This is a genomic window from Megasphaera sp. DISK 18 (genome assembly GCF_001682955.1).
GTDB classification, from domain to species: Bacteria; Bacillota; Negativicutes; order Veillonellales; family Megasphaeraceae; genus Megasphaera; species Megasphaera massiliensis.
This window is the reverse complement of record NZ_LUGJ01000006.1, coordinates 1-40672: the sequence shown is the minus strand read 5'-3', so window position 1 is coordinate 40672 and position 40672 is coordinate 1. Positions and strand designations below refer to the sequence as shown.

At 51.0% G+C, this 40672-nt stretch carries 33 protein-coding genes, 1 tRNA gene and 1 riboswitch; of the genes, 27 read left to right on the top strand and 7 right to left on the bottom strand.

Annotation, left to right across the window (positions count from 1 at the left end):
* Positions 1-144: 144 nt before the first annotated feature.
* The 3 genes from A0U42_RS01465 to A0U42_RS01455 are packed head-to-tail and all read right to left on the bottom strand — an operon-like array spanning position 145 to position 3210.
* The gene (locus A0U42_RS01465; protein ID WP_044503215.1) at positions 145-1362 is read right to left on the bottom strand and encodes an ABC transporter permease; all 1218 of its coding nucleotides are present in this window, start codon (positions 1360-1362) and stop codon (positions 145-147) included.
* Positions 1352-2056 carry an ABC transporter ATP-binding protein gene (locus A0U42_RS01460; protein WP_065359589.1) on the bottom strand — a complete coding sequence of 235 codons (705 nt, stop codon included), beginning with the start codon at positions 2054-2056 and terminating at the stop codon, positions 1352-1354. The genes A0U42_RS01465 and A0U42_RS01460 overlap by 11 nt, the downstream gene beginning before the upstream one ends.
* Before the next feature lie 14 nt (positions 2057-2070).
* A complete protein-coding gene (locus A0U42_RS01455) occupies positions 2071-3210 on the bottom strand; it encodes an efflux RND transporter periplasmic adaptor subunit (RefSeq protein WP_065359588.1) in 1140 nt (379 codons plus the stop codon).
* 239 nt (positions 3211-3449) lie between these two features.
* Between A0U42_RS01455 and cytX the strand changes: the two genes are divergently transcribed.
* Positions 3450-4613 (top strand): putative hydroxymethylpyrimidine transporter CytX, encoded by a 1164-nt coding sequence (gene cytX, locus A0U42_RS01450; RefSeq protein ID WP_065359587.1) that lies wholly within the window; start codon positions 3450-3452, stop codon positions 4611-4613.
* Positions 4614-4748: 135 nt separating this feature from the next.
* The gene (locus A0U42_RS01445; RefSeq protein WP_044503211.1) at positions 4749-4952 is read left to right on the top strand and encodes a hypothetical protein; all 204 of its coding nucleotides are present in this window, start codon (positions 4749-4751) and stop codon (positions 4950-4952) included.
* A gap of 558 nt (positions 4953-5510) precedes the next feature.
* On the opposite strand, the gene A0U42_RS01440 is transcribed toward A0U42_RS01445, so the two are convergent.
* Positions 5511-7589 carry a transglycosylase domain-containing protein gene (locus tag A0U42_RS01440; RefSeq protein WP_065359586.1) on the bottom strand — a complete coding sequence of 693 codons (2079 nt, stop codon included), beginning with the start codon at positions 7587-7589 and terminating at the stop codon, positions 5511-5513.
* Positions 7590-7919: 330 nt separating this feature from the next.
* Here A0U42_RS01440 and ppsA point away from each other — a divergent pair, with 330 nt between their 5' ends.
* The 3 genes from ppsA (at position 7920) to A0U42_RS01425 (ending at position 11980) form a co-directional block, all read left to right on the top strand.
* A complete protein-coding gene (gene ppsA, locus A0U42_RS01435; protein ID WP_065359590.1) occupies positions 7920-10322 on the top strand; it encodes a phosphoenolpyruvate synthase in 2403 nt (800 codons plus the stop codon).
* Between the two features lie 189 nt (positions 10323-10511).
* Positions 10512-11150, top strand: a complete 639-nt coding sequence (locus A0U42_RS01430) for a helix-turn-helix transcriptional regulator (RefSeq protein ID WP_044503208.1) — start codon at positions 10512-10514, stop codon at positions 11148-11150.
* 2 nt (positions 11151-11152) lie between these two features.
* On the top strand, positions 11153-11980 hold the full coding sequence (locus tag A0U42_RS01425) for a pyruvate, water dikinase regulatory protein (protein ID WP_044503207.1): 828 nt from the start codon (positions 11153-11155) through the stop codon (positions 11978-11980).
* 162 nt (positions 11981-12142) lie between these two features.
* Here the strand turns inward: A0U42_RS01425 and rpmB are convergent, their stop codons facing one another.
* Complete coding sequence (gene rpmB / locus A0U42_RS01420; RefSeq protein WP_044503206.1) at positions 12143-12334, bottom strand: 50S ribosomal protein L28; 192 nt, start codon at positions 12332-12334, stop codon at positions 12143-12145.
* A 135-nt stretch (positions 12335-12469) separates the two neighbouring features.
* On the opposite strand from rpmB, the gene recG reads away from it, so the two are divergent.
* The 10 genes from recG (at position 12470) to A0U42_RS01370 (ending at position 22543) form a co-directional block, all read left to right on the top strand.
* Positions 12470-14509, top strand: a complete 2040-nt coding sequence (gene recG, locus A0U42_RS01415) for an ATP-dependent DNA helicase RecG (protein WP_065359585.1) — start codon at positions 12470-12472, stop codon at positions 14507-14509.
* A 119-nt stretch (positions 14510-14628) separates the two neighbouring features.
* Positions 14629-16092 carry an IMP dehydrogenase gene (gene guaB / locus A0U42_RS01410; RefSeq protein ID WP_044503204.1) on the top strand — a complete coding sequence of 488 codons (1464 nt, stop codon included), beginning with the start codon at positions 14629-14631 and terminating at the stop codon, positions 16090-16092.
* Positions 16093-16110: 18 nt separating this feature from the next.
* Complete coding sequence (locus A0U42_RS01405) at positions 16111-16842, top strand: WecB/TagA/CpsF family glycosyltransferase (protein WP_176698831.1); 732 nt, start codon at positions 16111-16113, stop codon at positions 16840-16842.
* A 14-nt stretch (positions 16843-16856) separates the two neighbouring features.
* Positions 16857-17510: a phosphatidylserine decarboxylase gene (locus A0U42_RS01400; protein ID WP_044503203.1), complete on the top strand. Its 654-nt coding sequence runs from the start codon at positions 16857-16859 to the stop codon at positions 17508-17510.
* Complete coding sequence (locus A0U42_RS01395) at positions 17507-18178, top strand: phosphatidylcholine/phosphatidylserine synthase (RefSeq protein WP_065359584.1); 672 nt, start codon at positions 17507-17509, stop codon at positions 18176-18178. Before A0U42_RS01400 ends, A0U42_RS01395 begins: the two co-directional genes overlap by 4 nt.
* A 20-nt stretch (positions 18179-18198) precedes the next feature.
* The gene (locus A0U42_RS01390) at positions 18199-19449 is read left to right on the top strand and encodes a glycosyltransferase family 2 protein (RefSeq protein ID WP_044503201.1); all 1251 of its coding nucleotides are present in this window, start codon (positions 18199-18201) and stop codon (positions 19447-19449) included.
* A gap of 11 nt (positions 19450-19460) precedes the next feature.
* Positions 19461-20222, top strand: a complete 762-nt coding sequence (gene surE, locus A0U42_RS01385) for a 5'/3'-nucleotidase SurE (RefSeq protein ID WP_065359583.1) — start codon at positions 19461-19463, stop codon at positions 20220-20222.
* Positions 20219-20611, top strand: a complete 393-nt coding sequence (locus tag A0U42_RS01380) for a cytidine deaminase (RefSeq protein ID WP_065359582.1) — start codon at positions 20219-20221, stop codon at positions 20609-20611. The genes surE and A0U42_RS01380 overlap by 4 nt, the downstream gene beginning before the upstream one ends.
* Positions 20612-20778: 167 nt before the next feature.
* Positions 20779-20866, top strand: a riboswitch (glycine riboswitch).
* Between the two features lie 111 nt (positions 20867-20977).
* On the top strand, positions 20978-22363 hold the full coding sequence (locus A0U42_RS01375; protein WP_065359581.1) for a sodium:alanine symporter family protein: 1386 nt from the start codon (positions 20978-20980) through the stop codon (positions 22361-22363).
* A gap of 96 nt (positions 22364-22459) precedes the next feature.
* Positions 22460-22543, top strand: a tRNA-Leu gene (locus tag A0U42_RS01370).
* 213 nt (positions 22544-22756) lie between these two features.
* Here the strand turns inward: A0U42_RS01370 and A0U42_RS01365 are convergent.
* Positions 22757-23713: an Abi family protein gene (locus tag A0U42_RS01365; RefSeq protein WP_065359580.1), complete on the bottom strand. Its 957-nt coding sequence runs from the start codon at positions 23711-23713 to the stop codon at positions 22757-22759.
* Between the two features lie 462 nt (positions 23714-24175).
* On the opposite strand from A0U42_RS01365, the gene A0U42_RS01360 reads away from it, so the two are divergent.
* From A0U42_RS01360 to A0U42_RS01340, 5 genes are all read left to right on the top strand, one after another.
* Entirely contained in the window at positions 24176-24679 is a 504-nt protein-coding gene (locus A0U42_RS01360; RefSeq protein WP_044503157.1) for a nitroreductase family protein, read from the top strand.
* 77 nt (positions 24680-24756) lie between these two features.
* Entirely contained in the window at positions 24757-25452 is a 696-nt protein-coding gene (gene tatC, locus A0U42_RS01355; RefSeq protein ID WP_065359579.1) for a twin-arginine translocase subunit TatC, read from the top strand.
* A 303-nt stretch (positions 25453-25755) separates the two neighbouring features.
* Positions 25756-29190, top strand: coding sequence for a pyruvate carboxylase (locus A0U42_RS01350; protein ID WP_044503155.1), 3435 nt, complete (start codon positions 25756-25758; stop codon positions 29188-29190).
* Between the two features lie 74 nt (positions 29191-29264).
* The gene (locus A0U42_RS01345; protein ID WP_044503154.1) at positions 29265-29936 is read left to right on the top strand and encodes a 2Fe-2S iron-sulfur cluster-binding protein; all 672 of its coding nucleotides are present in this window, start codon (positions 29265-29267) and stop codon (positions 29934-29936) included.
* A 9-nt stretch (positions 29937-29945) separates the two neighbouring features.
* Positions 29946-31556: an FAD-dependent oxidoreductase gene (locus tag A0U42_RS01340; protein WP_065359578.1), complete on the top strand. Its 1611-nt coding sequence runs from the start codon at positions 29946-29948 to the stop codon at positions 31554-31556.
* 3 nt (positions 31557-31559) lie between these two features.
* Here the strand turns inward: A0U42_RS01340 and A0U42_RS01335 are convergent, their stop codons facing one another.
* A complete protein-coding gene (locus A0U42_RS01335) occupies positions 31560-32768 on the bottom strand; it encodes an MFS transporter (protein ID WP_065359577.1) in 1209 nt (402 codons plus the stop codon).
* A gap of 146 nt (positions 32769-32914) precedes the next feature.
* Here A0U42_RS01335 and A0U42_RS01330 point away from each other — a divergent pair, with 146 nt between their 5' ends.
* Genes A0U42_RS01330 through A0U42_RS01300 form a run of 7 tightly spaced genes read left to right on the top strand, consistent with a single transcriptional unit; the run spans position 32915 to position 40379 of the window.
* Entirely contained in the window at positions 32915-33847 is a 933-nt protein-coding gene (locus A0U42_RS01330; protein WP_065359576.1) for an ABC transporter permease, read from the top strand.
* 2 nt (positions 33848-33849) lie between these two features.
* A complete protein-coding gene (locus A0U42_RS01325) occupies positions 33850-34755 on the top strand; it encodes an ABC transporter permease (protein ID WP_065359575.1) in 906 nt (301 codons plus the stop codon).
* A complete protein-coding gene (locus A0U42_RS01320) occupies positions 34752-35747 on the top strand; it encodes an ABC transporter ATP-binding protein (protein ID WP_065359574.1) in 996 nt (331 codons plus the stop codon). Before A0U42_RS01325 ends, A0U42_RS01320 begins: the two co-directional genes overlap by 4 nt.
* Positions 35734-36702: an ABC transporter ATP-binding protein gene (locus tag A0U42_RS01315; RefSeq protein ID WP_065359573.1), complete on the top strand. Its 969-nt coding sequence runs from the start codon at positions 35734-35736 to the stop codon at positions 36700-36702. Before A0U42_RS01320 ends, A0U42_RS01315 begins: the two co-directional genes overlap by 14 nt.
* The gene (locus tag A0U42_RS01310) at positions 36702-38291 is read left to right on the top strand and encodes a peptide ABC transporter substrate-binding protein (protein WP_065359572.1); all 1590 of its coding nucleotides are present in this window, start codon (positions 36702-36704) and stop codon (positions 38289-38291) included. The genes A0U42_RS01315 and A0U42_RS01310 overlap by 1 nt, the downstream gene beginning before the upstream one ends.
* A 4-nt stretch (positions 38292-38295) precedes the next feature.
* Positions 38296-39225 (top strand): LD-carboxypeptidase, encoded by a 930-nt coding sequence (locus tag A0U42_RS01305; RefSeq protein ID WP_065359571.1) that lies wholly within the window; start codon positions 38296-38298, stop codon positions 39223-39225.
* A gap of 17 nt (positions 39226-39242) precedes the next feature.
* Complete coding sequence (locus tag A0U42_RS01300; RefSeq protein WP_065359570.1) at positions 39243-40379, top strand: amidohydrolase; 1137 nt, start codon at positions 39243-39245, stop codon at positions 40377-40379.
* Positions 40380-40672 lie beyond the last annotated feature (293 nt).

The window sequence follows — 40672 nt, the reverse complement described above, 5'->3', positions numbered from 1 at the left end:
AGAGACATATCTATATACTCCTTTCAGTTCTTCGTGGTGGTTGAGCTAACTGGCAGTGTTGGATATGTCTTATTTTATATAAAACAAGGGGTCTTGTGAACAGGAGTGTCCACAAGACCCCAACATTTATTATAGAACCTCTTTTTATTCATAGCGCAAGGCTTCGATCGGATCGAGTTTGGCAGCTTTTCGCGCCGGATAGATGCCGAAGAAGAGGCCGATGCCGACGGAGAAGCTGAAGGAAATAATAATCGGTGCGGCCGTAATGACCGTCTCAAAGAGGCCCGACTCGGCAATGGCTAAGGCGATGCCGACGCCGCAGGCGACGCCCAAGAGGCCGCCGATGACGCCGATGACGACGGACTCGATGAGAAACTGCATCATGATGTTCTGGAAGGTAGCTCCCAGGGCTTTGCGAATGCCGATTTCACGGGTTCGTTCGGTAACAGATACCATCATGATGTTCATGATGCCGATCCCGCCGACGACGAGGGAGATGGCGGCGATACTGCCTAAGAACAGGGTCAGCATGGTCGTCGTCTGGGTCATCGTTTCCATGAGGCTGGTCAGGTTGCGGACGTTGAAGTCATCTTCCTTGCCGTTGGTGATGTGATGACGCTGGCGAAGGAGGGCTTCGACTTCCGATTGGACCTGTTCGATTTTATCGGCACTGGAGACCTGGATGTTGATGGATTTGATGTAGGTAATGCCCAGCAATCGTTCTTGGGCCGTCGTCAAGGGTACGATGACCATGTCGTCCTGGTCTTGGCCGACGGAAGACTGGCCCTTGCTTTCGAGGACGCCGATGACTTTGTACGGCTGGTTGTTGATGCGGATCGTCTTGCCGACAGGATTGGTTTCATCAAAGAGGTTGGTAGCGACTGTCGTACCGATGACGGCGACGCGGTTTCGCGAGTTTAAGTCAGATTGGGTGATGAAGGATCCCGACTGGACGGTAAGCGAACGGATATGAAGGTATTCCGGCGTAACGCCGTAGACCGACGTATTCCAGTTCTGGTTGCCGTTGACGACTTGGTATGAGCTGTTGACCGTCGGCGACACGTAGTCGATGTTCTTAATCTGTTTCTTGATGGCTACGGCATCGTCGTATTTCAACTTTTTATTGGAGCCGGCTGCCGAGCGGACGCCGCCGCTGTTGGCTGAGCCCGGCATGACGATGAGCATGTTACTGCCGAGGCTGGCAATGGAGTTGGTGACGTTTTGGCGGACGCCCATGCCGATGGAAATCATGGCGATGACGGCGCCGACACCGATGATGATGCCCAGCATGGTCAGTATGGAACGCAGCTTGTTTGATAAGAGCGCCGTAATGGCAATTTGGACGCTTTCACTAAATAACATCCATGACGACCCCCTTTCCGGCATCTTTGGTAATCTTACCGTCTGACAAGAGGAGCTGACGGGTCGCACAAGCGGCGATTTCCGGTTCGTGGGTGACTAAGATGATCGTCTTGTGGTCTTCGTGGAGCTCTTCAAAGAGGCGCATGATATCTTTGGTCGACTTCGTATCGAGGTTGCCCGTCGGTTCGTCGGCCATGATGATGTGCGGGTTGTTGACCAAGGCTCTGGCGATGGCCACACGCTGGCGCTGGCCGCCGGAGAGTTCATTCGGCTTGTGATGGGCCCACGTTTCAAGGCCGACGGATTTCAGTTTATCCATGGCCCGTTCGGTCCGCTCTTTGCGGCCGACACCGGCATAGACCAGGGGCAGGGCGACGTTGTCGAGGGCTGTAATTCGCGACAGGAGGTTGAAGTTCTGGAAGACGAAGCCGATGTGCTGGTTGCGGACGACGGCGAGTTCATCGTCGTTGAGGTGGGCAACTTCCTTTCCTCCCAGCTGATACGAGCCGGCTGTCGGCCTGTCGAGGCAGCCGAGGATGTTCATCAGAGTCGACTTCCCCGAGCCGGAAGGCCCCATGAGGGCGGCAAATTCCCCTTCTTCAATGTTGAGGGTAATGCCGGCTAAGGCGGCGAAGTCTTCCCCTCCGATATGGTATATTTTTTGGATACCTTGGAGTTCAATGATGGGATTCATAGCCAAGACCTCCCTTACATGGGCGGCGGCCCTTGACGGCTGCTGCTCTTCGAGGAAGATGAAGAAGACTTGCTGGCCGTGTAGGAAATGGAAACCTTATCGCCCTCGGTGAGCCCTGACAGGATTTCGACGTAGTCACTGCTGTAGATGCCCGTCTTGACCGGAACCTGTTCGGTCGTGCCGTCATCCTTGACGCGAAGGACGTAAGAGCCGGAATCATTGGTCTTCAAAGCGGCGATGGGGACGACCAGGGCATCTTGTTTTTCCGATGTCGTAATGTCGACGCGGGCCGTCATGCCCAGTTTCAAGACGTCGTCAGGATCACTGACGTCGAGGGTGACGTAATAGTAGATGACGCTGGCCGAAGAGCTGGAGGAACTCGACGAGGACGAAGACGACGAGCTGTTCGTATCCCAGGTGTTGCTGGTATCAGTCTTAGAAATCTTCGAGACGCGGGCCGTAAAGGTGCGGTCTGTATAGGCGTCGACCGTAAAGGTCGCTTCCTGTCCTACTTGGACTTTTCCGATATCCGTTTCGTCGACTTGGGCTAAGATCTGTTTGCTTGACGTATCGGCAATGCGCATGATGACCGTCGGGTTGCTGTTGCCCTGAACGGCCATGGTACCGACCGTCTTCGGTTCGCCGACGACGACGCCGTCCATGGGGGCCGTAATGACCGTTTCGGCTACGTCTGATTCAGCTTCTGACAAGGTACTGAGGGCCGTATCGTAGTTAAACTTGGCCGTGTCCAGATCCTGTTTTGTTCCGGCGCCGAGCTCATACAGCTTTTCAGCTCGTTCATATTCCACCTTGGTATTGGTGACCTTGTACTGAGCCTGGTCGCGCTGGGCTTCATAATCTTTACCGTCTAAGATGGCGACGGTTTGACCGGCCGTGACCGAGTCATTTTCCTTGACCAAGACCTGGCTGATACGGGCCGTGATCTTCGGCGATACTTCGACGGAATCGACGGGACTGATGGTCCCCGTGGCCGATACGGTCGACTTCAGATCTTTACGGACGACTTCAGCCGTTTCAACGGCAGAGGCTTGTTTTGCCTGCTGCTGACCTTGGTAGTAGGTATACCCGTCAAAAGCAAGGGCGGCGATGACGACAGCGGCAATGGCGATTTTCAGGCGCTTGTCTATTCTCATGATATCACTCCAAACGTATAATACTTGAAATTTGCTGCCAATAGTAATTTTTAGTTTATAATCAGTACCAGTATAGCATGGTACTGGTTGAAGGATAAAGAAAAAGCGCGCAGTTATCGTAAAGTGAGTTAAAACTGTGATAAATCTTCGCTTCTCCATAGGGTTTTTCGAAAGAATGTGGTATACTGAGATAGGTTATTATTTATAACAGTATTTATAATAGAAAGGTTTGATACTATATGGTAAATGAACGAAAGACCTCAGCCTTTTCCAACGGCTTGCTGTGGTTTGGCGCAGGGATTTCCATTGCAGAAATCTTGACCGGCATGCTCTTGGCCCCCTTAGGCTTTGCCCGGGCCTTGGAAGCGATTATCCTCGGTCATATCATAGGCGGCATCATCATGTACCTGGCCGGCCTCATCGGCGGCCGGACGGGAGGCAGTGCCATGGAAACGGTGCGCATCTCCTTTGGTACGCAAGGTGCCAAGCTCTTCGCCGGTTTGAACGTCATCCAGCTTGTCGGCTGGACGGCCGTCATGGTAGGCAGTGCAGCTTTGGCTGCCAACACCATCGCAGCCATCGGCATGTCCTGGTGGAGTATCATTATCGGTGCTTTCATCGCCTTGTGGATTATCCTGGGCCTCAAGAATCTCAGCAAGGTCAATGTCGTCGTCATGGCAGCTTTGTTTATTTTGACGATTATGCTCAGTATGGTCGTTTTCCAAAACGGTACGCCAACCGTTCCGGCCGGTGAACTTACCTTCGGCGGTGCCGTCGAACTGGCCGTCGCCATGCCCTTGTCGTGGCTTCCGATTATTTCAGACTATACGCGGACGGCTAAGAAGCCGGTCTTGGCAACAGCCGCCAGCTGCGGTGCTTACTTCGTGGCTAGTTCCTGGATGTTCATCATCGGCATGGGCGCGGCTCTCTTTACGGGACAGGACGATATTGCCGCCATCATGCTCCAGGCCGGGATGGGAATCGCCGGTATTCTCGTCGTCTTACTGTCGACGGTTACGACGACTTTCCTCGATGCCTTTTCTGCCGGCGTCAGCTTCCAGAGCTTAGCTCCCAAGGCCTCCGATAAGATCATGGCTCTTGCCGCGACGGTTCTCGGTGTTGTCCTGGCTGTGTTTGCAGCTCCTGAACAATTCCAAGATTTCCTTTACCTCATCGGCTCGGTCTTTGCACCGATGACGGCCATCCTCTTGGCAGATTTCTTTATTTTAAAGAGAGACCATACGGCAGAAAGTGTCAATTGGCTTAACATCGTTTTATGGCTCCTCGGCGTCATCTTGTACCGTTACTTGCTCAGCGTCGACACGCCGGTCGGTATTACCGTTCCCGTCGTCGTCATCATCATGATTCTCAGCACGATCATCCATAAGGTTGTCAAAGTCTGAGTATGAATCCCTTTAGCGAATAGTTAGGTTGCCGAATTAATCTGGCGATTCGGTTGACGCAGAAGGGAGAAACGTGTAAACTTATAATCAACAACTGATAATTGTTATTGAAGTCTTTTAAAGGAGGCTTTCATTATGAATAAAGGATACACGTTCGACGATATGATTAATACCATGATGCCCTTGCCCTTTGACGGCTCGGCAAATGGTGAAGGAATTTACTGCCGCGGTCAGGCCCTCGTCGCTTCGATGAGCGAACAGAAACAGGCCGTCCGTCAGGAAAAAGAAAAACACGGCTTTACTCTTAAGGGAATTTTCTCCCGTTACTGCATCGACTAACATCTCTCCATAATCTCATAAAAAGGTTTGTGTGACTTAAAAGCAGCTCCGTTTGGGGCTGTTTTTTTTTAGGGGCCTTTGGATGAATGACGCCTCCTTTTTTGGGATAATAAATATAATTGAGGGAGGCTGCCTTCATTGGCTAATTCGATGTGCCGGCGCTTCCGGAAACGGAAGACAACTTCAGGTACGTTTTTGTCGATGGGACGATACTGAAACTCGTCTCTGATGAGGCAGTTATCGTCGGAGTCATCCGCTATCGGTATGATGGGAGTATCGTCGACGCGGGCCGATACATCCTGATCACCGCTGGCGGGGACTGACGGCGAAGCTAATAGCCGTCGTAGATTCAGTCTGTGTGGAAGGATAAGAGCCTATATACGTGTACTAAAAGCGGGCCCCTATCAGGTTCTACGAAAAATGGGATATCACAGCCGGTTCGGGGGAGGTTACAGCGAAGATGGACCTGTCTCTTGTTTATATATGAAAAAAAAAGTAAGGTCCGGACAACAGAAAAAGAGCAGCTGCACCGTTTGTGGTGCGGCTGCTCTTTTGGCATTACTGTGCTTTGTTGTTACTGTCTTCCTGCTGTCTTCGTGCTTCTTCCGACGGCTGTCGCGATGTTTCTTCACTTCGGGACTCTGCTTTTTCGTCGGTCTTTTCTTTATCGTCGGAGTCTTTCTTTTCTGTATCCGACGCTTTTTTTGCGTCGTCTGTGACGCGGGCGCTGTTATTGGAGAGGGCTGCCCGGGCGCGAATCCGTTCCATACCTGCCGGAACGGAAAATTCCCGGTCTTGTTCGTCTGATGCAGCAGACGACATGTAGTCTTTCCAGATTTCAGCCGGAATGGTGCCGCCGTAGACTTCGCCAAGGCTGTGTGAACCCGTATCGTCACCGATCCAAACGGCCGTTACGATATCCGGTGTATAGCCGACGAACCAGGCGTCTTTATTGTCGTCTGTCGTACCGGTCTTGCCGGCGGCCGGGCGTCCGAGCGATGCGGCGGTACCGGTGCCGTAGTCGATAACGCCTTCTAACATGACGGTCATTTCATAGGCTTCTTTTTCGGACATGACGCGAGTCTTGTTTTCCTCTTTTTCGAGGGTTGATTCATCTTCAAGGACGTTGCCGTTGCGGTCGAGAATTTTGATGATGGCCGTCGGTTTGACGTGAACGCCCTTATTGGCAAAGGTGCCGTAAGCACTGGCCATTTCAAGGGGCGTGACGCCTCGGGTCAGACCGCCGAGAGCCATGGCCAGGTTGTCATCCTTATCGTCGAGGGTGGTGATGCCCATTTTTTTTGCGTTGGCAATGATGTTGCTGAGGCCGACACGATCGGCGAGCTGGACGGCAATCGTATTGACCGAGTTTGCTAAGGCGACGCTTAACGGCATCGAACCGCGGTAGGAGCCGCTGGCATTTCTCGGGCTCCAACTGCCGTAGGTAAGGGGTTTATCTTCCATCGTCGTATCGGGCGTCATATCATGCTGCAGGGCTGTGAGATAGACGAAGGGCTTAAAGGCGGAACCAGGCTGGCGGACGGCTTGGCTGGCGCGGTTGAAGCTGTCTTGACCGCGGCCGCCGACCATAGCCAGGATGTAGCCGGTCTTGGGATCGATGGAGACAATGGCGCCTTGCGGTTGAGTCAGACCATTTTCATCGGTATAGTTGTCCGGCAGGTTGTGAAGGGCCTGGACAGCGGCATGCTGCTTGTCGACGTCGAGAGTCGTGTAAATCTTCAAACCTTCTTTGTAGAGAGCGTCGTCACCGTATTTTTGAGCAACTTGCTGGGATACGTAATCGATGAAGGATGCATTTTCATCGCTTTCTTGAGCCTGGTGGTTCTTCGAAAGGTCGAGATCCTGGTTCTTGGCCTGTTCGGCTTCCGAGGCGGAGATGTAGCCATACTTGACCATCTGGTCGAGGACGACGTTGGTCCGTTGTTTAGCTTCATTCAGGTTATTGAAAGGAGAGTAGTAGTTCGGGCTCTTGGGAAGGCCGGCCAAGAGGGCACACTGGGTCAGGGTCAATTCACTGACGTCTTTATTAAAGTATGTCTTGGCAGCCGTCTGGATTCCGTAGGCGCCTTGGCCGAAGTAAATCTGGTTCATGTACATTTCGAGGATTTCTTTTTTACTGTACTTCTGTTCGATTTCTAAGGCCAGCATGGCTTCCTGAATCTTTCGCTTCATCGTCTGTTCCTGAGACAGGAAGGCATTTTTTGCGAGCTGCTGCGTAATCGTACTGCCGCCCTGGGCGATACCGCGGTTGGTCAGGTTGGTGAACAAGGCGCGGACGATGCCGATGGGATCGATGCCGATGTGCTGATAAAAACGGTTGTCTTCGGCTGCGATAAAGGCGTTCTGCAGATTTTGCGGAACCTTGTTGATATCGATAGGAAGCCGGTTCTGATCGGAATGAAGGGTTGTGATCAGCCGCCCGTGGGCATCGAAGACCTGGGACGATACGGCAGGCCGCATGCTATTGCTTACCGTCGGCAAGCTTTGATAAGCAGCAAAAATATAGCCAAACCCTAAGCCGGCAAAAACGACAAGGCATAAGGCGATAAAAAGGCGGATGCGGCGGAATGGACCGGCCTCTTTGGCTTTTTTTGCTCTGCGTCTGGGTGTATACATTTTTTCCTCCTACATGACGTTTGTACTCATTATAAGGTTATTATATATAAATTGAAATATTACTAGCTTCTTATTATACCACAATCGGCTTTATTATCCTATATATATGGAAGAGGTTGAGAAACTTTAAAGTAACCCCTGTTTTTAAAACGTTTTACGCTACACTGAATATGAAATATTTTTATATATAGTATACTCTTGTAAAGAGAGTATCATGTCTTTTTGAAAAAACTATTGACATTGTGATATTATTAGCGTACTATAAACGTATGAAAAAGACAATTTAGCATATACGGTTTAATGAACCGGCAGGAGGTAAAGAAGATGGCAATGGATAGAGAAAAGGCGTATGTATTATGGTTTGATGAATTGCGTAGAGCTGACGTAGCTCTCGTAGGCGGCAAATCGTCGTCTCTCGGTGAATTGACGTCCCAGACGGACGTTCCCGTTCCTTATGGTTTTGCAACGACGGCTGCCGGATACCGTCATTTTATGCATGAAACGGGCATGGATGTGAAGATTCCGGAATTATTAAAAGGGTTGACCGACGTGGAAGATGCCGTTCAGCTTCGCGATGTGACGGCAAAAATCCGTCAGGCTATCTGTGATGCTCAGATGCCGGCCGACTTAGCGGAAGAAATTCGCAAGAGCTATGAAGAATTAGGGAAGAAAGTCGGCGAAGCGCAGCCTTTTGTTGCCGTCCGCTCCAGTGCTACGGCGGAAGACTTGCCCGATGCCAGCTTTGCCGGTCAGCAGGACACGTACCTCAATGTCCAGGGGGCCGATATGGTCATCCAGAAAGTAAAGGAATGCTATGCTTCGACCTTTACCGACCGAGCCACTTATTACCGCACGAAACAGGGTTTTGACCATCTGTCCGTTGCTTTGAGTGCGGCTGTCCAGATGATGGTGTTCTCCAAATCGGCCGGTGTCATGTTCACCGTAGATTTGGTTACCGGTGACGATACGACGATTACCATTGAAGGGGCCTGGGGCCTTGGCGAATACGTCGTCCAAGGGACGGTTACGCCGGATAACTTCAAGATTCGCAAGGAGGATCTGTCTATCGTGTCGCGAATGGTCAATACGAAACCTGTTGAATTAGTCCGTAAGCCCGGCGGCGACTGTGAAGAACGCCTCGTTCCGCCGGAACTGCAGAAACAGCAGGTCATTACGGATGAACAGATTCGAGAACTGGCTCAATATGCTAAGAAGATTGAAAAACACTACGGCTGCTACATGGATATGGAATGGGGCGTCGATGAACGGACCAATAAGGTATGGCTCCTTCAGGCTCGTCCGGAAACGGTTTGGTCGAAGAAGAATAAAGAAAAGGCCGAAACGGCTGCGGCACCTGCTGCAGTGACGACAGACCGCAAGGTCATCGTAAAAGGCCTTCCGGCAAGTCCGGGCAGTGCTGCCGGCAAAGCTCACGTCATCCTCGATCCGTCGAAGATTGCGGAATTCAAAGACGGAGAAATCCTGGTTACGACCATGACCGCCCCCGATTGGGTTCCGGCTATGAAGAAAGCCAAAGCTATCGTCACCGATGCCGGCGGTATGACCTGCCATGCTTCCATCGTCAGCCGCGAATTGGGCATTCCTTGTATCGTTGGGACCAAGAGCCGCAGCGTCGAATCGACAACGGCCATTCCCGACGGAGCTGAAATCACTGTCGACGCTACCAATGGCATTGTCTATGAAGGCGTCGTCGCCGACTTGATCAAACCGCAAGGTTCAGAAGCTGCCGGTGGTGCTTCCGGTACGACTGTCGTCGCTGCCGAATCGGTACCGGTTACGGGCACTAAGATTTATATGAATCTCGGCAATCCTGACCTGGCTGAAAAATACGGCGCTCTTCCTTGTGACGGCATCGGCCTCATGCGTGAAGAATTTATTTGGACGACCTTCATTCATGAACATCCCTTATATCTCATCGAAACGGGCCGTCCGGACCACGTCGTCGACCAATTGTCCGAAGGGATCCGCAAAGTCTGCCAGGCCTTGGCTCCGCGTCCGGTAACCCTGCGCCTGAGTGACTTTAAATCGAGTGAATACCGCAACCTTAAAGGCGGCGATAAATATGAACCGGAAGAAAGCAGCGCTCTCCTCGGCTGGCGCGGTGCATCCCGCTACTACGATCCTAAATACGTAGAAGCCTTTAAACTTGAACTGCAGGCCGTTCGTAAAGTCCGTGAAGAATATGGCTTCAAGAACCTCAACGTCATGATTCCCTTCTGCCGCCGTGTCGATGAAATGCAGAAAGTTGTCGACCTCATGGCACAGGAAGGCCTCCATCGCGGTCCGGACTTTAAAGTATGGCTTATGGCTGAAATTCCGTCGAACATCATCTTAGCTGACCAGTTCAATCAGTTCGTCGATGGCTATTCCATCGGTTCTAATGACTTAACGATGCTGGTCATGGGTTGTGACCGCGACAATGATACCGTAGCGCCTCTCTTTGATGAACGGAATTTGGCCGTCAAACGAGCTATCCGCCATCTCATCGAAGTGGCCCATAAGGACGGTAAGACCGTTTCTATCTGCGGTCAGGCACCGAGCGTTTATCCTGATTTTGCAGAATTCTTGGTCAAGAGCGGCATTGACTCCATTTCCGTCAATCCCGATGCCGTCATCTCGACGCGTAAGCATATTGCCCAGGTCGAACAGCGAATCCTCCTCGATTCCTTGACCGGAAGAGGCCGTGTTGACACAGAAGATTATACGTGGTAATCGTCCCGTGACGAAGTGAGCCGAAGAAAGGCGGTCCAACGAAATGATTGGACCGCCTTTTTCGGGTAGGACTATTCGATATGATGTGACTATAAATAATGTATACTTTATATCGCGGATTATCCCTATATATGATATGATAGTAAGCGAATGAGAGTGCTATTGGTACATAGGAGGTGAAAAGACGCTATGTTATCGGAACGTCAGGAAAAAATTTTACAGATTGTAAAGGAAAACAGTCCGATTACAGGCCAGCATATTGCCAATCGCCTTCATGTGACACGGGCGGCCCTGCGCTCAGACCTGGCCATTTTGACGATGCTGGGACTGATTGATGCGCGTCCGAAGTTAGGCTACTTTTTTACAGGCAATAAGGAAAAAGACCTGCTTTCGCGGGCCATTACGGATATTACCATCGATTCCTGCCTGTCTCAGCCGGTCATCGTCGGCGAGCATACGAGCGCTTATGACGCTATTATCGCCATGTTTACAGAAGATGTGGGGACGGTGTTCGTCGGGACCGACAATATCCTGGCCGGCGTCGTATCGCGAAAGGATTTGTTGAAGACGGCTATGGGCAGCAATGATTTGAGGACGCTGCCGGTGAGGATGGTCATGACGCCGGTGAGCAAGGTGATCTATGTACAGCCTGATGAAAAGGCTATCGTCGCCGCCCAGCGTTTAAATGAATATGAAATCGACTGTCTGCCTGTGGTCAACGTTATCACCAGTGATGAAGATGATAAAAAAGAACTGCAGGTCATCGGAAGAATTTCAAAGACCAATATTAACCGCCTGTTTGTAGAATGTGGGTTAGGGAGGAGATAATCTTGGAAAAGCCGATTATTTACGCTTGCTCCGACTCCCTGGGTGAGACGGCAGAACGCGTCGCCCGGGCAGCGGCAAGCCAATACGACAAACAAGAATTTAATATTATCCGTGTACCGTATATACGCTCGGACCAGCAGATCGAAGAATTGGTCCGCAAGGCAGAAGCCGATAAGGCCATGATTTGCTATACCATCATTTCTCCGGCTTTGCGGCGCAAATTGAAGGACCTTACGGCCGATACGGACGTCACCGTCGTCGACATCATCGGGCCTATGCTGTCCGGTGTCGGCACATTGACCGATACAGAACCGACGTTGAAGGCCGGGATGATTCATCAGCTCGACGAAGAATACTTTAAGCGTGTCGAAGCTATTGAATTTGCCGTAAAATACGATGACGGCAAGAATCCCATGGGCTTTTTGAAGGCCGATATCGTCATTGTCGGGGTATCGCGGACCTCGAAGACGCCCTTGTCCATGTATTTGGCACACAAACGGGTCAAGGCAGCTAACCTTCCTCTCGTACCGGAAGTCAACCTGCCGCCTGAATTGTTCCAGATCCCGGCCCGTAAAATCGTCGGCCTGATTATCGATCCCTTTAAACTGAACTTCATTCGTTCGGAACGGCTGCGCAGTATGGGGCTCGATGCCAATGCCAGCTATGCCAATATCGAGCGGATCAACGAAGAATTAGAATATGCCAGAGGTGTTATGCGGCGCCTCCATTGCCCGATCATCGACGTGTCGTCGAAAGCTATCGAAGAAACGGCTAATTTAGTCATGGAAATCGTTAAACGAAATAAGGAACTATACCCTGATGAGGGATAAGCCCTTCCGGGGAAAATAAAAAAGGATTCGGTCTGAGGACCAATCCTTTTTGTTTTTACTCGTCTGGAGGACTCGATTCCTTGTGATGAAGGGCGGCGTTTTCGGTATCTTTTTGACATTAAAAAAGCGCTGCCTTCGTAGGCAACGCTTTTTCGATAGTCATTAAACATCACGCTGGACTTTGCCGGAACGAAGGCAACGAGTGCAGACGTTAACTCGTTTAATTTCGCCGTCGACGATAGCGCGGACTCGCTGGATATTCGGTTTCCAGGTTTTTTTCGTTTTTACATGGGAATGGCTGACATTCATGCCGCTCATTGTTCCTTTACCACATACTTCGCAAAAGTTTGCCATTAGTTACACCTCCCTGCACCATCACAGTACAACGTATAAATCTTATCATAAATCATAGGGCAACGCAAGTTTTATTTATAAAAAGCCTACAAAATATGATACAATAAATGAAAGTTCTTGACAAGGAGTTTTTTTATGGAATTTTCTATTCGTGATATTAAAGGCATCGGACCGCGTAAGGAAGCGCTTTTTGCCCGGCTGCATCTTACGACGGTGACCGATCTCCTGCAGTATTTTCCCCGCGATTATGAAGATCGCAGCCACGTTTGGCCAATCGGCCAGGCGCCGTGCGGTACCGGGGAAGCCGTCTTGTTATGCGGTACCGTGGCTTCCGTTCAGGAGGCACGTCCGAGACGGGGACTGTCGCTGTTGAAAGTTGCCCTCAGCGACGGAACCGGGGCTGTCGAGTTGGTTTGGTTCAACCAGGCCTTCAAGAAACGGCTGTTTAAGGTCGGCATGACTCTGACCGCCTTTGGGAAATTAGAATGGGCCTACGGCCGGAGACAGATGAATTCGCCCGATACGGAAGAAGGAAGGGTGGAAGGCTCCGGGTTTGTCCCCGTATATGGCCTGACGGACGGTTTGCGGCAGCAGGATGTGAGAAAAGCCGTCCGCGGGGCCCTTGATATAGCGGCGGTTCATTTGGACATCCTACCCGGTTGGGAGGCAGGGCGCCATTCGGATTTTTCACAGATGCCGTCCCTGGCAGCCTATGAAACGATCCATTTTCCGCCCTCTATGGAGGCAAAAGAAGGGGCTCGCCGCCAACTGGCCTTTGAAGAACTCTTCGATATGCAGCTCGGCCTCTTATTACGTCGTCACCGTGAAGGGAAGCGGCAGGGCATCAAATGCGGCCCCAACGGCCGTCTGCTCCGCGCTTTCTATGAGCACCTGCCTTTTAGGCTGACCAAAGGACAGACGAGGGCCTTTTTAGATATCCAAAATGATATGGAAAGTGAAGTGGCCATGCAGCGCCTTGTCCAAGGGGATGTCGGATCGGGGAAAACCGTCGTCGCAGCCCTGGCCCTGGCCAAAATCGTCGAAAACGGCTACCAAGGGGCGCTCATGGCGCCGACGGGGATTTTGGCGGCTCAGCATTATGAAGAATTTCTCCGGTTATTTGACAGCCTCGATGTCAGCATCGCCCTTTTAACCGGCCGGACGACGGCTAAAGAGCGGCAGCAGCTCTTAGAAGACCTTCAAGAAGGTACGATTGATATCCTCATCGGAACTCATGCCTTGATCCAGGAAGATGTCGTCTTTCGCAGCCTGGGATTGGTCGTCACTGATGAACAGCATCGCTTCGGCGTTCGTCAACGGTCGGCCCTGGCCCGGAAAGGGCAGGAGCCCCATGCTTTATTCATGACGGCAACGCCCATTCCCCGGACCCTCACGTTGTCGCTGTACGGCGATCTCGACGTGTCGTCCATCCGCGAACTGCCGCCGGGACGAAAGACGGTTAAGACCTACGCTGTCGGTGAAGCCTTGCGCCGGCGGGTCTATACCTTCATGGACAAGCTCATGGAAGCCGGCCAGCAGTGCTACGTCGTCTGTCCCTTGGTAGAGGCCTCGGAGTCCGTCGACCTTCAGGCCGCGACCGACCTTTACGAAGAGCTGCGTCATAAATTCTTTAAGAACCGCACGTGCGGCCTCGTTCATGGCCGCATGGCCGGAAAAGAAAAGGAGGCCGTCATGGAGGCCTTTCAAAAGGGAGATATCGACCTCTTGGTAGCGACGAGCGTCATCGAAGTCGGCGTCAACGTTCCCAATGCGACCGTCATGTTCATCGACGGTGCTGAGCGCTTCGGCCTGGCCCAGCTCCATCAGCTTCGCGGCCGTGTCGGACGCGGTGATTTGCAGGCTTACTGCATCCTTATGGCCAAGGGCGGCAGTGACGAGACGAAACAGCGGCTCAAATGGATGGAAACGATTCACGACGGCTTTACCCTGGCTGAAAAGGATTTACTTCTTCGCGGCTCGGGACAGCTTTTTGGCTATCTTCAGCACGGTCTGCCCGACTTAAAGGCTGCCGACATCATAAACGATATAATTATCTTGGAAGCGGCCCGCGATGAAGCACGGCAGTGGTGGCAGACCTCGGGAAATCCGGAGGTCGCAGAAGAAGCGCTGAAGCGGCGTTTTGGCAAGTCCTTTGCCGGACTTTTGAACAACTGACGAGAAAATTGCTCTAAAATTATGTACAGAACAGGTGATTTCAGTTATAATAAGGGATAAGCTATTTAAGGGGATTTACCCCTTTTATTTCTTATATTTTTCAAAACAGAGGTGCAAATATGAGATCTGATAAATTTGGTATGAGAGGTTTGACATTTGATGACGTTCTCTTGGTTCCGGCTAAGTCTGACGTACTTCCGAAAGAAGTGGACGTATCAACGAACCTGACCCGCGATATCAAACTGAATATTCCTATTATGAGTTCTGGTATGGATACGGTAACGGAAGCCCCTATGGCTATTGCCGTTGCCCGCGAAGGCGGCATTGGCGTTATTCATAAGAATATGTCCATTGCAGCTCAGGCCCGTGAAGTCGACAAGGTAAAACGGTCGGAACACGGCATCATCATCGATCCCATTTTCCTTCACCCGGATAATCTCTTGGCCGATGCCAATGAATTGATGGGGAAATATCGCATCTCCGGTGTACCTATTACGGTCGACGGCAAACTCGTCGGGATCATTACCAACCGTGATATGCGTTTTGAAGAAGACATGAGCCGCCGTATCGGTGACATCATGACGCAGGAAAATCTGATTACGGCTCCGGTCGGCACGTCGCTGGCAGAAGCGAAAGAAATTCTCCGCAAGCACCGCATTGAAAAATTACCCCTCGTCGATAAAGAAGGCAACCTGCAGGGGTTGATTACGATTAAGGATATTGAAAAAGCTACGAAATATCCGAATTCGGCGAAAGACGGCAACGGCCGCCTCTTGGTCGCAGCCGCTGTCGGCGTCACCCATGACATGACCGACCGCCTCGATGCTCTCGTCGCTGCCAAAGTTGACGTCGTCGTCATCGATACGGCACACGGCCATTCCTTGGGCGTACTCAATACGTTGAAAGAAATCAAAAAGCTCTATCCGCACCTTCCGGTCATTGCCGGCAACGTCGCTACCGGTGCGGCTACGGAAGCCCTCATTGAATGTGGCGTCGACGCCGTTAAAGTCGGTATCGGACCGGGCTCCATCTGCACGACCCGTATCGTCGCTGGTATCGGCGTACCGCAGATTACGGCCGTTCACGAATGTGCAAAGGTGGCACAGCGCTATGGCATTCCTATCATTGCCGACGGCGGCATCAAATACTCCGGTGATATGGCTAAGGCCATTGCAGCCGGCGGCAACGTCGTCATGATGGGCAACCTCCTTGCCGGTACAGAAGAAAGCCCGGGCGAAACGGTTATTTACCAGGGCCGAAGCTACAAAGAATACCGCGGCATGGGTTCCCTGGCTGCCATGGAATCGGGCAGTAAAGACCGTTACTTCCAGGAAGATTCGAATTCGAAGAAGCTCGTTCCGGAAGGCATTGAAGGCCGTGTACCTTATAAAGGACCTGCTGCCGATACGATTTATCAGATGGTCGGCGGTCTTCGCGCATCCATGGGCTATTGCGGCTGCCACAACATCAAGGAAATGATTGAAAATACGCAGTTCATCCAGATTACCGCAGCCGGTCTTCGTGAAAGCCATCCCCATGATGTCAATATCACGAAAGAAGCTCCGAATTACAGCGTAAACTAAGCAGGGCGGAGGGATACGTTGACTAGTATAATCGATATCTTGTCCATTCCCATCGACAACGTCACCATGAAAGAAGCACAGGCACTGGCCTTCAAATGTATCGACGAAGGCCGTGCTGCTTCCATTGCGACGGCCAATGCGGAGATGGTCATGCGGGCCCAGTCCGATTCCGAACTGGCGCAGATCCTGCAGCAGGCCGACCTGGTAGTTCCCGATGGGGCCGGTGTCTTGTGGGCTGCAGAACAACAGGGCAAGAAATTTAAAGAACGCGTTACAGGTGTCGATTTGGCGTGCAGTCTGCTGCAAGAAGCAGCTGCACGCCAAACGGCTGTCTACCTCTTTGGAGGTGCTCCCGGCATTGCTGAACAGGCTGCAGTCAATATGCAGAAGCAGCTCGGGCCGCTCAATGTCGTCGGGACTCATTCGGGGTTCTTCTCCGATGATGAAGAAAAACAAATTATCGAAGATATCGGCAGCAAAGGGACTCGAATCCTTTTAGTCGCTCTCGGCGTGCCGAAGCAAGAGAAATGGATACACGAGCACTTGTATGAACTCGGACCCTGCGTCTGCATGGGTGTCGGCGGGACCTTTGACGTCTTAGCCGGCAAAGCAGCTCGAGCTCCGAAATGGATGCAGGAAAACCGCTTGGAATGGCTCTATCGTCTTCTTAAAGAGCCGACACGCTTTAAGCGCATGCTGGCCCTGCCGCGGTTTGTACTGGCTGTAAAGGGCAGCAAGCGAAGCCAATGAGTTGAGGTGATAAATTGAATAGTGATGTCTTAAACAAACCTTATATTGTAGAAGACGGCTACCCATTTATCATTGTGCCGCTTTTACTGGCCCTGGCGGCAGGCTGGTTCATCAATGCCTATGCGGCAGTCCTGCCGGCTTTGCTGGCCTTGTATTTTATGTATTTTTTCCGGAATCCCCGGCGCAGACCGCCGACGGATGACCGTTTATTAGTGTCGCCGGCTGACGGTACCGTTGTCGGTATCGAAGAGGTCGATGAAGACACCTATCTGAATCAAAGGTGTCGGAAAGTCATTATTTTCCTGTCTATTTTCGATGCCCACGTCAATCGGGCACCCCTTCCGGGAACGATTGACTTCCAGCAATATACGTGCGGTCGATTCCGTCCGGCCTATAAAGACGGTGTCGGTTATGAAAATGAACGCTATTCTATCGGTATTCATTCAACTCGTACGGACATTTTAGTCAATATTATTGCCGGTGTCCTGGCCCGGCGCATTGTCTCCTGGGTCACGTTAGGCGATGAATTACAGCACGGCCAGCTGTACGGTATGATAAAATTCGGGTCCTGTGCAGAAATCTATGTACGTGACAACGTTGAAATCACCGTCAAAAAAGGCGATAAAGTTCGCGGCGGTGAATCGGTGATAGGGAGGATTGTTTCATGAAGAAGATAATACCGTGTCTGTTCACCTCAGGCAATCTGAGTTTTGGCGTCCTGAGTATGATGATGACACTCCATGGGGAATACGTTTGGGCCGGGATCTGCATCCTCTTGGCTGTCGTCTGTGATGCCTGTGACGGCCGTTCGGCCCGAGCTCTTGGCGTGGCCGGTGAATTCGGCAAGGAACTGGATTCCCTGTCTGACGTCGTATCTTTTGGGGCTGCCTCGGCGTTCTTGATTTATATCTATTCTTTACAGTCCCTTGGCTGGGTCGGCGCGATTCCTGCTATTATTTACGCTGCTTTGGGCGGCATTCGCCTGGCGCGTTTTAATCTCAATACCGGCGTCGTCCACGGCTATTTTCAAGGCATGCCCATTCCGAACGGCGGCTGCCTCATTGCTACCTTCGTCATTTCCGGGGCTGTGCTTCCGGCTTGGCTGGTTGCGATTTTAGTCGTCCTCTTGGGGTATAATCTGGTCAGCCAGGTTCATCACCCCGACTTTAAAGGTGCCAGTCCCGATGTGCTCCATAAGTCGGCGCTGGCTATTGCTGTGATTATCGGTGCCTTAGTTCTGTACGTCGATTGGCACTTGGTTATTACCCTGCCATTCTTACTGTACATTATCTTCGGGTTAGTCAATACGGCCATGAACGTCGCAGCAGCTCGCTAAGTATTTAGGGAGAGTCGCATATGGAACATATTTTGGATATCGTTATGATACCCATACAAGTCATCATCGTTTTTTATTCACTATATTACTTTACGTTGGCCTGCTTCGGCTTGATGAAGCGGCGCGAGCACAGTACGGCAGCCCCCAAGCATACGTTCGCTGCCGTCATTTGTGCGCATAACGAAGAGCGCGTCATTTGGCAGCTCATCGACAATTTAAAACAGCTTAATTATCCGAAGGATATGTACGACATCTACGTCGTTGCCGACAACTGTACGGATAATACGGCGGATATTTGCCGGGATCACGGTGCTATCGTCAAAGTTCGGACCAATAAGGAAGAAGTCGGGAAGGGATACGCCTTGGACTGGATGTTTTCTCAAATGCTGGCTCAAGAAAAACAGTACGATGCCTTCGTCGTCTTTGATGCCGACAACTTAGTCCATCCGGAATTTTTGCGGGAAATGAACCATCACCTCTTGAAAGGGGAGAAGGTCATCCAAGGCTACATGGATTCTAAGAATCCGACCGATTCCTGGATTGCCGGAACTTTTTCCATTGCTTTTTGGCTGATTAACCACATGTGGCACCTGGCCAAGTACAATATCGGATTGTCGACGGCTTTAGGCGGTACGGGTATGTGCATTGCCACGGAAATTGTCCGCAAGTATGGCTGGGGCTGCGAATGCTTGACGGAAGACATGGAATTCTCCATGAAGGTCCTCCTCGAGGGCGTGCGCACCTGTTGGGCTCATGACGCGATCATTTATGACGAAAAGGTCGTTGGCTTCATGCAGTCCTGCCGTCAGCGAAAGCGCTGGGCTCAAGGGCAGTGTGACTGCGGCGAACGCTTTATTCCTAAGTTGTTTGCTCGGGGCATCAAGACCGGGAATATTCGTATGCTTGACGGCATCCTTACCTTGTCGCAGCCTTTCTTTATGATGGGCTCGACGGTGTACGCCCTGTTGGCTTGGCTTAATTCTTACTGGCCCTTTTATACCAATATTTTAAATACGATTGTACCTGTTCAAATCTGGTCGATTATTGGCGTCGGGCAGTATCTTATTCCTATTATCGTCTTACTGCAAATCAAGGTTCCTCGTAAATCTTGGCTGTATCTCATCATCTATCCGATTTTTATGTACAGCTGGATTCCCGTCAACTTCCTCGGGTTCAAGGATCGGCATAAGATGAAATGGAGTCACACCCTGCATACACGAGCACTGTCGTATGAAAGCGCAGCCTTGCTGCGGAAGGAAAATAAAAAGTAGGAGGCTTTATTATGCACATTTTGTTGACCAATGATGACGGTTTGAAGGCGTTGGGCCTGCAGACGTTAAAACGAGAACTTTCGGCCCATGACTGCCGGCTGACTGTCGTTGCGCCGAATGGCCAGCGCAGTGCTGCGTCCCATTCCATGACGATTAATAAGGCCCTTTACTGTCAGGAACTCCCCCGTGAAGAAGATGATATCCGGGAAATTGCCGTTTCCGGTACGCCCGTGGACTGTGTCAAGATGGCTATGGAATATTTTCTCAAAGATGACCGGCCGGACCTCATCATTTCCGGCATCAACGACGGTTATAATCTGGGCAGCGATGTCCTTTATTCGGGGACGGTGTCAGCGGCCATGGAAGGGCCGTATTATGGGATTCCGGCCTTTGCCGTATCTATGATCGGAATGACTGAAGAACGCTGTGTGGAAACGGCTCGCTTGATGTGGCAGTTGATTCAGAAAATTACACTCCAAGGTCGTTTTCCGGGGATTGTCAACGTTAACGTACCTCCGAAAGGCGAAATCAGCTTAAAAAATGTCTGCATTACGTCCCAGACCGTCCAGATTTACCATAACGTCATCGCTGAAAAACGCGATCTCGACGGCAGTGTCTGCTATCGTATCGTCGGCGACATCGACATGACGACGGCTCCTCCCGACAGTGACGTGGCCTGCGTTCGAGACGGGCACATTGCCTTGACGCCGCTCAAGTGGCAGCAGACGGCAGAACGGGCTTTGGACCACCTGAAGGGAGCCCTCTATTTATGAGTGATGCCGACCTTATCGAACTGGCCCGGGACTATCGCCGTCATTCGTACAGCCCCTATTCCCACTTTCCCGTTGGTGCTGCCGTCCTGATGGAGTCAGGCCGGGTTTTTGGCGGCTGCAACATCGAAAATGCCAGCTATCCCTTGAGTAACTGTGCCGAACGGACGGCCATTTTTAAGGCTCTTTCCGAAGGGGAGAGAGCGTTTAAAGCACTGGCTGTCGTAGCCGATACGGACGGCCCCTGCTCTCCCTGCGGTGCTTGCCGTCAAGTCATGGCCGAGTTCCGCATCCCGCGGATTATTATGGCCAATATGAAGGGCGACATGGCAGTCGTTTCTTGGGAAGAATTGCTTCCTTACGCCTTTTCCGGAGACGCTTTGTCTGAATAGTATCGTCAATACGGACAAATTTCCACAAAGGGCTTGCATTTTTTGAACAGCCGCGTTATAATAACAGCACATCATACATATTGCGTGAACGAAACACACGGGAGAAGGCACAGCCTACCGACGGAGTCAAACTCTCAGGTGCCCCTAAAAGGGGTGGGACCGTGTGTGGACACGACTCTGGAGAGTCCCATTTGGGCGCCGAAGGTGCAAGGATATTGTTTCTAATCTCTCAGGCAAAAGGACAGAGCTAGCAGAAGAAAGCTTTTATTTTTCTGCGACCTTTTAGGACCTATCTCTTCAGAGTGATGATGATAGGTCTTTTTTTATGTTATTATACTAAAATACACTAAAAGGGGAGTATGCAAGATGTTGGAAACATTGAATGCCATTGACAGTTTTATTTGGGGACCGCCTTTATTGATCCTGCTCATCGGGACCGGTATCTTATTGACGGTTCGCCTTCGTTTGTTGCAGATTTCGAAGCTGCCGAGAGCCTTGAAGCTCATCTTCACGGCTAAGAACCAGGGCGATGGCGACGTAGACAGCTTTAAAGCCTTGTGCACGGCTTTGGCAGCAACCGTCGGTACGGGCAATATCGTCGGCGTCGCAACGGCTGTTCATGCCGGCGGTCCCGGAGCCATTTTCTGGATGTGGATGGCAGCCTTCGTCGGTATGGCTACGAAATACGCCGAAGGTTGTTTAGCCGTTAAGTATCGGACGGTCGATAAGAACGGTGAAATCGCCGGCGGCCCGATGTACTACATCGAAAATGGGTTGGGTAAAAAGTATAAACCCTTGGCATTCTTGTTTGCCTTCTTCGGCGTCTTGGTCGCCTTCTTCGGTATCGGCACCTTTGCACAGGTCAACTCTATCGTTGAAATTACGCGTCTGACGACGAGCATTCCTGTCGAATATACGGCCGTTGTCCTGACCGTCCTGGTTGCAGCCATTACCATCGGCGGTCTGCAGTCCATCGCCCGCGTCGCTTCTAAAGTCGTTCCGGCTATGGCCATTATTTACGTCATCTCGACGGTAGCCTTCTTGGTCGTCTTTGCGGATAAGATTCCTGCCGCTGTCGAACAAATCCTGGTCAGTGCCTTCACCCCGACGGCGGCTGCCGGCGGCTTCCTCGGTGCTACCGTTTTAGTTGCCATGCGAAATGGGGTAGCCCGCGGCGTCTTCTCTAACGAATCGGGCCTTGGCAGTGCCCCGATTGTAGCTGCTGCTGCTAAAACTAAATGGCCGGCTGAACAGGGCCTCATCTCCATGACCGGTACCTTCATCGATACGATTATCATCTGCACCTTGACGGGTCTCGTCTTAGTCGTCAGCGGTGCCTGGATGGGCGACGTCAATGGGGCAGAACTTACCAACGCTGCCTTCACGATGGCCTTCCCGACGTACGGCAGCATCATCCTCTGTGTCGGCCTGACCCTCTTCGCTTTCACGACGATCCTTGGCTGGAACTACTACGGTGAACGCTGCGTTGAATACCTCGTCGGCGTTAAAGGTATCATGCCGTACCGTATTATCTTCATCGCTCTCGTCGCCTGCGGCGCCTTCATTAAACTCGACGTCATCTGGATTTTGGCCGATATCGTAAACGGTTTGATGGCCATCCCGAACCTCATTGCCCTCATCGGCTTGAGCGGCGTCGTCGTAGCAGAAACGAAAAAATACTTCGATTACTTGAAAGAAGAAAAGAAAGATGTGTCCGACGATTTGGAAGAAGAAGCAACACCGGGTCACTAAATCTTTCTAAAAAAATACTTGACGATTCTCTCCATTATGGTATAATTAATCTTGTGCCAAGCACTGAGTAAAATTTCTGCAAGGTACAAGAGATATGCCGGGGTGGCGGAATGGCAGACGCACCTGACTCAAAATCAGGCGGGTAACACCGTGAGGGTTCAAGTCCCTCCCTCGGCACCAGGTTTAATAGGGAAGCCGTATACAGTACATGATAATGTATCGTATACGGCTTTTTCGTGTTTATAATAAGATTTTTATATCAGCCACGTATTATTAAAAAACGAGGAAATCCCTATTTCTCTCTATAATTTCTAGGCAATAAAAAATCAGGGACAACATCTATGGATGCTGTCCCTGCAAAACTTTATTGAAGTTTTTCCTTGTGAATCTATTTTACACAATAGGAAACCATTTGTCAATTAAATTGGACAGGAGATTTAAGGTGGTAGTTAGTATTGGGTTGAAGGAATAGTCATAGTCACGTTGAACTCGTTCTACCCACTGGTGCAGCTGCCGTGCCGTTCGATCGTTAATCCCTTTACTGTTCACGATTTGTTTGTGTGCCCAGAGACAAGTGATGATTTGCTGGACTCGTTCATTTGCCAATTTTCTATCGATAATGACAGTAGATATATCTGCATTACTCATTGCCCGAGTCATGCCCCAATTGGCTTTTTTTCTAACCTCTCTGGACTTGGTTTTTAAATCGTTTAAAATACAGTTATTATGTGCAGCTGCATTACGGATGTATTTCACGGTCAACATAAGATAGAAATTGTCTTTGTATCTATTGGATTCTTGTCGGGTGAATTGAAAACTAGGGCGCTCTATTGAATTCTTGTAAAAAGATATAAAGGAACCGAAGGTTATGATTTCAAGAAAGATCCACACTGGTAAATCGTCTTTATATTTTAGATAGGCTTCCCGGCAATAAGGGCTTCGACTATTTTTATTCAGCTCTTGCATTAAGTGAATACGATTATTTTCAGGTAGATTATTTATATAATCAGAAACAATAGTATAACCGTCTTCATTTGGATTATCTGTAATAAGCTTCATCAATTTGACTTTTGCGAAATGCTCTATATTTAAAGCCATTTGTACAATAATTTCTCTAAGATACATGTCCAGTATGGCTAAATCTACGAGATAAGCAAAATCTAGATTTAAGTATTTGCTTCCCGTAATATCTTTATCAAAATTTTTTCGATATGCCAGAAGTTTAAAGAAATTATTATTTTCTTTTAAATAGGTGATCGCTTCTGCTTCATTTATACCGATAAAAGTAATTCCTTTTTTCTTTAAATGATTAATCTGTTCAGGATAGGTAAGTTTACTTCTGTGAGACACCGATTATCATAGCCTTTCTTTATATATTCTAACCGTGCTATAAACTCTATAAAAGTAAGAGTACCGATATCACGATTATATTACTGCCATAACGTTTTGGATAAAAATAGAAAGATAAACTAACGGAATAGCCTGTATAAAACGGGAAAATACACTTCTTTATAGCAGTATAGCATATCTAATAAAATGAGAGCAAATTGATTAAACTGTATAACTCTTTAGATTGGTCTTGAAAATTCACTGGAAAAAATCATTCCATAGTCAGTATGGGCAGAAACGTGAAGCGGTTTTAGCGTTTTACATTAGTGTTTTTCGGGCCCTTTTATATTTTAGGTATCATATAGAATTATAAAGAGACATGATTCCTCGGTGCCTACTCTTTTTCATTTCGACACTGTTTTCTTCCTATCTATATATGTTATAATAGAATCGATATATGATTATAGGGAGGAGTCGATTTACATGAATGAAATCTTTGCCAGACGGAGTATCCGGAAATTTTTGCCTACCATGGTAGAAGATGAAAAGATAGAACAGCTGCTGCGTGCTGCCATGGCCGCTCCATCTGCCGGAAACCAACAACCTTGGGAATTTTATGTCGTCCGCGACAAACGGGTCATTCAGGACTTATCTCAGTGCAGTCCGTATGCCGGCTGTGCCAATGGCGCTGCCTTGGCGATTGTCGTCTGTTCTCGTGACGAACACATGCGTTTTCCTGCTTTTACGCCCCTTGATCTCAGTGCGGCCGTTGAAAATATCCTCATCGAAGCGGTACACCTCGATCTCGGTGCTGTTTGGCTTGGCGTTACGCCCTATCGGGCTCGTGAAGTTTTGGTCCGTCGGGCTTTGGGCGCTCCTAAAGGCGTTACCCCCTTTGCTATCGTTGCTCTCGGGTATCCTCAGGCAACAGCAGAAGACAAACCGCATGAAGACCGCTATGATCCATCCCGCATTCATTACGTATAATTCTTGTACGGCCTTGAAAGGGTCCTGTCGCTACTTGGCAGGGCCTTTTCCTATTTAAATTTAAAGAGGGAATTTCTATGATTGAAGAAAAAAAGCCTGTCACCGTCCATTTGGCTGAACTGCGGCGACGCCTCTTATTTTCGCTGGCAGCCTGGCTCGCGGGCAGTATCGCCGCCTATGCCTATGTAGAAGATATCATCGCCGTCATTTCAGCTCCGGCCGGAAAGCTGTATTTTTTGAATCCGGCTGAAGTATTCTTTTCTTATCTGCAAGTCGCGGGAGTGACCGGTTTATTTGTGACCCTGCCCATCCACTTTTATGAATTATGGCGTTTTTTAAGACCGGGACTTCGCGATACCGAGGCCAAGGCCTTCGTCTGGTTTATGCCGGCCGCTCTTGTTTTGTGGTATGGCGGGGCTGCTTTTTCCTTCTTCGTCGTCTTTCCCCAAGCCGTCCAATTTTTTCTGAGTTTTTCTGCCCTCTCCCTGCAGCCCATGTTTTCTTTAGCGGCCTATCTGTCCTTCTTCATCGCCTTTGTGCTGCCGTTTGCCATCGGCTTTGAGCTGCCCCTGGCGCTGATTATCCTGGCGCGTTTGGGCTTGGTGACCGGGAGATCCCTGCGGCAGAAGCGACGTTTCTTTATCGTAGGGGCTTTCATCTTTGCCGGCGTCGTATCGCCGACGACGGATATGATTACCCAGACGGCCATTGCCGTGCCCTTGATCTTTCTCTATGAGGGAACGATTGTGGTTATGAGATTTATGAAGCCCTAGGTATATTTATTGAAATAAATGATTTTATCTTTATCCACCGGAAGACTCCTTCCTCTTAGGCGGGAGATGAATGGCGGGTAGTTGAGTAGATTCAATTCCCATAAAAACCACAAATCCACGTAGATAGTCTTGTTTGCGTGTTTTTTAGGATTCATGTATACAGTATTTTTTTGTATACAAAGTGGCCGTCCCTTGTAATGTGTTTCCATTTTGCTATAATAGAGAAAGCGGTGAATGTATGGGCGTCGATTGGCTGTGCGTTTACCGGTCTGATTCAATTTTTATACGCAGGAGGGTATTTTCATGAAAAAAATTCGTTCGGTTTTAGTTGCCAACCGCGGAGAAATTGCCATTCGTGTTTTCCGGGCTTGTAATGAACTGGGAATCCGCACGATTGCGATTTATTCCAAAGAAGATTCGCTGTCGCTGCACCGATTCCGTGCAGATGAATCGTATCTTGTCGGTGAAGGCAAAAAACCGGTAGATGCATATTTAGATATTGAAGATATTATCCGTATTGCCCATGAGCACGACGTCGATGCCATCCACCCCGGTTACGGATTCTTGTCCGAAAATGCGGACTTAGCGAAACGCTGTGAAGAAGAAGGTATTATCTTTATCGGTCCTAAAGTAGAACACCTTATCATGTTCGGCGATAAGATCAATGCCCGTATTCAGGCAAAAAAGGCCGGTATTCAGTACATTCCCGGCAGTGACGGCCGCGTTGAAAGCTATGAAGAAGTCGAAAATTTTGCCAAGGAAGTCGGACTTCCGATTATGCTGAAAGCTGTAAACGGCGGTGGCGGCCGCGGCATGCGTATGGTCGACTCCATGGAAGAACTGCGCGATGCTTATGAACGGGCAAAATCGGAAGCGCAGCTGGCTTTCGGCAGCGATGAAATTTATCTCGAAAAATGTATCATCAATCCGAAGCACATCGAAGTCCAGATCATGGGCGACGAACACGGCAACGTCATTCACCTCTTTGAACGTGACTGCTCTATCCAGCGCCGTCATCAGAAGGTCGTTGAAACGGCTCCGGCTTCGGCCCTGCCTGTAGAACTTCGTCAGAAAATCTGCGATGCTGCCTTGAAGTTGATGAAAAACGTTCATTACGTCAATGCAGGGACCGTCGAATTCTTGGTTACGCCTGACGGCAACTTCTACTTCATCGAAGTTAACCCCCGTGTCCAGGTAGAACACACGGTCACTGAAATGATTACGGGTATCGACATCGTCCAGACTCAGATTAAAGTCGCTGAAGGTTATGCCCTCGACAGCGATGAAATCGGCATTAAGTCTCAGGATGCTGTCCACTGTCTCGGCAATGCCATCCAGTGCCGTATTACGACAGAAGATCCGCTGAATAACTTCATGCCGGATTCTGGTAAAATCACGGTATACCGCAGCGGCGGCGGCTTTGGTGTCCGTCTCGACAGCGGCAATGCTTATACAGGAGCCATTATTACGCCGTATTATGATTCGCTCTTGGTTAAGTCGACGACATACGGCCTCGATCATGCCAAAGCCGTCCAGAAGATGCTCCGCGTCCTTCAGGAATTCCGTATTCGCGGCGTCAAGACCAATATCGGCTTCTTGATCAACGTCCTGAAGAGTCCTGAATTCGTCGACGGTTCGTATAATGTCAACTTCATCGACAATCATCCGGAACTGTTCGAACTTCCGGTTGTACAGGACCGCGGCACGAAACTCTTAGAGTACATCAGCGATACGACGATTAACGGCTATGCCGGTGCCGGCCACCAGGAAAAGACTGAATTTGAACCTTTGGAACTGCCGAGTGTTGAAAACGGCCCGTATCCGGACGGCACGAAACAGAAATTTGATGCCATGGGACCGGAAAAATTCTCCCAGTGGATCAAAGAACAGCATAAGGTATTCTTCACCGATACGACCATGCGTGATGCGCACCAGTCCTTGTTTGCTACTCGTGTCCGTACCATCGATATGCTCCGTGTCTTGGAAGCAGCCTCGAAGAAACTCCCGAACCTCTTCTCGTATGAATGCTGGGGCGGGGCGACCTTCGACGTAGCTTATCGCTTCCTTTATGAAGATCCTTGGGTTCGCCTGCGCCAGATGCGTGAAAAGGCTCCCAACATCCTTCTCCAGATGCTCGTCCGCGGTGCTAATGCCGTCGGCTACACCAGCTATCCGGACAATGTCGTCAAAAACTTCATCGACCTCTCGGCCAAGAACGGCATCGACGTCTTCCGTGTTTTTGACAGCCTTAACAGCTTAGACAATATGTACGGCACGATTCAGGCCGTTCGTGAAAACAATAAATTGGCAGAAGTAGCCCTCTGCTACACCGGCGATATCCTCGATCCGTCGCGGAATAAATACGATTTGGCATACTATGTCAACATGGCTAAGGAATTGAAAAATGCCGGTGCCAACATCATCGCCATTAAAGATATGGCAGGTCTCTTGAAACCGGAAGCTTCTTACCGTTTGGTATCGGCTTTGAAAGATGCCGTTGACCTTCCGATTCACCTCCATACCCATGATGGTTCGGGCAATGCCATTACGACGTACAGCCGGGCTATCGATGCCGGTGTCGATATCGTCGACGTTGCTTATTCGGCCTTTGCCGGCGGTACCAGCCAGCCGAGCATGAGCACCTTGTATTACGCTTTGAGCGGCAAGGATCGTCAGCCGGACCTCGACGTCAATGCTATGGAAGAAATGTCCCGCTACTGGGCTACGGTTCGTCCGTACTACAAAGGCGTCGACAAAGCCGAAGCTTATCCGAATACGGAAGTCTACCAGCATGAAATGCCGGGCGGTCAGTTCTCCAATCTCCGCCAGCAGGCTAAGGCTGTAGGCCTCGGCGACCACTGGAATGAAATCAAAAAGATGTACCATACGGTCAGCATGATGTTCGGCGATATCATCAAAGTTACGCCGTCGTCCAAGGTTGTCGGCGACATGACCTTGTTCATGGTCCAGAACAACCTGACCGAACAGGATATCTACGATAAAGGCGACGTCCTCGACTTCCCGCAGTCCGTCGTCGAATTCTTCGAAGGCCGTATCGGCATTCCGTATCAGGGCTTCCCGGAAAAACTCCAGAAGATTATCCTCAAAGGAAAGAAACCCCTTACGGAACGGCCGGGCAAGAGCCTGGCACCGGTCGACTTCGACGCCGTCCGTGCCAAATTGGCTGAAAACGGCTACAAGCACGAAGCCGAAGACATCAATGCTTACTGCCAGTATCCGAAAGTCTTCGAAGACTACAATGAAAAGGTCAAGAGATTCGGCGATGTCAGTGTCCTCGATACGCCGACCTTCTTCTTCGGCATGAAGAAAAATGAAGAACTTCACGTTGAAATCGAAGAAGGGAAGGATCTCATCATCACCCTGATCAATATCAGCGATCCTGATGAAAGCGGTGTCCGCACGGTTACCTTCATGTTCAACGGTGCCGAACGTGAAATCCGCATCCAGGATAAGAGCGTCGACATGAAGACCGTTTCCCGCCGTAAGGCAGATCCTGATAAGGCCGGTGACATCGGTGCCACCTTGTCCGGTTCGGTCGTCAATGTCCTCGTTTCCAAGGGCCAGAAAGTTAAGAAGGGCGAACCCTTAGTCGTTACCGAAGCCATGAAGATGGAAACGACGATTACGTCGCCTATCGACGGAACTGTCGGTGAAATCTACGCCGTCAAAGGCCAGGCTATCATCAGCGGCGACTGCTTGCTGGAAGTATTGGAATAAGATTACGGTTTATAAAGCAATAAAAGGTGCTGCCGCATGTGCGGCAGCACCTTTTTCATTAAAGGAGAATAGCTATGAAAATGGTAACCGTCTATTTACTGGGGAAGATGTTTTCGGTTCCTGAAGATTTGACGATTATGCGGGCTATGGAATACTCCGGCTTCCGCTTGGTTCGCGGCTGCGGATGCCGAAGTGGGTTTTGCGGGGCCTGCGCCGTCGTCTACCGCCTGAAAGGGCAGACTGAAACGCATTCGGCCCTGGCCTGTCAAACGAAGGTTGAAGACGGCATGTGTGTCGGCCGGCTGGAATCGTTTCCCATCAAAAAGATGGAATATGACATGGATGATTTGCCCGTTGCCGGAAATGTCGTCGGTCAGCTTTATCCTGAGATTTATAACTGCATTCACTGCAATGCCTGTACGCGGAACTGTCCTCAAGGGATTCAAGTCATGAAATACATCGCCCTGGCCCAGAAAGGTGATTATGCCGGCTGCGCGAAAGAGTCCTTCCGCTGTGTTTGCTGCAATATCTGTGCTGCCAGCTGTCCGGCGAAAATCAGCCACGGACCGGTCGGCCTCTTGGCACGGCGCCTCATGGGGAAGTATATTGCCAAAAAGAGCCGTCATTTGGAAGACCGCGTAAAAGCGATTCAAGAAGGGCAGTATATTGCCGATGTACAGCGGTTGATGGAAGCCGATGACGATGAATTGCGCCGCTTATACGAAGGGCGGACGATTGAAAAATAGGAGGACCTCATGATATATACCGAAGAAATGCGGGCGTCTCAGGCGCGGGTCGAGGCGACGCGCAGTATCCGCTTGTCGGAATCCTTGCCGCGGTTTACGGCTGAAGAAAAGGATGCCCTTTTAAAACAATTTCACCCTGATTATCACGAAGACGGTTTTACACGCCTGTCCGTAGGACCCAATAAGGGCGATCAAGTACCGTCTGAACTGGCCGTCCTCTTACAAGGCCAGAGCCGCATGGATGAAGCCGACGTCGATGTCGACCATATCCAGTTTGAGACCGACGTCCTGGTCATCGGCGGCGGCGGGTCCGGTGCTGCCGCAGCTATTGAAGCGGCCCGTCATGGAGCAAAGGTCCTCATGGCCACCAAACTGCGCCTGGGCGATGCCAATACGGGTATGGCCGAAGGGGGCATACAGGCTGCCGATAAGGAAAATGATTCGCCGGCGGCACATTATTTGGACGCCATGGGCGGCGGTCACTATAAGAATATTCCCGAACTGCTCTCTGAATTGGTTCTTCATGGGCCGGAAGCTATTCAGTGGCTCAGCTCCTTAGGCGTCTTATTCGATAAGGACAGCGATGGCGCCATGGTAACGACCCACGGCGGCGGGACGTCTTATAAACGGATGCATGCCTGCGGGGATTATACGGGAGCGGAAATCATGCGCGTTCTTCGCGATGAAGTCCGTAACGCCGGCGTCGATGTCATCGAATATTCGCCGGCTGTCGAATTGCTGCTTGACGGGGAAGGCCGGGCTGCCGGTGCCGTCTTGTATGATTTCGATACCCGGGAATACCACGTCGTTCGAGCAAAAAGCGTCATCCTCGCTGCCGGTGGTGCCGGGCGTCTCCACTATCAAGGCTTTCCGACGTCGAATCATTATGGATCGACGGCGGATGGGCTGGTCATGGCCTATCGGGCCGGCGTCCCGCTCCTTTATGCCGGCGCTATTCAATATCACCCGACAGGGGCCGCTTACCCGCCTCAGATTTATGGAGCCTTGGTCACGGAAAAGGTCCGTTCTCTCGATGCCATGCTGGTCAATAAGGACGGCGATGCCTTCCTCCATCCTTTAGAAACGAGAGATGTCGTGGCCGCGGCCATTATTCGCGAGTGCCAAGAACGGAACAAGGGCGTCTATGCCCTGCACGGCCAAGCCGTCTGGCTCGATACGCCTATGGTCGATATTCTTCATGGGGAGGGGACGATGGAAAAAAGACTGCCGGCTATGATTCATATGTATGAAAAATTCGGCATCGATATCCGAAAACAGCCGATTTTAGTCTATCCGACCCTCCATTATCAAAATGGCGGTATCTGTATCGGAGCTAAGAGTGAAACAAAAATCCCCGGCCTCTATGCGGCCGGGGAAGACGTCGGTGGTATTCACGGAAAGAACCGACTCATGGGCAACAGCCTCTTGGACATCATCGTCTTTGGCCGGATTGCCGGGACCGAAGCGGCGGTCTACAGTGAGCAGGCCCATCCCGGAAAGGGGAATCTCGACCACGTTCGTCGCTTTGATGAAGAACGGGCCGCTGCCGGCATTACCGAAAAGGTCTTATCGCCGAAACTCCTTCCGGACTACACCCATAATCGGGGTACCCGGGGGTAAGTGTTAATCCGCCAATTTTTCACCGTGCAGATGGTGTACCTTCCAGGTGATGGCCAGACTGAGGCACAAGAGAATCGTGCCGGCTCCCCAAAAGACGTACTTCATTCCGATATAGGTGGCAATGATGCCGCCTAAAATCGGGCCGCCCATGGCGCCGACCTGCTGGGCCGAGAACATGAGCCCGAAGACCCGGCCCTTGATATTGGCACTCGTCTTTTCCGCCAAGATGGCATTGATCGACGGATAGATGCCGGAGAAGAAGAGGCCGACGGCGAATTGGCTGGCTGCGAAGGTGTAAAGCGTATCGGGAAGGGCCTGGATGAGGAAGAAAATACCCGCCAGAACCAGTACGATGCGCAGGGTCTTTACGAAACCGTGGCGCTGACCGAAACGGCCCCAGAGGGGAGCCGTAATGGCGCTGGCAAAACCGCCCAGGGAGAAGATAAGGCCGGCTACGAAGACCAGGTTGTCGATGTCTCCGGCAAGGTAAGAAATATAGGTCGTTAAAATCGGCTGGACGATGAGGATGACAGCCTGTACTAAGGCGGCGCTGATGAGCATCAGGCGGATGACAGGCGTCTTCCATAGGCTGACTTGGCCGCTTTTGCTGTCGGCACTGATGGTATCGGCAGACGGTGCCGTGTCCGTCGGCGGTTCTTTAATAAAGAAGACCAGAACTAAAAAGTTAAGGAACAAAGCGGCGGCTGCCAAAAAGAAGGATTGGCGCATGCCGAAGGTTTCGGCTAAGATGCCGCCAAAGAGGGGGCCGATGATGCCGCCGGCTGTGAGGGCCCCTTGCATGACGCCCAGGCAGATGCCCAGTTTTTTGGGCGGAGCATAGGTGGTCATGATGGCCAGTTCCATGGGCCACAGACCCGACGCAAAGCCTTGGAACATCCGCATGAAAGTCAGTTCCAGCGGTGTCGTTACGATACCGCCGAGAAAATAACTGATCGATAAAAGAAAACTGGCGCGAATCGCCATGAGTCGTTTGCCTCTCTTGTCGGCCATCCGTCCCCATATGGGGGCCATGACGGCACTGATGAGAAAGGTCGAGGAAAAGACGATACCGGACCAAATGTTGACCGACGCCGGATCGACGCCGAGGTCTCGGGTAAGATACATAGGCAGGAAGGGGATGAGCATGGTGTAGCTTGAGGACATGAAGACGACGTTACACGTTAGAATTGCTAAACAAAGTTTCCAGTTCACAGCGATCACCTTTCTTTCGATTTGTTAACGTAGTCAATTTACTATTATACGCCGCCGCCAGGATAATAACAACGGCCATTGCCTTGTCATGATAAAGATAGGGCTTTATAATTAATAATATCTATGTTGGAAAGGAATGATTCTCCTTGGCCATTTATCTTGCAAAGCGCCTCTTTGGCGCCTGTATCGTCCTATGGGCGGTCATTACCATTACTTTTGGTCTGATGCACGCCATTCCCGGCGGTCCTTTTACGCAGGAAAAGAAACTGCCGCCGGCCGTCATGGCGACGGTGGAAGCCCGCTACCATCTCGATGAACCCTTGTGGAACCAGTACGTCGATTACGTCCGCCATGCCGCTGTTCTCGACCTCGGTCCGTCTTATAAGTATCCCGGCAAAACGGTCAACGATATCATCGCAGAGACCTTGCCTGTATCGGCTGAGCTCGGACTCATCAGCCTTTTCCTTGCCATCGGGGCCGGTATCCTTGCCGGCATGGCTGCTGCCTGGTATAAGAATACCTGGGTTGATTACGGGATGATGATCGGCGCTACTCTCGGCGTTTCGGTCCCCAGTTTTATTTTTGCGGCCGTTCTCATACAGCTCTTCGCTTTTACTTGGCCTGTCCTGCCGGCGGCTTTATGGAAAGGTCCGGCCTATGTCATCCTGCCGGCCTTGGCTCTGGCTGCGCAGCCGACGGCTTTTATTATGCGTCTGACAAGGTCTAGCCTCGTCGATGCCTTGGGACAGGATTATATACGGACGGCTCGCTCTCGAGGCATTGGTTCTTGGTCCTTATTGTACCGTCATGCCCTGCGCAACGCCCTCCTGCCCGTCGTCAGTTATATCGGGCCCTTGGCTGCGGCCTTGATGACCGGGAGCTTTATCGTCGAGACGATTTTTGCCATTCCCGGATTGGGGCGTCACTTCGTTACCAGTATTTATAACCGCGATTACACGGTCATCTTGGGGATTACTATTTTTTACAGTTTTCTTATCATGATGATGAATTTACTCGTCGACCTTATCTATCCGCTCTTAGATCCGCGCATTACCGTCGACAGCCGAAAGGAGGAATAGCCATGGATTTCACACCGATTACGGAGGCGGACCGAGGGGAACCCTATGTGGCACCTCAAACGCTGAGGGACCGCGGTTGGCGTCGGATGAAGAGCAATCCCTTGGCCCTTTGGGGCATGGCTATCGTCATCGTCATGACACTCTTGGCGGTCATCGGACCTTTTTTATCCCCCTATACTTATGCCGACCAGAGTTTTTCTGATGCCAATGCCTGGCCGTCGGCAGCACACTGGTTCGGCACCGACTCACTCGGACGGGACCTCTTTGTCCGCGTCTTGTACGGTGCCCGCATTTCCTTGTCCATCGGCCTGGTGGCCAGCCTTATTAATGTCTTCATCGGCGTTCTCTACGGCGGGATTGCGGCTTTGGCCGGAGGTCGGGTCGACCGGATCATGATGCACGTCGTCGATATCCTTTACTCCATCCCCATGCTGCTCTACGTCATTTTGCTGATGGTCGTCTTCAAACCGGGGCTGATCAACATTTATTTAGCCTTAGGTATCGCCTATTGGCTCAATATGGCCCGTGTCGTCCGCGGCCAGATCCTTAGCCTGAAACAGCAGGAATACGTCATGGCTGCCCGTTCCTGCGGGACGTCGACCTGGCAGATTTTGCGGCGGCATATGATTCCTAACTGCGTCGGGCCGATTATCGTTACGCTCACCTTATCGATTCCGGAAGCCATCTTTACGGAAGCCTTTTTAAGCTTTATCGGTCTGGGAGTATCGGCACCGATGGCGAGTTGGGGCGTCCTGGCTTCAGAAGGTATTAACAGCATGCGCTCCTTTCCCTTTCAGCTGGCCTTTCCGGCCTTGGCCCTGTGCATTACCATGCTGGGCTTCATGTTCTTAGGCGATGGCCTGCGCGATGCCTTGGACCCGCAGCATCAGAAGGAGGGGAGCCGATGAATCCGTTACTCGAAGTGCGTCATCTGTCTATTTCATTCCACACGTACCGAGGCCTTTTAGAAGCCGTTCATGACGTATCGATTACGGTCCATCCCGGTGAAACCGTCGGCATTGTCGGCGAATCGGGATGCGGCAAGTCGGTTACGTCCCAGGCGGTTATGAAATTATTGCCCCAGGGAGCTGCGGAATACCGGAGCGGCGAGATTTTATGGGAGGGACGCGATCTCCTGCCCTTGTCAGAATCGGAGATGAATGGCCTTCGCGGCCGCGATATGGCTATGATTTTTCAGGATCCCATGACATCCCTCAATCCGGTTCTCACCATTGGGGCCCAGCTTTGCGAAGGGCTTGCCCTCTATCAGAAACTGTCTAAACAGGAGCAGCGGACAAAGGCTGTAGAACTGTTAAAAGCCGTCGGTCTGACTTCACCGGAAAAGCGGCTCGACCAATACCCCCATCAATTATCGGGCGGTATGCGTCAGCGCTGTCTCATTGCCATGGCACTATCTTGTTCGCCGAAACTCCTCTTTGCCGATGAGCCGACGACGGCTCTCGACGTTACGACAGAAGCACAGGTCTTGGACGTCTTAAAGAAAATGCAGGCAGAACTCGGTATGGCCGTCGTCCTCATTTCCCATAATCTAGGCGTCATTGCCCAGATGTGCCGCCGCATTTACGTCATGTATGCCGGTACCGTCGTTGAAGAAGGGACGGCAGAGGATATTTTTTACCGACCGGCTCATCCTTATACCAAGGGGCTGTTGGCCTCTCTTCCGGACCCAACGGATCGGGATAAGGTACTGACCGGGATTCCCGGCCAGGCCCCGGATTTATTCCATATGCCAAAAGGCTGCCGGTTCTATCGGCGCTGCCCTCGGGCTATGAAAGTCTGTATGGAAGCAGAACCGCCGCGGGAAGAAGCCGGTCCCGGTCATCACTATACCTGTTGGCTGGCAGAGGCAGAAAGGAGGATGGGCGATGGCACTCATTGAAGCTAAAGGCCTTACCAAACAATTTGTGATCGACCGCAATTGGTTAGGCCGTCCGAAAAAAGTGTTGACCGCTGTCAATCACGTATCCCTTACGATTGAGCCGGGCGAAACGGTTGGCTTGGTTGGCGAATCGGGCTGCGGCAAGTCGACCTTTGCCCGCACCTTATTGGGCCTGTATCCTAAAACCGATGGGGATATTTTTTATAAAGGCCGTAATATCGGCGAGCCTGAAATCGGGAAGGACTATCGACGCCAGGTGCAGATGATCTTTCAAGACCCGTATGCCTCCTTGGACCCGCGAATGACCGTCGAAGATATCATTAGCGAACCTCTTCGCAACTATGCGCTCTGTTCCGACGATAGAGAACGGCGTCAACGGGTGGCCGATTTATTGACCCAAGTCGATTTGAGACCGGAAACGGCCCAGCGCTATCCCCACGAATTCAGCGGCGGCCAGCGTCAACGCATCGGAATCGCCCGAGCCCTTGCCGTCGATCCGGAATGCATCTTTTGTGATGAACCGATTTCAGCTCTTGACGTATCGGTCCAGGTTCAAATCGTAAACATGTTAAAGCGCCTCCAGGAAGAACGGCAGTTATCGTATCTCTTTATTGCCCATGATTTGAGCATGGTTCACCATTTGAGTCGTCGTATTGGCGTCATGTATTTGGGAAATCTCGTTGAATTAGGCCCGAGCGACGCTGTCTTTCACGGGCCTCTCCATCCCTACACACAGATGCTCATTGCCTCTGTGCCGCGGCCGGATCCGCATTATCAGAGAACGGCCGTCGTTTCGGGTGAAGTTCCCAGCCCCCTTGATGTACCGTCGGGCTGCGTCTTTCATCCGCGTTGTCCCGATTGTGATGAACGGTGCCGCCGTGAGGTGCCTGCCCTTCGCTCCGTCGGGGAAGGGCGCCTGGTTGCCTGTCACCATGTCAAAGGAGGGACGGACTGATGAAAAAATATATCCTTTTATTCGTGGCCGTCCTCATGGCCGCTTTTCTCAGTGCCTGCGGCGTAGAACAACCGGATACGGTGAGCTACGTCTTAGAAGCGGAGCCGTCTCGCCTCGATCCGGCTATGACGACGGCCTTGGCTGAAAGCAATACAGAATTACAGATTTTTGAAGGCCTGACCCGTCTTGTCGATGATGTTCCTCAGCCGGCCTTGGCTAAGAGCTGGGATATTTCGGCCGATGGCAGGATTTATACCTTTCACCTCCGCGACGGAATCGAGTGGAGCGACGGGACTCCTATTACGGCCGGCGATATCGAATACTCCTGGAAGCGCGTCGTCGACCCCGACGTTGCTTCGGAAAATGCCTATATGCTCTTTTGCATCGATAAGGCCGAGGATTACTTTAAGAAGAAGGCCTCTTCTGATGAAGTCGGTGTCAAGGCCCTCGATGATAAAACCTTGGAAGTTCGTTTAAAAGAGCCGACATCCTACTTTTTGAATCTGACAGCTTTTCACTGCTATTATCCCGTACCGCGGAAGCTCGTCGAAGCAAAGCCCGATACCTGGGCCGCCGATGCCGAGGGAATGGTTTCCAGCGGGCCTTTTAAGATTGTCAGTTGGAATCATTCCAGTGAAATTAAATTGGTTAAAAATGAACGATATTGGGATGCCGATGCGGTGAAGCTCAGCCACATCGATCTTCCCATCAGCGATTCTCAGGCGACGAGATTGACTTTGGTAGAAAGCAATCAAGCCAATATGACCGTTGAGCCGCCGCCGGCCGACCAAGAACGGCTGGAAAAAATGGGGCTCTATAAAATTGCTCCGTATTTAGGCGCCTATTATTACGTCTTTAACGTCCAGCAAAAACCCTTTGACGACGTCCGCGTCCGCAAGGCCTTTGCCCTCTCGATTCAGCGCCAAGGCCTTATCGACCATATTATCCGGGCTGAAAAGGAACCGGCCTATGCCTGGGTTCCGCCGGGACTGAAAGATAAGGCCACGGGCCGTGATTTTCGGGAAGAAGGGGGCAATCTCATCAGTGAAGATCCGGAAAAGGCACGAAATCTCCTGCGTGAAGCCGGTTATGATGAAAACCATCCTCTTCCGCCGGTGACCATCCTGTTCAACACCAACGAGATGCACAAGGCCGTGGCGGAAGCAATCCAGGCCATGTGGAAGGATAATCTCGGTGTGTCCGTATCGCTCATGAATCAGGAATCGAAGGTATTCATGGCATCCCGGGCGCAGGGGGACTACCAGGTCGCCCGGGCTTCATGGATTGCCGATTATGCCGACCCCATGACCTTCCTCGACGTCTTTGCGGACGAAGAAAACGATGCCCAGTATCACAATCCGGCCTATAACGAACTGATTCGCCAGGCTAAGGCGACGAACGATGAAGCCCGGCGCATGGCCTATATGCATGAAGCCGAACAGATGCTCTTTGATGACTGCGTCATCATCCCAATCTACTATACGACCCAGCCTTACGTAGCCCAGCCTTATATTAAAGGCTACCATTGGTCACAACTGGGATTGGTAGATTTTAAAAATGCCTATATCGATGAAGGAGAAAGGACGTAACCCTATGGATTATCGTTGTGCCGCCCCTTTGAATCCGGGCGATACGATTGCTGTCGTGGCCCCGTCTGCGGCCCTTGCCGAAGATGATGCGGCCCAAGGCATTGCCTTTTTAAAAGAACTTGGATATCACGTAACGGTGGGACCATCCGTATCGGCTCACGACGGCTATTTGGCCGGCAGCGATGAACTGCGGGCTGCTGACATCAACACCGCTTTTGCCGATGACCGTGTAAAGGCTATTATGTGTCTTCGCGGCGGTTACGGGGCGACGCGGATCTTACCGCTTCTCGATTATGAGTTAATCGCCGCCCACCCGAAGATTTTCATCGGCTTTAGCGATATTACGGCGCTCCACACCGTCTTTCAGCAGCGCTGCCATTTTCGGCCCATCCACGGAACGATGGTCATGTCCCTAGCCCGTAAGGCTTCTGACTACACTCGGGAAGAATTGCGCTGGGGATTGGCCCATCCTTATGCTGCACGCACATTGCCTTCGGCGCCGACGATGCATCCCGAGACCCTCGTTCCCGGGACAGCGACGGGACCTCTCTTAGGCGGCAACTTGATGCTGCTGTCGGTTACCATGGGGACGCCTTATGCGTTACAATCGGAAGGGGGCATTCTCTGTTTGGAAGAAGTGGGAGAAGATGCCTATTCTCTCGACAGAATGCTCTGTCATATCGAGCAAGCCGGCCTCATTGACGGCGTGAAAGGCATTGCCTTTGGCGAATTTTACCGATGCAATCCTACGGAAGGGAGCACCTACGAATGGACCGTCGACGAAGTTATTCGTGCTTATGCGAAAAAATGGGGAAAGCCCGCCGTCAAAGGCCTGTCCTTTGGACACGGTGCCGATAACGCTTGGCTGCCCTTAGGCCAGACGGTGCGTCTGGAGGCTAAAGAAAATCGGACAGAACTCGTATTTTTACCCTAATGGTAGGAGGAATCCTGATGGAGTATAAACAATTAAAAGAAGACGCCTGCCGCTATGTCGACGAATTGAAACCCCTCATCTATGATATCGCTGACAAGCTGCATGCCCGTCCGGAACTGGGACAGGAAGAATTTTTTGCCTCCGCCTTGCTGAAAGACATTTTGACCGATCACGGTTTTACGCTTGATAACCCCGTTGCCGATGCCTTTCCCACGGCCTTTCACGGAACGCTTGGAAAGGGGCCGTTTCAGATGGGATTTTTGGCGGAGTACGATGCTCTGCCGAAAATCGGACACGGATGCGGCCACAATCTCATCGCCGCCATGAGCATCGGCGCAGCCCTGGCTTTTGCCAAAGCTGCCGGAGAGAAGGCGACGGTCCATGTCTATGGCTGTCCCGCTGAAGAAACGGTGGGCAGTAAAGTCTATATGAGTGAACACGGTGTCTTTGACGACCTTCACGCTGCGGTCATCGTCCATCCCGGAGTCGACAAGACTTATATAGGCGGCACGTCCTATGCGACACATCCCTTACAATTTACTTTTTTGGGAAAAGCCGCTCATGTTGCCGATACGGAGTATCACGGCATCAACGCCCTCGATGCCTTAGTTGATTTCTATGGCCGCCTCAAGGAATACGAAAAAACTTTGACCGAACGCCATATCATCGGCGCTATCATCACCGATGGCGGGACGGCGCCGAATATTGTACCCGATAAGGCTGTCCTCAAGGCGACGATTCGGGCCTTGACAGTGGATTATTTGGAACATAAAATGCTTCCGGATATCAAAAAGATGGCTCAAGATGTCGCTGCAGCTCACCAGGCCTCGGTAGAGATGGTCCATTATGAACCGCTCTATAAAAATATGGTCAACGATCCGAAAATGGACGTCTATTTTGCCGATGCCTTTAATCAGCTCTATGAAGAATTCGGCCTTCGCAGTGACGACTTTGCCGAAGGCTCGACCGATGTGGGCAACGTCAGTCAAGTGACGCGGGTCAGCCAACCAGAAATCTGTATCGGTTACGGTATGTCCGGTCATACGCCGGAATTTGCGGCGGCGGCCGGCAGTGATTTGGGAAAAATGCAGGCCCTGACCGGAGCCAAAGCGATGGCTATGGTAGGTCTTGACGTCATGGGGGAAGAACATTAAGAAAGACGCCGAGAAAAGTAGTTGACTTTTCTCGGCGTTAATGTTATTATATAAAAATCAGCTGCAACGAGACGTGAGTAAGAAAATGTAAGTTTTTTTTTATTGTGCCTGTTTATGGTTGTCAGGTTTTATGAAGAAATTCAAAAACGTGCTTGACAAGCTCTTCGTAGTTTGGTAAGATAAACAAGTCGTCGCTACGGCGACACGATGACCTTTGAAAACTGAACAATGATTGAATGAACGCCAGTAAATAAATCTTTAGATTTGTTTATACCGAGTTTTACTCGGGAGTG

Excerpts from the sequence above, each read along its gene's own strand:
- A0U42_RS01465 (WP_044503215.1), bottom strand. The coding sequence starts at position 1,362 with ATGTTATTTAGTGAAAGCGTCCAAATTGCCATTACGGCGCTCTTATCA.
- A0U42_RS01460 (WP_065359589.1), bottom strand. The coding sequence starts at position 2,056 with ATGAATCCCATCATTGAACTCCAAGGTATCCAAAAAATATACCATATC.
- A0U42_RS01455 (WP_065359588.1), bottom strand. The coding sequence starts at position 3,210 with ATGAGAATAGACAAGCGCCTGAAAATCGCCATTGCCGCTGTCGTCATC.
- cytX (WP_065359587.1), top strand. The coding sequence starts at position 3,450 with ATGGTAAATGAACGAAAGACCTCAGCCTTTTCCAACGGCTTGCTGTGG.
- A0U42_RS01445 (WP_044503211.1), top strand. The coding sequence starts at position 4,749 with ATGAATAAAGGATACACGTTCGACGATATGATTAATACCATGATGCCC.
- A0U42_RS01440 (WP_065359586.1), bottom strand. The coding sequence starts at position 7,589 with ATGTATACACCCAGACGCAGAGCAAAAAAAGCCAAAGAGGCCGGTCCA.
- ppsA (WP_065359590.1), top strand. The coding sequence starts at position 7,920 with ATGGATAGAGAAAAGGCGTATGTATTATGGTTTGATGAATTGCGTAGA.
- A0U42_RS01430 (WP_044503208.1), top strand. The coding sequence starts at position 10,512 with ATGTTATCGGAACGTCAGGAAAAAATTTTACAGATTGTAAAGGAAAAC.
- rpmB (WP_044503206.1), bottom strand. The coding sequence starts at position 12,334 with ATGGCAAACTTTTGCGAAGTATGTGGTAAAGGAACAATGAGCGGCATG.
- recG (WP_065359585.1), top strand. The coding sequence starts at position 12,470 with ATGGAATTTTCTATTCGTGATATTAAAGGCATCGGACCGCGTAAGGAA.
- guaB (WP_044503204.1), top strand. The coding sequence starts at position 14,629 with ATGAGATCTGATAAATTTGGTATGAGAGGTTTGACATTTGATGACGTT.
- A0U42_RS01395 (WP_065359584.1), top strand. The coding sequence starts at position 17,507 with ATGAAGAAGATAATACCGTGTCTGTTCACCTCAGGCAATCTGAGTTTT.
- A0U42_RS01390 (WP_044503201.1), top strand. The coding sequence starts at position 18,199 with ATGGAACATATTTTGGATATCGTTATGATACCCATACAAGTCATCATC.
- surE (WP_065359583.1), top strand. The coding sequence starts at position 19,461 with ATGCACATTTTGTTGACCAATGATGACGGTTTGAAGGCGTTGGGCCTG.
- A0U42_RS01380 (WP_065359582.1), top strand. The coding sequence starts at position 20,219 with ATGAGTGATGCCGACCTTATCGAACTGGCCCGGGACTATCGCCGTCAT.
- A0U42_RS01375 (WP_065359581.1), top strand. The coding sequence starts at position 20,978 with ATGTTGGAAACATTGAATGCCATTGACAGTTTTATTTGGGGACCGCCT.
- A0U42_RS01360 (WP_044503157.1), top strand. The coding sequence starts at position 24,176 with ATGAATGAAATCTTTGCCAGACGGAGTATCCGGAAATTTTTGCCTACC.
- tatC (WP_065359579.1), top strand. The coding sequence starts at position 24,757 with ATGATTGAAGAAAAAAAGCCTGTCACCGTCCATTTGGCTGAACTGCGG.
- A0U42_RS01350 (WP_044503155.1), top strand. The coding sequence starts at position 25,756 with ATGAAAAAAATTCGTTCGGTTTTAGTTGCCAACCGCGGAGAAATTGCC.
- A0U42_RS01345 (WP_044503154.1), top strand. The coding sequence starts at position 29,265 with ATGAAAATGGTAACCGTCTATTTACTGGGGAAGATGTTTTCGGTTCCT.
- A0U42_RS01340 (WP_065359578.1), top strand. The coding sequence starts at position 29,946 with ATGATATATACCGAAGAAATGCGGGCGTCTCAGGCGCGGGTCGAGGCG.
- A0U42_RS01325 (WP_065359575.1), top strand. The coding sequence starts at position 33,850 with ATGGATTTCACACCGATTACGGAGGCGGACCGAGGGGAACCCTATGTG.
- A0U42_RS01320 (WP_065359574.1), top strand. The coding sequence starts at position 34,752 with ATGAATCCGTTACTCGAAGTGCGTCATCTGTCTATTTCATTCCACACG.
- A0U42_RS01315 (WP_065359573.1), top strand. The coding sequence starts at position 35,734 with ATGGCACTCATTGAAGCTAAAGGCCTTACCAAACAATTTGTGATCGAC.
- A0U42_RS01310 (WP_065359572.1), top strand. The coding sequence starts at position 36,702 with ATGAAAAAATATATCCTTTTATTCGTGGCCGTCCTCATGGCCGCTTTT.
- A0U42_RS01305 (WP_065359571.1), top strand. The coding sequence starts at position 38,296 with ATGGATTATCGTTGTGCCGCCCCTTTGAATCCGGGCGATACGATTGCT.
- A0U42_RS01300 (WP_065359570.1), top strand. The coding sequence starts at position 39,243 with ATGGAGTATAAACAATTAAAAGAAGACGCCTGCCGCTATGTCGACGAA.